At 70.1% G+C, this 56,350-nt stretch carries 54 protein-coding genes (2 of these 54 running past the window's edge); 30 read left to right on the forward strand and 24 right to left on the reverse strand.

Going from position 1 to position 56,350, the window contains the following annotated elements:
• Positions 1 to 675 carry the 5' portion of a hypothetical protein gene (locus tag NDR87_RS17810; protein WP_251914050.1) on the reverse strand. It extends 42 nt beyond the left edge of the window, so 675 of the gene's 717 nt are visible here — the first part of the coding sequence; the start codon lies at positions 673 to 675; its stop codon lies beyond the left edge, outside the window.
• 87 nt (positions 676 to 762) lie between these two features.
• Between NDR87_RS17810 and NDR87_RS17815 the strand changes: the two genes are divergently transcribed.
• The gene (locus NDR87_RS17815; protein ID WP_251914049.1) at positions 763 to 1,608 is read left to right on the forward strand and encodes a helix-turn-helix transcriptional regulator; all 846 of its coding nucleotides are present in this window, start codon (positions 763 to 765) and stop codon (positions 1,606 to 1,608) included.
• Positions 1,605 to 2,006, forward strand: a complete 402-nt coding sequence (locus NDR87_RS17820; RefSeq protein ID WP_251914048.1) for a VOC family protein — start codon at positions 1,605 to 1,607, stop codon at positions 2,004 to 2,006. Before NDR87_RS17815 ends, NDR87_RS17820 begins: the two co-directional genes overlap by 4 nt.
• Here the strand turns inward: NDR87_RS17820 and NDR87_RS17825 are convergent.
• Positions 1,988 to 3,016 carry a glutathione S-transferase family protein gene (locus NDR87_RS17825; RefSeq protein WP_251914047.1) on the reverse strand — a complete coding sequence of 343 codons (1,029 nt, stop codon included), beginning with the start codon at positions 3,014 to 3,016 and terminating at the stop codon, positions 1,988 to 1,990. The two genes, NDR87_RS17820 and NDR87_RS17825, sit on opposite strands and share 19 nt — an antisense overlap.
• A gap of 53 nt (positions 3,017 to 3,069) precedes the next feature.
• Here NDR87_RS17825 and NDR87_RS17830 point away from each other — a divergent pair, with 53 nt between their 5' ends.
• Both NDR87_RS17830 and NDR87_RS17835 read left to right on the forward strand, forming a co-directional pair.
• Positions 3,070 to 3,864 carry an enoyl-CoA hydratase/isomerase family protein gene (locus NDR87_RS17830; protein ID WP_251914046.1) on the forward strand — a complete coding sequence of 265 codons (795 nt, stop codon included), beginning with the start codon at positions 3,070 to 3,072 and terminating at the stop codon, positions 3,862 to 3,864.
• A 94-nt stretch (positions 3,865 to 3,958) separates the two neighbouring features.
• Positions 3,959 to 5,194: a class I adenylate-forming enzyme family protein gene (locus NDR87_RS17835; RefSeq protein WP_251914045.1), complete on the forward strand. Its 1,236-nt coding sequence runs from the start codon at positions 3,959 to 3,961 to the stop codon at positions 5,192 to 5,194.
• 6 nt (positions 5,195 to 5,200) lie between these two features.
• Here the strand turns inward: NDR87_RS17835 and NDR87_RS17840 are convergent, their stop codons facing one another.
• Positions 5,201 to 5,944, reverse strand: coding sequence for a tyrosine-protein phosphatase (locus NDR87_RS17840; protein WP_251914044.1), 744 nt, complete (start codon positions 5,942 to 5,944; stop codon positions 5,201 to 5,203).
• Positions 5,945 to 6,339: 395 nt separating this feature from the next.
• Between NDR87_RS17840 and NDR87_RS17845 the strand changes: the two genes are divergently transcribed.
• Together NDR87_RS17845 and NDR87_RS17850 are read left to right on the forward strand one after the other, a co-directional pair.
• Positions 6,340 to 6,828, forward strand: a complete 489-nt coding sequence (locus NDR87_RS17845; RefSeq protein ID WP_251914043.1) for a TetR family transcriptional regulator — start codon at positions 6,340 to 6,342, stop codon at positions 6,826 to 6,828.
• Between the two features lie 52 nt (positions 6,829 to 6,880).
• Positions 6,881 to 8,050 carry an amino acid deaminase/aldolase gene (locus NDR87_RS17850; protein ID WP_251914237.1) on the forward strand — a complete coding sequence of 390 codons (1,170 nt, stop codon included), beginning with the start codon at positions 6,881 to 6,883 and terminating at the stop codon, positions 8,048 to 8,050.
• 117 nt (positions 8,051 to 8,167) lie between these two features.
• Here the strand turns inward: NDR87_RS17850 and NDR87_RS17855 are convergent, their stop codons facing one another.
• Positions 8,168 to 8,356 (reverse strand): hypothetical protein, encoded by a 189-nt coding sequence (locus tag NDR87_RS17855; RefSeq protein ID WP_251914042.1) that lies wholly within the window; start codon positions 8,354 to 8,356, stop codon positions 8,168 to 8,170.
• 320 nt (positions 8,357 to 8,676) lie between these two features.
• Between NDR87_RS17855 and NDR87_RS17860 the strand changes: the two genes are divergently transcribed.
• From NDR87_RS17860 to NDR87_RS17870, 3 genes are read left to right on the forward strand one after another with little or no spacing between them, the layout of a single operon-like run.
• Positions 8,677 to 8,925, forward strand: a complete 249-nt coding sequence (locus tag NDR87_RS17860) for a hypothetical protein (RefSeq protein ID WP_251941176.1) — start codon at positions 8,677 to 8,679, stop codon at positions 8,923 to 8,925.
• Positions 8,903 to 9,433: a DUF6879 family protein gene (locus tag NDR87_RS17865; protein ID WP_251914040.1), complete on the forward strand. Its 531-nt coding sequence runs from the start codon at positions 8,903 to 8,905 to the stop codon at positions 9,431 to 9,433. The genes NDR87_RS17860 and NDR87_RS17865 overlap by 23 nt, the downstream gene beginning before the upstream one ends.
• Entirely contained in the window at positions 9,430 to 10,269 is an 840-nt protein-coding gene (locus NDR87_RS17870) for a DUF5753 domain-containing protein (protein ID WP_251914039.1), read from the forward strand. The genes NDR87_RS17865 and NDR87_RS17870 overlap by 4 nt, the downstream gene beginning before the upstream one ends.
• Positions 10,270 to 10,279: 10 nt before the next feature.
• Here the strand turns inward: NDR87_RS17870 and NDR87_RS17875 are convergent, their stop codons facing one another.
• On the reverse strand, positions 10,280 to 11,176 hold the full coding sequence (locus NDR87_RS17875) for a DMT family transporter (protein WP_251914038.1): 897 nt from the start codon (positions 11,174 to 11,176) through the stop codon (positions 10,280 to 10,282).
• Positions 11,177 to 11,238: 62 nt separating this feature from the next.
• Here NDR87_RS17875 and NDR87_RS17880 point away from each other — a divergent pair, with 62 nt between their 5' ends.
• Positions 11,239 to 12,063, forward strand: coding sequence for an AraC family transcriptional regulator (locus NDR87_RS17880; protein ID WP_251914037.1), 825 nt, complete (start codon positions 11,239 to 11,241; stop codon positions 12,061 to 12,063).
• A gap of 1 nt (position 12,064) precedes the next feature.
• Here NDR87_RS17880 and NDR87_RS17885 read toward each other — a convergent pair whose 3' ends face one another.
• Positions 12,065 to 15,604, reverse strand: coding sequence for a bifunctional RecB family nuclease/DEAD/DEAH box helicase (locus tag NDR87_RS17885; RefSeq protein WP_251914036.1), 3,540 nt, complete (start codon positions 15,602 to 15,604; stop codon positions 12,065 to 12,067).
• A gap of 187 nt (positions 15,605 to 15,791) precedes the next feature.
• Here NDR87_RS17885 and NDR87_RS17890 point away from each other — a divergent pair, with 187 nt between their 5' ends.
• The 4 genes from NDR87_RS17890 to NDR87_RS17905 are packed head-to-tail and all read left to right on the forward strand — an operon-like array spanning position 15,792 to position 18,900.
• Complete coding sequence (locus tag NDR87_RS17890) at positions 15,792 to 16,424, forward strand: alpha/beta hydrolase (RefSeq protein ID WP_251914035.1); 633 nt, start codon at positions 15,792 to 15,794, stop codon at positions 16,422 to 16,424.
• Positions 16,425 to 16,437: 13 nt separating this feature from the next.
• A complete protein-coding gene (locus NDR87_RS17895; protein WP_251914034.1) occupies positions 16,438 to 16,842 on the forward strand; it encodes a hypothetical protein in 405 nt (134 codons plus the stop codon).
• Positions 16,835 to 18,145: a hypothetical protein gene (locus tag NDR87_RS17900; protein WP_251914033.1), complete on the forward strand. Its 1,311-nt coding sequence runs from the start codon at positions 16,835 to 16,837 to the stop codon at positions 18,143 to 18,145. The genes NDR87_RS17895 and NDR87_RS17900 overlap by 8 nt, the downstream gene beginning before the upstream one ends.
• Positions 18,142 to 18,900 (forward strand): ESX secretion-associated protein EspG, encoded by a 759-nt coding sequence (locus tag NDR87_RS17905; RefSeq protein ID WP_251914032.1) that lies wholly within the window; start codon positions 18,142 to 18,144, stop codon positions 18,898 to 18,900. The genes NDR87_RS17900 and NDR87_RS17905 overlap by 4 nt, the downstream gene beginning before the upstream one ends.
• Before the next feature lie 6 nt (positions 18,901 to 18,906).
• On the opposite strand, the gene NDR87_RS17910 is transcribed toward NDR87_RS17905, so the two are convergent.
• Complete coding sequence (locus NDR87_RS17910; protein WP_251914031.1) at positions 18,907 to 19,557, reverse strand: phosphoribosyltransferase; 651 nt, start codon at positions 19,555 to 19,557, stop codon at positions 18,907 to 18,909.
• A 27-nt stretch (positions 19,558 to 19,584) separates the two neighbouring features.
• Complete coding sequence (locus tag NDR87_RS17915) at positions 19,585 to 20,577, reverse strand: carbon-nitrogen hydrolase family protein (protein WP_286013689.1); 993 nt, start codon at positions 20,575 to 20,577, stop codon at positions 19,585 to 19,587.
• Positions 20,578 to 20,641: 64 nt separating this feature from the next.
• Here NDR87_RS17915 and NDR87_RS17920 point away from each other — a divergent pair, with 64 nt between their 5' ends.
• The gene (locus tag NDR87_RS17920) at positions 20,642 to 22,408 is read left to right on the forward strand and encodes a DEAD/DEAH box helicase (protein ID WP_251914030.1); all 1,767 of its coding nucleotides are present in this window, start codon (positions 20,642 to 20,644) and stop codon (positions 22,406 to 22,408) included.
• A 254-nt stretch (positions 22,409 to 22,662) separates the two neighbouring features.
• On the forward strand, positions 22,663 to 23,676 hold the full coding sequence (locus NDR87_RS17925) for an aldo/keto reductase (protein WP_251914029.1): 1,014 nt from the start codon (positions 22,663 to 22,665) through the stop codon (positions 23,674 to 23,676).
• A gap of 8 nt (positions 23,677 to 23,684) precedes the next feature.
• Here NDR87_RS17925 and NDR87_RS17930 read toward each other — a convergent pair whose 3' ends face one another.
• Entirely contained in the window at positions 23,685 to 24,437 is a 753-nt protein-coding gene (locus NDR87_RS17930; protein ID WP_251914028.1) for a hypothetical protein, read from the reverse strand.
• Positions 24,438 to 24,608: 171 nt separating this feature from the next.
• Here NDR87_RS17930 and NDR87_RS17935 point away from each other — a divergent pair, with 171 nt between their 5' ends.
• Positions 24,609 to 25,781 (forward strand): acyl-CoA dehydrogenase family protein, encoded by a 1,173-nt coding sequence (locus tag NDR87_RS17935; protein ID WP_251914027.1) that lies wholly within the window; start codon positions 24,609 to 24,611, stop codon positions 25,779 to 25,781.
• 9 nt (positions 25,782 to 25,790) lie between these two features.
• Positions 25,791 to 26,924 (forward strand): acyl-CoA dehydrogenase family protein, encoded by a 1,134-nt coding sequence (locus tag NDR87_RS17940; RefSeq protein WP_251914026.1) that lies wholly within the window; start codon positions 25,791 to 25,793, stop codon positions 26,922 to 26,924.
• Between the two features lie 48 nt (positions 26,925 to 26,972).
• Here the strand turns inward: NDR87_RS17940 and NDR87_RS17945 are convergent, their stop codons facing one another.
• On the reverse strand, positions 26,973 to 27,650 hold the full coding sequence (locus tag NDR87_RS17945) for a hypothetical protein (protein WP_251914025.1): 678 nt from the start codon (positions 27,648 to 27,650) through the stop codon (positions 26,973 to 26,975).
• 285 nt (positions 27,651 to 27,935) lie between these two features.
• Between NDR87_RS17945 and NDR87_RS17950 the strand changes: the two genes are divergently transcribed.
• Together NDR87_RS17950 and NDR87_RS17955 are read left to right on the forward strand one after the other, a co-directional pair.
• A complete protein-coding gene (locus tag NDR87_RS17950; protein ID WP_251914024.1) occupies positions 27,936 to 28,190 on the forward strand; it encodes a hypothetical protein in 255 nt (84 codons plus the stop codon).
• A 59-nt stretch (positions 28,191 to 28,249) separates the two neighbouring features.
• Complete coding sequence (locus NDR87_RS17955) at positions 28,250 to 29,065, forward strand: GNAT family N-acetyltransferase (protein ID WP_251914023.1); 816 nt, start codon at positions 28,250 to 28,252, stop codon at positions 29,063 to 29,065.
• Here the strand turns inward: NDR87_RS17955 and NDR87_RS17960 are convergent.
• Together NDR87_RS17960 and NDR87_RS17965 are read right to left on the reverse strand one after the other, a co-directional pair.
• Positions 29,050 to 29,199 carry a hypothetical protein gene (locus tag NDR87_RS17960; protein WP_251914022.1) on the reverse strand — a complete coding sequence of 50 codons (150 nt, stop codon included), beginning with the start codon at positions 29,197 to 29,199 and terminating at the stop codon, positions 29,050 to 29,052. The two genes, NDR87_RS17955 and NDR87_RS17960, sit on opposite strands and share 16 nt — an antisense overlap.
• Positions 29,200 to 29,230: 31 nt before the next feature.
• On the reverse strand, positions 29,231 to 30,778 hold the full coding sequence (locus tag NDR87_RS17965; RefSeq protein ID WP_251914021.1) for an FAD-dependent monooxygenase: 1,548 nt from the start codon (positions 30,776 to 30,778) through the stop codon (positions 29,231 to 29,233).
• 44 nt (positions 30,779 to 30,822) lie between these two features.
• Here NDR87_RS17965 and NDR87_RS17970 point away from each other — a divergent pair, with 44 nt between their 5' ends.
• Complete coding sequence (locus tag NDR87_RS17970) at positions 30,823 to 31,575, forward strand: TetR/AcrR family transcriptional regulator (RefSeq protein WP_251914020.1); 753 nt, start codon at positions 30,823 to 30,825, stop codon at positions 31,573 to 31,575.
• Here NDR87_RS17970 and NDR87_RS17975 read toward each other — a convergent pair.
• Both NDR87_RS17975 and NDR87_RS17980 read right to left on the reverse strand, forming a co-directional pair.
• Positions 31,572 to 32,234, reverse strand: coding sequence for a phosphoribosyltransferase family protein (locus NDR87_RS17975; protein WP_251914019.1), 663 nt, complete (start codon positions 32,232 to 32,234; stop codon positions 31,572 to 31,574). The genes NDR87_RS17970 and NDR87_RS17975 overlap by 4 nt on opposite strands.
• A 31-nt stretch (positions 32,235 to 32,265) precedes the next feature.
• A complete protein-coding gene (locus NDR87_RS17980) occupies positions 32,266 to 32,604 on the reverse strand; it encodes a hypothetical protein (protein WP_251914018.1) in 339 nt (112 codons plus the stop codon).
• 260 nt (positions 32,605 to 32,864) lie between these two features.
• Here NDR87_RS17980 and NDR87_RS17985 point away from each other — a divergent pair, with 260 nt between their 5' ends.
• A complete protein-coding gene (locus NDR87_RS17985; protein ID WP_251914017.1) occupies positions 32,865 to 33,290 on the forward strand; it encodes a pyridoxamine 5'-phosphate oxidase family protein in 426 nt (141 codons plus the stop codon).
• Here NDR87_RS17985 and NDR87_RS17990 read toward each other — a convergent pair.
• The 4 genes from NDR87_RS17990 to NDR87_RS18005 form a co-directional block, all read right to left on the reverse strand.
• Complete coding sequence (locus tag NDR87_RS17990; RefSeq protein WP_251914016.1) at positions 33,281 to 34,213, reverse strand: hydroxymethylglutaryl-CoA lyase; 933 nt, start codon at positions 34,211 to 34,213, stop codon at positions 33,281 to 33,283. The genes NDR87_RS17985 and NDR87_RS17990 overlap by 10 nt on opposite strands.
• Positions 34,210 to 35,421, reverse strand: a complete 1,212-nt coding sequence (locus NDR87_RS17995; protein ID WP_251914015.1) for a CaiB/BaiF CoA-transferase family protein — start codon at positions 35,419 to 35,421, stop codon at positions 34,210 to 34,212. Before NDR87_RS17995 ends, NDR87_RS17990 begins: the two co-directional genes overlap by 4 nt.
• Positions 35,422 to 35,441: 20 nt before the next feature.
• Positions 35,442 to 36,359 (reverse strand): TauD/TfdA family dioxygenase, encoded by a 918-nt coding sequence (locus tag NDR87_RS18000; RefSeq protein ID WP_251914014.1) that lies wholly within the window; start codon positions 36,357 to 36,359, stop codon positions 35,442 to 35,444.
• A 125-nt stretch (positions 36,360 to 36,484) separates the two neighbouring features.
• On the reverse strand, positions 36,485 to 37,255 hold the full coding sequence (locus tag NDR87_RS18005) for a deoxyribonuclease IV (protein ID WP_251914013.1): 771 nt from the start codon (positions 37,253 to 37,255) through the stop codon (positions 36,485 to 36,487).
• A gap of 106 nt (positions 37,256 to 37,361) precedes the next feature.
• Between NDR87_RS18005 and NDR87_RS18010 the strand changes: the two genes are divergently transcribed.
• Positions 37,362 to 38,627 carry a protein kinase gene (locus NDR87_RS18010; protein WP_308212109.1) on the forward strand — a complete coding sequence of 422 codons (1,266 nt, stop codon included), beginning with the start codon at positions 37,362 to 37,364 and terminating at the stop codon, positions 38,625 to 38,627.
• Positions 38,628 to 38,649: 22 nt separating this feature from the next.
• On the opposite strand, the gene NDR87_RS18015 is transcribed toward NDR87_RS18010, so the two are convergent.
• On the reverse strand, positions 38,650 to 39,360 hold the full coding sequence (locus tag NDR87_RS18015; RefSeq protein ID WP_251914012.1) for a phosphatase PAP2 family protein: 711 nt from the start codon (positions 39,358 to 39,360) through the stop codon (positions 38,650 to 38,652).
• A gap of 100 nt (positions 39,361 to 39,460) precedes the next feature.
• Here NDR87_RS18015 and NDR87_RS18020 point away from each other — a divergent pair, with 100 nt between their 5' ends.
• Both NDR87_RS18020 and NDR87_RS18025 read left to right on the forward strand, forming a co-directional pair.
• Complete coding sequence (locus tag NDR87_RS18020; protein ID WP_251914011.1) at positions 39,461 to 40,234, forward strand: ABC transporter ATP-binding protein; 774 nt, start codon at positions 39,461 to 39,463, stop codon at positions 40,232 to 40,234.
• The gene (locus NDR87_RS18025) at positions 40,234 to 42,759 is read left to right on the forward strand and encodes an ABC transporter permease (RefSeq protein ID WP_251914010.1); all 2,526 of its coding nucleotides are present in this window, start codon (positions 40,234 to 40,236) and stop codon (positions 42,757 to 42,759) included. The genes NDR87_RS18020 and NDR87_RS18025 overlap by 1 nt, the downstream gene beginning before the upstream one ends.
• Positions 42,760 to 42,926: 167 nt before the next feature.
• Here NDR87_RS18025 and NDR87_RS18030 read toward each other — a convergent pair whose 3' ends face one another.
• From NDR87_RS18030 to NDR87_RS18050, 5 genes are all read right to left on the reverse strand, one after another.
• A complete protein-coding gene (locus tag NDR87_RS18030; protein ID WP_251914009.1) occupies positions 42,927 to 44,078 on the reverse strand; it encodes a VWA domain-containing protein in 1,152 nt (383 codons plus the stop codon).
• Between the two features lie 163 nt (positions 44,079 to 44,241).
• Positions 44,242 to 44,499: a hypothetical protein gene (locus NDR87_RS18035; protein ID WP_251914008.1), complete on the reverse strand. Its 258-nt coding sequence runs from the start codon at positions 44,497 to 44,499 to the stop codon at positions 44,242 to 44,244.
• Complete coding sequence (locus tag NDR87_RS18040) at positions 44,496 to 46,838, reverse strand: DUF5682 family protein (RefSeq protein WP_251914007.1); 2,343 nt, start codon at positions 46,836 to 46,838, stop codon at positions 44,496 to 44,498. Before NDR87_RS18040 ends, NDR87_RS18035 begins: the two co-directional genes overlap by 4 nt.
• A complete protein-coding gene (locus NDR87_RS18045; protein ID WP_251914006.1) occupies positions 46,835 to 47,938 on the reverse strand; it encodes an AAA family ATPase in 1,104 nt (367 codons plus the stop codon). The genes NDR87_RS18040 and NDR87_RS18045 overlap by 4 nt, the downstream gene beginning before the upstream one ends.
• Entirely contained in the window at positions 47,935 to 50,793 is a 2,859-nt protein-coding gene (locus NDR87_RS18050) for an SWIM zinc finger family protein (RefSeq protein ID WP_251914005.1), read from the reverse strand. The genes NDR87_RS18045 and NDR87_RS18050 overlap by 4 nt, the downstream gene beginning before the upstream one ends.
• 536 nt (positions 50,794 to 51,329) lie before the next feature.
• On the opposite strand from NDR87_RS18050, the gene NDR87_RS18055 reads away from it, so the two are divergent.
• The 5 genes from NDR87_RS18055 to NDR87_RS18075 all read left to right on the forward strand — a co-directional run.
• Positions 51,330 to 53,744 carry an AAA family ATPase gene (locus NDR87_RS18055; protein ID WP_251914004.1) on the forward strand — a complete coding sequence of 805 codons (2,415 nt, stop codon included), beginning with the start codon at positions 51,330 to 51,332 and terminating at the stop codon, positions 53,742 to 53,744.
• Positions 53,729 to 54,121: a hypothetical protein gene (locus NDR87_RS18060; RefSeq protein WP_251914003.1), complete on the forward strand. Its 393-nt coding sequence runs from the start codon at positions 53,729 to 53,731 to the stop codon at positions 54,119 to 54,121. Before NDR87_RS18055 ends, NDR87_RS18060 begins: the two co-directional genes overlap by 16 nt.
• A gap of 317 nt (positions 54,122 to 54,438) precedes the next feature.
• The gene (locus tag NDR87_RS18065) at positions 54,439 to 54,837 is read left to right on the forward strand and encodes a YchJ family protein (protein WP_251914002.1); all 399 of its coding nucleotides are present in this window, start codon (positions 54,439 to 54,441) and stop codon (positions 54,835 to 54,837) included.
• 147 nt (positions 54,838 to 54,984) lie between these two features.
• Positions 54,985 to 55,257 carry a SelT/SelW/SelH family protein gene (locus NDR87_RS18070; RefSeq protein ID WP_251914001.1) on the forward strand — a complete coding sequence of 91 codons (273 nt, stop codon included), beginning with the start codon at positions 54,985 to 54,987 and terminating at the stop codon, positions 55,255 to 55,257.
• 62 nt (positions 55,258 to 55,319) lie between these two features.
• Positions 55,320 to 56,350: the 5' portion of a carboxylesterase/lipase family protein gene (locus tag NDR87_RS18075; RefSeq protein WP_251914000.1), read on the forward strand. The gene runs 544 nt beyond the window's last position; 1,031 of the gene's 1,575 nt are visible here — the first part of the coding sequence; it begins with the start codon at positions 55,320 to 55,322; its stop codon lies beyond the right edge, outside the window.

The raw sequence follows: 56,350 nt of genomic DNA on the forward strand, positions 1-56,350 counted from the left end.
CGGATCCGCGTCGATGACCTGCGGACCGCGCCAGGACCGCGGCGGCGCGCCGAAGGCCCCGCGCGCGTTGGCGATCACCGTCTTGCCGAGTGTACGGTTGCCGAAACCGCCGATGGCCGCGCCGATTCCGGCCGGGAGTACCTTGCCCATCATCAGCGCGCCGCGCTTGGCGAGGAACTGCACGAGGAAGCGCTTCAACAGCGAATCGTTCATACCCGACAGCCCGGGAATCCGGTTGGCCAGCAACGTCCCCCAGTTCTTCGCCGAACGCCCGACGCTCTTCTCGACGATCTCCATCCCGCTCTCGCCGAGCACCACCGCCAGCACCAGCGCCCGGCGGCGCTCGGCGTCCTCGGGCGCGATGCCGTGCACCGCCGCGACGGCGAGGGTGAACACCGCCGAGGCCTCGAGGAAGAACGCCGTCTCCGCGCCCATGGCCGCGATCGAGGTGATGGTTCCGACCCCCGGAATCGCCGCCGTCGCGCCGACCGCGGTACCGCTGCCGGTGACGGTGTTGAGATACTGCCGCTCGAGCCGCTCGACGATCTGTGCCGGAGATTCCTCGGGATGGGCGCGCCGCAGCCGATCGACGTACTTGGCGACCGCCGGTGCCTGCAGCTGCGAACCGTTGTCCAGCAGCGACACGACGGCCTTCTCCAGGCCGTTCTTGAACATCGCCAACACCCCTCTCGTCCGGTCAGGTGAAACTCTAACGAACGGATTCGCCGAGACGGTTCCGTCCGAACGTCCTACCGTGGAACCGTGAACGGTGTGTCGGAGGGCGCCAAGGGTTTGCCGGACCCGCGCCTGCGCCCGTTCGTCGGCGGCTACGACGGCTATCGGCTGCGCGGATTCGCGCCGGGCCATCACATCGGCATGCCCACCACCGCGCTGACGGTCATCGTCACCATCGACGAGCCGCTCGAGGTGCCGGTGGCCGCCCATCCCGACCAGCCCGGCGGCACCTGGGACACCCTGGCGAGCGGACTGGCGGTGCGGCCGAGCGTGATCGCGCACCGGGGCTACCAGCACGGGATACAACTGGCCGTGACGCCGCTCGGATCGCGGGCGCTGTTCGGTGTGCCGGTGGCCGAGCTCGGCGCGTGGATGGTCGACCTCGCCGATCTGCTCGGCCCGGACGCCGCCGAACTGCGCGAGCGGATCTCGGCCACTCCCGACTGGACGGGGCGCTTCGCCGTCCTCGACAAGATCCTGCTGCGCAGGCTGGGCGAGGTGCGGATGGATCCCACTCTGCACCATGCCTGGCGGCGGCTGATCGATCCGGTCCGCGCACCCCGCGTCGGCGAGGTGGCCGAGGAGATCGGATGGAGCAGAAGACATCTCGGCAGCCGGTTCGCCGCCGAATTCGGCATCACGCCCAAGGACGCCGCCCGGCTGGCCCGCTTCGAGACCTCCCATCGCCTGCTGCGCCGACCCGGCGTGCGCATCGCCGACGCGGCGGCGGCGAGTGGCTACTACGACCAGGCGCATATGGCGCGGGAGTGGCGCGAGCTGGCGGGTATGCCGCCCTCGCGCTGGCTGGCCAGCGAGGAGTTCCCATTCATCCAAGACCAGGCCGGGTACCCGCTGCCATGCTCGACGGCATGACCGAGACGACAAGAACAGCCACCGTGATCTGGCCGACCTTCGTCTACCGCGACGCGCCCGCCGCGATCGAATTCCTGACCGAGGCCTTCGGCTTCGTCCAGACCGCCCGCTACGACAGCGGCGATCGCGTCGAGCACGCCGAACTGGTCTGGCCGGGCGGCGGCGGCATCATGCTCGGCTCGCAGGGCGTCGGGGCGACGCTGTGCGATCATCCCGCCGGGGTGGGCTCGGCCTATGTCGTCGTGGACAATCCGGATGAGCTGTACGAGCGGGCCAAGGCCGCCGGGGCGACCATCACCCGGGAGCTGCGCGACGAGGAGTACGGCTCGCGCGGTTTCACCTGCCGCGATCCCGAGGGCGTGATCTGGAGCTTCGGCACCTACGCCGGGGCCGAGTGAGCGGCGGGCACCCGCTCGGCCGGTAGCGGCGGCGGGGGTGGGGTGCCGTCGCCGAACGGCCTGCCGCCCAATGCCTCCCGGCCGTGCGGCGTCCACCAGCCGGACAGGTCCGGACCCTTCGGCACCACGCGGGTCGGATTGATGTCGGCGTGCACGATGTAGTAGTGCTGTTTGATCTGCACGAAGTCGACGGTGTCGCCGAAGCCGGGGGTCTGGAACAGATCTCGCGCATAGGCCCACAGCACGGGCAGCTCGGACAGTTTCCGGCGGTTGCATTTGAAGTGCCCGTGGTACACCGCGTCGAAGCGGACCAGCGTGGTGAACAGCCGCACATCGGCCTCGGTGATGGTGTCGCCCACCAGATATCGCTGCTTCGCCAGGCGATCGGACAGCCAGTCCAGCGCGATGAACAGCCGATCATAGGCCGCCTCGTAGGCATTCTGGTCACCGGCGAAGCCACAGCGGTAGACCCCGTTGTTGACCTCGGTGTACACCCGCTTGTTCACCGCGTCGATCTCCGCGCGCAGCGGTTCGGGATACAGGCGCGGCGCGCCCTCGCGATGGAATTTCGCCCACTCGGTGGAGAAGTCGAGGGTCAGCTGCGCGTAGTCGTTGGTGACGACCTGCCCGGTCGGTACGTCCACGACCGCCGGGACCGTGATGCCGCGCGGATAGTCCGGATAGCGCTTCAGATACGCGTCGCGCAGGAAGTGGATGCCCAGCACCGGATCCACCTCGCCGGGATCCAGATCGAAGGTCCAGCTGCGCTTGTCGTGGGTCGGCCCGCACAGGCCCAGGGACAGCACATCCTCCAGGCCGAGCAGCCGTCGCACGATCAGGGTGCGGTTGGCCCACGGGCAGGCCCGCGCCGCGACGAGCCGGTAGCGGCCCGGCTCCACCGGATAGCCGTCGCGGCCGTCGGCGGTGATGCGCGTGGTGATGTAGTTGGTGTCCCGCTTGAACTCGCCGGGTTCCACATAGGTGGCATCGTTGGACGACGAGGTAGTCACCAGCCCAGTCTTCCACGCTTCCGTCGCGGTGGTGGGCTGGATAGATTCGGCGGATGAGCGATTCGAAACCGACGAGGCTGGAACGTATCGACACCGACCGGGGCGCCCAGCTGGCCGTTCTCACGATCGACAATCCGCCGCTGAACCTGTTCGACAAGGCGCTGATGGAATCGCTGGCGGCCGATATCGCCGATCTGGCCGCCGCCCCGCCGCGCGCGGTGTTGTTGCGCGCCGAGGGCAAGCTGGTCTCCGGGGGCGTGGATGTGCACGTCTTCGACGGACTGTCGGTCGACGAGGGCGCCGAACTGTGGCGCACGCTGTTCGCGCGGATCGTCCATCCGCTCGAGGCGCTGCCGTGCCCGGTGGTGTTCGCCGCGCACGGGCTCACCCTCACCGCGGCCTTCGAGATCGCGCTCGCCTGCGACATTCTGCTGGCCGGGCCCAAGGCCAAATTCGGTCTGGTGGAGACCGTGGTGGGGCTGACCCCCTCGATGGGCGGCCCGCAGCGGCTGGCCGAGCGGGCGGGTTCGGGACGCGCCCGGGAACTGGTGATGACCGGTGACCTCTACGACGCGGCGACGATGGCCGACTGGGGCGTGGTCAATGCCGTGCACGAGGATGTGGACTCCGCCGCGCGGGCGCTGGCCGCCCGGCTGGCCGACGGTCCGACCCGTGCCCACGCGGCGACCAAGCAGATCGTGGCCGCCTGGCGTTCCGGCGGTGTGGCACATGCGGATTCGGTCACCCCGCAGGTCTCGGGCGAGTTGTTCGGCACCGAGGATCTGCGCGGTGCGGTGCGCAGCTTCCTCGCGGTGGGACCCGGCCGGGCGAGCTACACCGGGCGGTGATGGGGCGGACACGTTTATCGCCTATCCGCCCATGCTTGTGACCTGCGTCATATAGTCACAGGTGCCTGCCGGATCGAGGCACTCGGAGGAACGCATGGCGCAGCTACTGGTCGAATACCCGCAGCGGGATTGTCGCCCAACGGAATTCGGCCCACTTGCCCGCGGGGCCGACGGGGTGCTGCGGTACGGCAACCTCAATCCGGCGCTCACCGAACTGCTCGATGTGCAGGTACACGCGTTTTCCACGCGTGAGGCGGTGGTGGAGATCGGCGGTCCGCGGCTGACCTATCGCCAGCTGTGGCATTCGGCCTCCCGGATCGCGGGCGGACTGCAGGAACACGGCATCGGCTACGGCGATCGGGTCGCGGTGCACCTGCCGGTCGGGGTGCGCTGGGTGCAGGCGTTCCTGGGCGCGCTGCTGTCCGGCGCCGTGCCGGTGCTGGTGCACGACGGCCTGCCCGAGGACACCGCGCGGCGCGTGATCGCCGACAGCTGCGCCGATTTCGTCCTGAGCGGATCGGCGCAGGAGTTTCCCGACGGGGCGGCGTTCATCGACGACGGCGCGTCGCTGACCGAGCTGGCGCTGCTGTGCTACACCAGCGGCGGTGTCGCCCAGGGGGATTCGATCGGCCCGAAGGGTGTGGAGCTGACCAACGAGAATCTGCTCTCGGCGATCCGCTCGGTGGTCGGCGCGCTCGATCTGCCGACCGATGGGCTGCGCAATCTGGTGCTGCTGCCGCTCGCGCACGCCAGCGGCTGCGTGGATCAGCTGCTGCCGACCTTCGCCGTCGGCGGCACGGTGGTGCTGACGCCGGATCCGACGCTGATCGCGGAAACCATTGTGGCCGAGCGGATCGATATGGTTTCGGCCACGCCGCGCATCTTCGCCGGACTGCTGCCGGAGCTGGCCGGGCTGCGCGCCCCCGGGGTGAGCCAGGTGTGCAGCGCCGGGCACCGCGCCGAGGTCGCGGCCACCGATCCGGGCACCGCCGAGGTGGTCACCGACGCGTTGCGCGAGGTGTTTCCGCTGGCCCGCCAGTGGTCGGTGTGGGGTGCGACCGAGACCAGCGGTATCGGTCTGGCGCTGGCGGACTGCGGCGAGAGTCAGGCCACCGATCTGCTCGGATTCCCCTTCGGCGGAACCGAATTGGCGCTGTGGGGGCCGCGCGCCGGATCCGGCCACGGGGAATTGCTGTGCCGTGGTCCGAATGTGACCCGCCGGTACTGGAACGATCCGCAGACCACCGAATCCCGTTTCACCGGAACCTGGTTCCACACCGGGAACCAGGTCGACATCGACGCGGACGGGCTGGTGCACCGGGCCGAATGACCGACCTCACTCCAGCAGGCGCTCGCGCAGGCGGCCGCGCAGCGGATCGGTGAGGCCGATCGCGTCGAGGTAGCCGTCCAGGTCGCCGTAGATGGTGTGCATCGATTCGGTCGCGGCGGCCAGGTATTCCGGGAAGACGCCGAGCACCGCCTCCGGCAGCGTCACCTTGCCGTCGGAATTGATGGCGACGTCCTCGCACAGTGCGTCGATGGCCCCGTTGCTCAGCAGATAGTCGTCGAGCACCTCGGATTCGGTGACCCCGACCGCGCGCAGCAGAGTGGCCACCGCCCAGCCCGTGCGGTCCTTACCGGCAGCGCAGTGCACGAGCACCGCGCCGTCGCCGCGGACCAGCGACTCCGCGATCGTCACCAGTGCGACTCCGGCCTCGGGCATGGCCGGAAAGGCCGCGTACACCTGCAGCATCTCCGAGCGGCCGTCGTCGTAGACCACCTCGTGCGGCGGCTTCTCGCCGATCTGGGAGTCGAACGGGCTCAACTCCAGCCGCACCTCCCGGGGTAGCGCGTCCTGGCCGAGGTAGTCGATCTCGCGCGGGCCGCGCAGGTCGTGCACGGTCGCCACGCCGAGCTCACGCAGGGTGGCGTGCCCGTCGGCGTCGAGCCGGCACAGATGTGCCGACCGCAGCAGCACCCCGCTGCGGACCTTCGCACCGCTCGCGGTGCGCAGACCGCCGACGTCGCGGTAGTTGAAGGTGCCGGAGATGAGCAGATGATCGGGTCGTGCGGAGGTCATAAATCCAGGCTATGTCCGGGCCGGTATCGGCTGGGTGTCGTTATCCGATCGAACGAGCGAATCTGTGATGCCCATGTGTAATCGGCCACAGCTGTGCGATCCGGCTCGGAGCACGCCGTAAAGTTTGCTGGTTGGATGAGGCCGAGGGATGCGTGCGGGGCGCGGCCCGTCCCCGGATCTCCGTTCGATCGCGAGGGTGTACCGGAGCGGTAACAAAACATTCCTTCGGTCCGGAAACAAGCATCGAATACGGTCGCAATCCCCGAAAAACCTCTAACATTGATCTAGTTGACGGGTCGACCGAGCTGGCGCTCGGTGCGATCAGTGAGGACCGCAGCCCGTTGAGCGAGTCGCGCAAGCGAGGTGCGCGAGTTCTTTCGCCCGAGGGAGTCGTCGTGAGCGTAAGTGCAAGTAGACAGGTGATACAGGTTCTTCGACCGAGACCGGCGGTCGAGCGGGCCGTCGAGCAAGCCGCCGCCGCACTCGACTACAGCGGTACCCGCGCGCTGCGGGTGCTGCTGCATGCCGGGGTGAGCGCGCTGTGGCCCGCGATCAAGGCGACGCCGGAGAAGCAGGTGCGTTCCTACGAGTCCACCATCGCGGCGCTGCGTCGCCGCTGGGAGGCGGGCGGTGGGTGCTCGCCCGATTCGACGGTGGCCGCGCTGTTCCGGGATCTCGATGCCGAGGTCGCGGCGTTCCTCCAGCTGTGCGCCGATCGGTCGCGGACCGAATGGCTGGAGCCGGTCGAGGCCGTGGCGGCCTATTCGGTGGCCGTCATGCAGGGCACCGTGCTGCGCTGGCTGGCCGACTGCGACGACGAGACGACGCTGGTCGTGCTCGACGACCTGGTCTCCAGCCTGTCGACCAAGGCGGCCGATCTCTGAATCGATCCTGGACGTTTGACCAGTTTCGTGGTTCAGTGAAGGTGTGACAGACGTGTCGCCGATCACCGGATTGCATGCGGCCACCGCCGACCTGGATCCGCCGCTGGCCGCCCTCGATCTGGGCGCGTTGCGCGCCAACGTCGCCGATCTCGTGCGGCGGGCCAAGGGTGTGCCGATCCGGGTCGCGAGCAAGTCGGTGCGCTGCCGGGCGGTCCTCGAGGAGGTGCTCGGCGGCGGCCTCACGGCGGCTGGCGGGTTCCGGGGCATCATGTCCTATTCGCTGCCGGAGGCGATCTGGCTGGCCCGCCACGGGGCGCGCGACATCCTGCTGGGCTATCCGAGCGTGCACCGCGCAGCGCTGGCCGAACTCGGCGGCGACGAGACGCTGCGCGCGGCCATCACCCTCATGGTCGACGATCCGGCGCAGCTGGATCTCATCAAGACCGCGGTCGGCAGCGAGCGGGTGCGGCCACGGATCTGCCTGGACGTGGACGCCTCCCTGCGCCTCGGACCGATCCATCTCGGGGTCCGCCGCTCCCCGCTACGCACCCCCGACCAGGTCGCCGAACTGGCCCGCATCGCCCAGCAGCGCGGCTTCCAGGTGGTCGGCGTGATGACCTACGAGGCCCAGATCGCCGGTCTGCCGGACACCAATCCCGCTGTGCGCCTGGTGAAATGGGCCTCGGCAGCCGAAATCGGCAACCGGCGACGGCAGGTGCTCGACGCCGTCCGCTCGGTGGTCGGCGCACTCGAGATCGTCAACAGCGGCGGCAGCGGATCGATCGAGGTGAGCATCACCGATCCGAACGTCACCGAGGTGACGGCCGGTTCCGGCCTGTACGTACCCACCCTCTTCGACGGCTACCGCGCCTTCACCCCCCACCCGGCCATGTTCTTCGCCCTGCCCGTACTGCGCCGCCCGGCCCGCGGCATCGCCACGGCCTTCGCGGGCGGCTACATCGCCTCCGGCCCCGCCGGTAAGTCCCGCATCCCGAAACCGGTATGGCCCACCGGTCTACGCCTCATCGGCACCGAGGCCGCAGGCGAGGTCCAGACCCCCTTGACCGGTGCGGAGGAACTACGCATCGGCGACCGAGTCTGGTTCCGCCACGCCAAGGCAGGCGAACTGTGCGAACGCTTCGACGAGATCCACCTCATCGATACCGACGGCACCCGCGCCACCGTCCCCACTTACCGCGGCGAGGGCCAGAACTTCGGCTGAGGCTTCTTCGAACAGTCCGGCGCTTCGGCGCCCGCCCAGGCCAGAACGTCGCCACGACGAACACCGCCAGTGGAATGGCGATCGCGATGAAAAGTCCGATGTGCCAGTCGATCTCGATCATGACGCCGCCGAGCCCGTCTCGTCGTCCCGGTCCTCGATGAGCCGAAGTTCTCGCGTGGCGGGTTCGCCTCGGTTGAACAACACGAGATAGACACCTGGGCCCCGCTCGGGATCGTCGCCGTAGTCGTAGACCTCCAGCACGCCCCCATCGAACTCGAAAAGCCTTGTCGGCCAGGGTTTATCCATCTTCGACCCGCCCGTCCGTCGCTGTAGGAGGGCTACCCGGGGCCGGGAATCCGCCAAGTCCGGGCTCTACCGGCCCCGGGTGCCAGCGCTGACGCTATGCGGTCGATCATCTCTGATACCAGCGCCTTGCAGCAGTTTGCGAATTCTGTTCAATGCAGCCTGAAGTCGAGTGCGCCGAGCGACCATTGAATGAGCTCGACGCAAATCACTGCATACTGAGACATGGAGGACTGGTCATGCGGTTACGGTTTCTCGGCAAGGGCGGAACGCATCAGGGTGGGTGTCCGTCGCTCTACGTCACCGATCGCGGGAGCTACCTCGTGCAGGGCTGGGTGACCGGCGATCCGGGCAAAGTGGAGATCCCGCACCTACTGCTCGGATTCGTCGAGGCGGACACATTCCTCGGAGTGACGTTGTCCGACACGGGAAGAGGGACATTCACGCTGTCCGGTCGACCGGTTACCGACTCGGAGACCTTGTCGGGGTTGGATCTGGCCGAAGATGAGGGGGCAATCGAGGTCCCGGTGAGCGAAAGGAAGTTCTACGGTGTTGCTGCTGCGGCAAGGTGACGAGTTCGACAACCTCCTGCGCACCTGCGAGCGGGAGGCGTTTCACCTCGAGGTGCAGGACACCTACGAAACGTCGGAGGAATTCGAGCCGTTCGAACGCTTCAAGGCTGGTGAGTCCGATGACTTCGCATGGATGGAAGGGTGGACGAGGCTTGTCCGGGAGACGACCAGCCGGGGTGTCCATGTCCGGCGGGCGCGTGTGGTCACTGTGCCACATGTGCCCTATACCGCTTGGGGATTGGTCGTCGCGCAGGTGAATATCGAAGCAGGAGAGGAGATTCGATATCTCCCCCGGAATCGGATCGACCCTGGCCAGCTCACGGTCGACGACTGGTGGTTGTTCGATGGAGAATCGGTCGCGTTCACGGTGTTCGAGCCGTCTGGACAATGGGCTGGTGGGGCGCTGACCAACGATCCGAGGATTGTGAACTACTGCCGGGAGGTTCGAGATCTCGTGTGGTCGGCGGCGATCCCGCATGCCGACTACACGGCGTTCGGTGTGCGGTGACCAATGCCGCTCACGAGCAACGGGAAGCTCTCGGGCTCAGGCTTCGAGAGCTTCGCCGTGATGCGGGTCTCACCGGCCGTGGACTGGCTCGACTCGCGGGCTGGCACGAATCGAAAACCTCGCGCATCGAGTACGGCAAGCAGACGCCGACGGAGGCGGATCTTCGGGCCTGGTGCGCGCACACCGGCAGCATGGAGCAGTTGCCGGACCTGATTGCGACGCTCCGCAACATTCAGGCCGCCTACCTGGAGTGGCGGCGCCTTCTGGGTACCGGGACGCAGCGTCGGCAACGCCTCTCGGTGAAGCTGGAAAGCAGAGCGAACGCGATGCGTTGGTATGAGCCCTGCGCCGTGCCCGGGCTCCTGCAAACCGCGGAGTATGCGGAGGTGGTGCTTCGCAAGGTCATCGATTTCTACGGCGTACCCGACGACATCGACGCGGGCGTAGCGGCGCGGATGGAACGCCAGCGCGTGCTCTACCAGGGCGACCACCGGTTCTCGTTCATCATCGCCGAACAGGCGATACAAACCACCGTGGGAGACAACTCCGTGATGCTGGGACAGCTCGACCGGCTGCTGGCCGTGATGACCCTGCCGCGCGTAAAGCTCGGAATCGTTCCCGCGAGCGCGAACTACGAGGCACCGGCCACGAACGGGTTCATCATTTTCGACAATCGACTCGTCCAGGTCGAGACGGTCACCGCTGAGCTGACCATCACCCAACCCCGTGAGATCGCCTTGTACGGCAAAATGTTCGCCACGCTGTCGGAGCAGGCCATGCACGGCGACATGGCGCGGGAGCTGATCCGGAAGGCGCTCGCGGCGCGTTCCGGATAGCTCCCCGTGCTCACGATCGCTGGGCTGAGGGCTGTTCGGTGATCATGGCTGGCCTTGTCCTGGTGGCGGCGGTGGCGAACCAGGCGCCGAGTAGGAGCAGGGTGGCGCCGACGGCTTGCAGGGGGCCGATGGTTTCGCCGAGGAGCAGCCAGGCGCAGGCGAGGCCGAAGACGGGGACGAGGAACATGGCCGAGGAGGCGGTGGCGGGTCCGGCGGCGTGGACCGCGCGGTAGTACAGCGAATAGGCCAGGGCGGTGGGTAGGACGCCCAGATACAGTGTGTTGAGCCAGAATCCGGCACTCAGGTCCGACCAGGGGACGGTTGTCAGCGCCGGTGCGGCGAGGATGCCGAGGGCGACGGTGCCCGCGGCCGTTGCGCATACGGTGACCGTGAAGGCGGGCAGGCGGGACAGCATCGGTGCGCCGAGGATGGTGTAACCGGCCCAGCAGACGGCCGCGCCGACGAAGGCCAGGTCACCGAGCAGCCGACTGCTGCCCGCGGCGGGAATGCCGAGGAAGAACAGGACTCCGCCGACGATCGCGGTGATCAGGCCCAGAACATGGGTGCGTGCCAGGCGGATTCGCCCGAGCAGCGCGGTCACGGCGACGGTGAGCAAGGGTGCGGTCATGGGCACGATGACGCTGCCGTCGGCGGCCGGGGCGAGGGAGAGGCCGAGGAAGAACAGGGCGTTGTAGCCGAAGACGCCGATCAGCCCGAGCCCACCCGCCCGCACCGCGTCCGCCGGTGCGAGCCGGGGGATACCGAGTACCAGCAGCGCCAGCGTGCCTATCCCGAACCGCAGAAATCCGGCGACCTCGTGGGGCACCGCGCCGACGGCCAGCTTCGAACAGGCGAAGGCGCTGCCCCACAGCACCATCACCACGATCAGGGAGAGTGTGATTCGCACCGGGAGATCGTCGGTGACCGGGGCCACGGCGGTCTTGAACGCTGGTGCGCGAGGATCAGGGCATGCGGGCACGGGAATGGGTGGACTATCGGCGCATGCCGGATCGTCCGGTGGAGGCCATGGCCGCGCACTTCGACCGGCACGTCTACGATCCGCACAGCCACGACGCGTATTCGTTCGGCTACACCGAATTCGGCGTGCAGGCCTTCGGCTGTCGCGGCGGGTCGCACGCCAGCGTCGCGGGCATGCTGATGGCGTTCAATCCGGACGAGCCGCACGACGGCCGCAGCGGGCACGAGGACGGCTTCACCTATCGGATCGTGCATATCGGGCCGGAGCTGGTCTCGGAGTTGCTGGCCGATCGGGCCGGGCGGCCGACCGGACTGCCGCTGTTCCCGGATCCGGTGCTGCACGATCCGCCGCTGCTGCGCGCGCTCGAGCGGCTGTACCACTGCGTCGGCTGCCCGGCCACCACCCTGGCCCGCGACGAGGCCCTCGCGCGCACGGTGGCGGCCATGGTCGAACGCGGGGCCCGGCACCCGCCCCGCGCGGCCGGGCACCCGCGCGACGACGTCGCGGCCGAACTGGCCGGGCGCGCCTGGACGATCCTGCGGGAGCGCTATCTCGACGACATCTCCAGCGCGGAGCTGGCGGCGGCGGTGGGCTGCAGCAGATTCACCCTGGCGCGGACCTTCCGCGCCCGATACGGCTTGGCGCCCAGCGATTTCCAGCGCCAGCTGCGCTTGCGCGCGGCGCGGCGGATGCTGGCGAGCGGCCGCTCGGTCGCCGAGGCGGCCGTCGAATCCGGCTTCGCCGACCAGGCCCACCTCACCCGCTGGTTTCGTCGCTGCTACGGCATCACCCCCGGCGTCTACCGCACGGCGTGAGCTAGGGATTGGCCAGGTGCAGGAAGGCGGCCAGATCGGCCAGCTCCCCGGGCGTTTCGGGCAGATATTCGGTGAGCAGGCCGGAGTGGACGATCACCGCGGCCCACATGGCGCGCGAGACGGCGGTGGTCAGCCAGTGCCGCGACAGCAGCGCCTCGATGCCGTGCGGCGCGTCCGCGGGGGTGGAGGTGGTGGTGGAGACCAGGACCACCGCGGCCTCGCGGCCCTGGAAACGTTCGGTGGTGCCGACCACCACATCCTCGATGCGCGCGCGGGACAGCAGGGTTCGGATGCGGGCGACCTGGGCGTGATAGGGGGCGACCACCAGAATGTCGTGTGGATGGAGTTTCCGCATCACCGCGCCCTGCCGCCAGGGCAGGCCGAGCAGCGCGCGTACCTGGCGCACCACCTCGCGGGCCTCCTCCACCGATTCGGTGCCGTTGCCGCGATGCTCGACCGGCACCATCCGCACGCCGGGCGGGATATCGGCCAATTCGCGCGCCAGCGTCACGGTTTCGTTGGAGCGCAGCCGGTCGCCATAGCGCAGCCGCGACACCGGGCCGCACAGTTGCGGATGCATGCGCCAGGTGCGATCCAGGAAGTAACCGAAATCCGGGGGCAGTGTGGATGATTCGCCGACCAGGCGGCCCAGGGCCGATTCGGCGACCGGTTCCGGATGGATGCCGTGGGTGGGCAGCGGCGCGGGATCGCCCAGCAGCAACAGGTTTCGGGCGCTGCCCGCGACGGCGATCGCGTCGGCGAGCGGGAAATGCCCGGCGTCGGGCAGTACCAGCAGATCCAGTGCGCCGGGCGGAATACGTTCGGGATCGGCGACATCACCGGGCAGACCACCGACGACACAGCCGTTGACCGCGTTGTCGAGGAAGCGGGGATAGCGGGCCGGATCGATCACCAGCCATTCGGGCGCGACTTCCTGGGCATCGGACTTGGCCACCAGTTCCGGCAGCACCCCCGCCCGCACCACCGCGTCGAGCACCTCCTCGACGGCCGAATGGGATTGGGCGACAACGCCGATGCGCCACCTGTGGCGGGTAACCAGGCGTTCGATCACCCGCGCCCCGGTGTCGGTCTTGCCGGTGCCGGGCGGGCCCTGCACGGCGATGTAGGAGTCGTCGAGATCGAGCACCGCGGCCGTGACCGCGGCGGCGTGGTCGCCGAACACCTCCGGTAGCGAGTCGCCCGAGCGCAGCCGCGGCCGACGTCGGCACAGCAGGTCGAACGCGCCGGTCAGGGGCGCCTCGGGCAGCGTTCCGAGCAGTTGATTGGCCGTGAATTCCAATGCGGCGGCGATGTTCTCGTCGCTGCCGGGCGGTCGCGGCACGATCGCGACCGGCAGGTCGTCGTAGGGCGCGCAGCCCTCCGGTAGCAGCTCCTCCACCCGCACCACATCGTCGAACTCGTCGTCGCGCGCACAGCCCAGTACGGTGGCGGCGGCGACCGCCCGGCGGCCGGGCGCGGCCGTCATACCCGGCACCGGCCGCTCGTAGAGGGTGAGCACGGGCGTCCCGGGCGGTGGCGCGCTGCCGGTGCCCAGGCGACCGGTGAGCTTGAGATAGCGCCGCATCGGGCGCTGGCCGGTGCTGTGCCATTTGGTGTCCACGCTGCCCCAGTCGGCGACCAGAACGCCCGGGGTGTCGGCCCATTCGTCGATCGGCCGGTGCAGCCGGTCGGCGTGTGCCCAGTGCAGCGGTTGGCGCTCGCGCCGGTGGTAGGCCAGCACGGCCGCGGTGAGCGCGGCGATGTCCTGGGCGGGGGTGCGCGGTTCGTCGGTGTCGTAGGCGAATTCGCGCAGCGCGGCCTCCACCGCCGAGGGCGTCTCGGGCACACTGTCGCGCGGGGCCGGGCGCGGCCGCACGCCGTGTTCGTCGGCCAGCGCGCGCAGCCGGTCGCGCACCGCCAGCAGCAGCGCGCACTCCGATTCGACAGGATCGCAGGCGAATTCGGGAACCTCGTCCAGCAGGGCGGTCAGATCCGCGAGCCGATAGGAGCGTTCACCGATCATCAGCGCCGCCCGCACGATCGGATACAGGTCCAGCAGCGCGCCCAGCAGATCGTCGGCGATCTCGGAGTCCACACCGCAGCGCGCGCACAGCTCGGCGAGCAGTTCCCGGGCGGGCGAGCGGTAGTGGTGGATGCGCAGTTCGGGGTGGCGCTCCTGGCGATCGGCGAGGAATTCCAGCAGGGCCGCCGGATCGTGGGCGATGTCGAAGGCGTGGAACAGGATCGCCGGTGGGTCGCCCTCCTCCGGTGCGCGGGTCGGCGCGACGCCCACGCCGACCACCGTGGGCGGTGTGCCCGCGAGGGTGAGGAAAACGTCGCCGGGTGTGGTCGCGGGCAGCGCGGCCAGGGCGGTGGCATCGGTGACGGCGCACACCGGCTGCCCGGTGCGTTCGCGGCGCAGCTGCAGCGCGGCCTGTCGGTGTAGCAGCGAAAAGGTCTGTGCCGCAATACCGCTGACGGCGGAGTCGGCCCGGGCCAGGCGGTCCACGGTGGTGATCCCGGCCGCGTGCAGCTGGGCGCGCACGGCGGGGCGCATCCCGGCCACCAGCAGCAGATCCCGGCCCGCCACGAGTTCGGCGGTGCACGTGGGGCAGTGGCCGCAGGCCAGATAGCGGCGGTCGCCCCACTGCACGGGCAGTAGTTCGTCCTGTTTGGCCTCGACGATGGCCGCTACCCGACGGCGGCGTGCCCGGGCGACGGTCATGGCATCGCACAGGTCGTGGTGGGTCTCGCCACCCGCGGTCCGGATGCGGACCAGCTGGTGGACACCGAATCCATTGCGCTGCAAGGCTTCCGCACACGCGGCCAGCCGGATCAGGGTGACCACCACCGGCTCGTCGGTCTCGGCGTAGAGCTGGTAGGTCGTCTCCGGCGCGGGCGCGAGCCGTTCGTCCGGGGGCGTCTGCGCCGGGGTGGGCGGCGGCGGGTGCGCGGCGCGGGCGGCCGCCCAGCCGTCCTGGCCGGTGGTCGAGGTCTTCAGCGCGTCGCCGTCGATGACCTGCTCGTAGCTGCTCTCGTCGAGGGGGAACAGCGAACGCTGCCCCTCCGACACCGGTGTCCGCTCCGGCGGTTCGCCACCGCCCGGGCGGTGCAGCCGGTCGGCGGGTGAGGCGAGTTCGTCCACCGGCTCCGGCGTCGCGGGCAGCGTCGGTTGCGCCGGGGTGCGGATCAGCGCGGTGCACCCGGCGGCGAACGATCCGTCGAAGAAGATCGGCCCCGCGATCAGATCGGCGCCCGCGCGCACCGCGCTCAGCGTCTGCTCCTGGGAGTGGGTGAGGGCGGCCAGGGTTGCGGCGGGCGAACCGGGCTCGACGGGATCGATGCGCCGCGGTTCGCCCCCGAATCGTTCGCGCAGCTCGTCGAGCAGCCGGGCGGGCAGCGGGCCGATATCGATACCGGAAGCGGCCGGGCCGACCAGGCCGAGTTCGGCGTCGAGCGCGCGCAGCAGCGCGAACTCGCAGCGCGCCGCCTGGACCAGGTCACCGGTGCTGCACACGACACGATCACCGAACAGAATCAATCGCGGCCCTCCTGTGTCTCGGACACCCGCACCCGACCGCACGTCCTTGCGTGCCGAGCCGCGCAACAGCGTAATCAGTCGAGGTAGCGGGGCGCGGTGCGAGGGGGGCGTGTCGCGGGTCCGACCGAACGGAAGGAATTCGGGCGAGCCGGGATATCGCGCCGGTCGGCGGTGAAATGATTGCGGTATGCCGTTTTTCGAGGGTGCCCGCGGTCGGCTGCACTACCGGATCTGGCCGGTGGCCGAGCCGGTGGCGGTGGTGGCGCTGTTTCCGGGAACCGGCCAGCACAGCGCCCACTACCACCGCTTCGCGCGGGCGCTGGGCGCGCGAAGCATCGAGACCTGGGCGCTGGACGTGCCGGGTCAGGGCCTGAGCGAGGGCGATCCGGCCGCGCCCGGCACCCCCGCCGAACTGGCCCCCGACGCGCGCGGACTGGCCGAGCTGCTGCGGGCCGAGCGCGCCGGGACGCCGCTGTTCGTGGTCGGACATTCGCTCGGCGCGGCCACCGCGCTGGCCGCCGGAATCGACTGCGCGGGCCTGGTGCTCACCGGCACCCCGACCCGGGCGGCCGCGTCCTGCCCCGAACTTCCGGCGCGGCCGCCGGTGCTGGCGCTGCACGGCGTCGACGACCGCCGCTGCCCGATCGATGCGATACGGCAGTGGACGGCACGGCAGCGGTCGGTAGGGTTGCGCGAATATGCCGATGCCGGGCACGATCTCCTGCACGAGCCGGTACACGCACGGGTCACGGCCGACATCGCGGAGTGGATCGACGGCGTCCGCGCCGAATGGCGCGGAGTCGAGGTGAACCGAGCATGAGAAAGGGGGACCGGTGCAGTCGCAACAGGATGGGGATCTGCGCGGCGACGTCGCGGCCCTGACGCAGGCGGTCGACGAGGGCGAGCTGTGGATCGACGGTGTGCTCGTCGCCGAGGGCACCCACGAGCGCTGCGCGCGCCGCTACGAGCTGCTGGCCGACCAGGTCGAACATCAGCTCGGCGCGCTGCGGGCGGCCGCGAATCTACCCGGCTTCGGCGGTTTCGAATCCGGCAATTCGCTGCGGCGCGGATTCGAGGGCAAGGCGGCCGACGCGCTGGCGCGGCTGCAGGAGTACGCCGATGCGGCCCGCCAGCTTGCCCAGACGCTGCGCGCGGCGGGGACCGCCTACGAGCAGCGCGATGCCGAGGTGGCCGCTACGCTGGCCCGGATCGGTTCGGTGGGGGTGGGCCATGCGTGAGGTCGGCGGCGGGCGGCGGACGGGTGGCGAGGCCTGCGATCCGGACTACGCGCCGAACTGCGAGGTGTTCGAGCACCTCAGCTACGACGAGATCTATCACGGTGTGGCACAGCTCAAGCCGGATGTGCTCACCCTGGGCCGCCAGACCTGGCAGAGCGCGGCGATCGGCGTGGCCGAGGCGGTGCGGCAGGCGCATGCCGAGATCCGCGGCGCCATCGCCGACGGCTGGCGTGGTCCGGCCGCCGAATCGGCCGCGGGTGCGGTGCAGTCGTTCGAGGAGCTGGGCCAGCACCTTTCCGATGTGATGGGCGTGGTCGGACAGCGGCTCGGGCAGGCCAACGACGCGGCCGAGGCGCTGCGGGCGGCGCTGTCACAGCCGGTGGTGAATCAGCCCGATCTCGAGGCGGCGCTGCTGGATCCCAAGCGGGCCACCGCCAATGTGGCGCTGCAGAAGGCCGCGGAGAGTCTGCGCCTGGACGCGGTGCGGGTGATGAATTCGATCTATGCCGAGACCTTCCTGCCGACCGGCAGCGGGGTTCCCGCCTTCCGTGAGGACGGCATGTATCCGCAGCCGGTCATGGTGGAGGGTCCGCCCGATCCGACCGCGCCGGGCGGTGGTTCGGCCGATGCGATGGGGCCGGGCTCCGGGGCGCGGGTCGAGGCGCGGCACGGGGAGCTGTCGGAGACCGCGGCGTACTCGGGGGCCGCCGAGCCCGCCGTGACGGAGCCGGAGAACGCGTGGGCCGGGGACCATGGCTCGATGTCAGCGACCGCTCCGGCCGCCGCGATCGCTCCCGCCGCTCCCGCTCCGGCCGCCGCTCCGGCCGCCGCCTCCGCTGCGGTGGTCCCGCCCGCGACCGCTTCGGAGACCGTTTTCTCAACCAATGGCGTTGCCTCGCAGCCAGTTTCGGCCACGTCACCGATCGCTCCGGTGCCCGCGGGCGCGTCGGTCGTCGCCGCCCCGATGACTCGCCTCGCCTCGGCCGAATCCGAGAACCAGCGCAAGCGCGCCGAGCGTGACGATCGCCGCGACGCGAGCACCGACGCCATCGGCGGCATGGGCGCGGGCGTCGTCGGTGGGCTGGCGGGTGGCGCCCTCGCCGCGAGCGGTGATGCGCTGCGGCCGAATTCCGCGCCGCCGGTGCGGTCCAAACCCGCCCGCCTCGCCGACGAGGACGACGAGGAGTACTACTCCGACTTCGACGAGCCGACCTTTCTGGAACCAGCCGAGCCCGGCGGTGAGTTGGTGGGCCGCCTGGATCCGACCACGCCGCCCGTTCTAGGGGAATGGGCGGAGGAGTGAGATGGACCCTCACCCCCGATCAGTTCGCACTGGCCTGGGACCGCACCGACGGTGACCGCATCCCGTATCCACTCGCGGTGCGGCTGTCCGCCCGGACCAGCGACGAGCGGGCCAAACAGCTGCCGGAGTTGAACGAGTGGTGTGCGCGCGTCCTGGATCCCGATCTGGAGGCGGCGCTGCGGGTGCTGGCGCGCCCGACCATCCGGGTGGAGGTGTTCGGCGCGCAGGGGCCGCGGCCGGATTCGCGTCCGGTGCGGGTGCTCGGCGCCGCGGCCGGACACGTGACGGTGGTAGCGGCGCAGCGCGCCGGGGACAGCCCGGATCGCGGGGGCGAGGTGCGGCTGTTCGTCGGCAACTCGAAAACCTTTGCGGCGCGGGTGGTTTCGGTACTGCCCGAAAACGGTCCGGGCGGCGCGCCACGGCACACCGCGCCGCTGGACCGGGTACGCGAGGACAGCCGGGATCTGGTGACCGTGCCGGTCGCCGGTCCGTCGACATCGGCGCGGATGCGACGGCTGTTGAAACAGCCGCGCGATGGTATCGGTCAGATCGTGGTCTCGGCCCGGCGCGCCGACGATACGGTCCGCCCGCTCGGTGTGCTGTGCTGGATCGATGTGGCGGGCGACGGCCGTTACGCCGTCCGCACGCGCGCCGAGGTCGATATCGTCCCGGTGACCGCGGAGGCGTTCACCGCTCAACTGCGCCCGATGATCACCGCCGCCGAGCGGTTGATCGCCGACGGCGCGCACTGGTGAATTCGGTTACCGCTCTGTCGATTCGGTCGGGTCGGGGCGCAGCAGCGCGATAACCTCGGCGTCCTCGAGTTGATGGAAGTCGTCGTAGGCCCCGCCGACGCCGCCGAGGATGCGCGGCACGAAGGGGCAGACCACCTCGTCGGCCAGCCGTTCGACGCGACGCAGGGCCTCGATGGAGGAGACCGGGACGGCGACGGCGATCCGGCGCGGCTCGTGCAGGCGGGCGATCTCGCAGGCCACGACGACCGTCGCACCGGTGGCCATGCCGTCGTCGACGATCACCGCGGTGCGGTCCTTCAGCGGAACGGGTGCCAGCTCGGCGCGCAGTACCCGTTGGCGGCGTTCGAGTTCCGCGCGTTCGCGTTCCTCGATGGCCGCCAGCTGCTCCGGCCGCACGCCGGTGTGGCGCACGACGTCGTCGTTGAGTACCCGGATGCCGCCCTCCCCGATCGCGCCCATGGCCAGCTCCGGCTGCCACGGCACGCCCAGCTTGCGTACCAGCAGCACATCGAGATCCCCGCCGATCACCGATCGCACCGCCGCCGCCACCGGAACGCCCCCGCGCGGCAGTCCCAGCACCAGCGGATCAGCCGCCCGCAGGTGCGTCAGCGACCCACCCAGCGCGCGACCGGCGGCGACCCGATCGGGATAGATCATTGTGCTGCCCAGTCTAGTTGGCTCGCACTAGGGCCCGATGGTGAAACGGCGCAGCGAAAGGCTGGGATTCGTGGTGCGGATCTGTTCGAGGTGGTCGAGGTCGACGCGGGCGGTGGCGATGCCGGGGGCCTCGCCGAGTTCGGCGAGCACGGTGCCCATCGGATCGACGATCATCGACGAACCCGCGCCGCGCGGCGTCGCGTGGTCGGCGGCGGCGACGTAGACGGTGTTCTCGATGGCCCGTGCCCGCAGCAGCGTGGCCCACTGATCGACCTTCGCCGGGCCCGGAATCCACTGCGCCGGAAGCAGCAGCACATGCGCGCCCGCGGCCGCCACGCGTCGGCAGCCCTCCGGGAAGCGCAGATCGAAACAGGTCTGCAGGCCGAAGGTCACACCCTCGACGGTGAACGTCGCCGGATCGGCGATCTCACCCGCCAGCACCATATCCGATTCCCGGAACCCGAACGCGTCGTACAGATGCACCTTGCGATACACCGCCACGAACTCCGCATCGGGCCCCGCCGCTACCAGGGTGTTGTAGACCCGCCCCGGCTCCGCCCCACCCGGCGCCTCCACCACCCCGGCCACCAGATGCACCCCGAATTCCGCCGCCAGCCCCCGCAACCCGCTCACCCAGGCCCCGGTGATCGGCTCGGCCGCCTCGACCACCCGCTGATCCAGCCGCGACACCGCGAACATCGAATACTCCGGCGCGACCACCACCCGCGCCCCGTACTCCGCCGCGGCCCGCACATGCTCGCGCAGCATGGCCAGATTCGCGTCCTTGTCGACATACGGGTCGAACTGCACCACGGCCACGTCCACCGCGCGCGTCGGGCCGGGCGCGGGAGCGGGCTCGGGCGCGGGGGCGAGTTCGGTACCCGCGGCGGGTGCCACGTCACCCGCCGTGATCGCGGAACCGCTGACCACGATGGCCGGAACGGTCCCGCGCACGGGCTGCGCCGACGTGCCGGTGAGCGGGTCTGAGACGGAGCGCACGGGCGGCTGCTGGGGTTGCATACGTCTCACCGTATTGGCCCGATGGTCGGGGCGACCACTACAAGGCATTAAACTGCTGGTCAATATGAGCACCTCACCGGTCGACAGCGTGGCCCACGACGATGAGAGGGACGCAGCCGACCCGTCCTTCGCCGATCTCGGTATCGATGACCGCATTCTCGCGGCCATCGCCGATGTCGGCTACGAATCTCCCTCGCCGATTCAGGCGGCGACGATTCCGCCGCTGCTGAGCGGGGCCGATGTCGTCGGTCTGGCGCAGACGGGTACCGGCAAGACCGCCGCGTTCGCGATCCCGATCCTGATGGGTCTCGAGGGTAAGGCCAAGGCGCCGCAGGCGCTGGTGCTCGCGCCGACGCGCGAGCTGGCGATCCAGGTGGCCGAGGCGTTCGAGCGGTACTCGTCGCATCTGCCGGGAGTGCACGTGCTGCCGGTGTACGGCGGGCAGAACTACGCCGTGCAGCTGTCGGGGTTGCGCCGCGGCGCGCAGGTGGTGGTGGGCACCCCGGGCCGGGTCATCGATCACCTCGAGCGCGGCACGCTGGATCTGTCGCAGCTGCGGTATCTGGTGTTGGACGAGGCCGACGAGATGCTCAAGATGGGCTTCCAGGAGGACGTGGAGCGCATCCTCGCCGACACCCCGGCCGACAAGCAGGTGGCGCTGTTCTCGGCGACCATGCCGGGTGCGATCCGCAAGATCTCCAAGCAGTACCTGAAGAATCCGGTCGAGATCACGGTCAAGACCAAGACGACCACCAACACCAACATTACCCAGCGCTGGGTGCACGTATCGCATCAGCGCAAACTGGACGCGCTGACCCGCATCCTCGAGGTCGAGCCGTTCGAGGCGATGATCATCTTCGTCCGCACCAAGCAGGCCACCGAGGAGCTGGCCGAGAAGTTGCGGGCGCGCGGTTATTCGGCCGCGGCCATCAACGGCGATATCGCGCAGAATCAGCGTGAGCGGACCATCGGTCAGCTCAAGTCGGGGACGCTGGACATCCTGGTCGCCACCGATGTGGCCGCCCGCGGACTGGACGTGGATCGCATCTCGCATGTGGTCAACTACGACATCCCGCACGACACCGAGTCCTATGTGCACCGCATCGGCCGTACGGGCCGCGCGGGCCGCAGCGGTGAGGCGCTGCTGTTCGTCGCGCCGCGGGAGCGACGGCTGCTCGACGCCATCGAGCGCGCCACCCGCCAGCCGCTGACCGAGATGCAGCTGCCGAGTGTGGACGATGTGAACGCGCAGCGGGTGGTGAAGTTCCACGATGCCATCACCGAGAATCTCGCCTCGGACAATCTGCCGCTGTTCCGCAAGCTGATCGAGGACTACGAGGCCGAGCACAACATCCCGCTGGCCGATATCGCCGCGGCGCTGGCCGTGGGCGGACACGACGGCGACAACTTCTTCATGGAGGCCGAGCCGGAACCGCAACGGCGCGAACGCGCTCCGCGCAACTTCGACGAGCGCCGCCGCGAGCCGGGCGCGACCAGCACCCACCGCGGCACCGGCGCGGAGATGGCCACCTACCGCATCTCGGTCGGCAAGCGCCACCGCGTCGTGCCCGGCGCCATCGTGGGCGCCATCGCCAACGAGGGCGGCCTGCGCCGCAGCGACTTCGGCCACATCAGCATCCGCCCCGACCACAGCCTGGTCGAACTCCCCGCGGACCTGCCTCAGGAAACCCTGGAGGCCCTGCGCCGCACCCGAATCAGCGGCCAGCTGATCCAGCTCCAGCTCGACCAGGGCCCGCCGAACCACCGCACCCTGACCCGCGGCCACCGCCGCGACAACAAGCGCCCGGAGCGCCGCAAGCCGCGCGCCTGACCCTCGCTGCGCTCGGGTACAAGAGGGTTGGCCGCTCGGGTGGGTGAGGGTTGGCCGCTCGGGTGCACAGGGTTGGTCGTGTGAGTGGTTGCCTCCGTGGGGGAGTGGGTCGTATGAGTGGCTGCCTCCGTGGGTGGGGTTGGGTCGTGTGAGTGGTTGCCTCCGTGGGTGGGTTGGTCGTGTGAGTGGTTGCCTCCGGGGCGCTCGAGGGTTGAACATTGAATTCCCATCGGCGGGCTGAGAGGAAAACGGCCATGCGGTATCGGTTGCTGGGGAGTACCGGGCTGCGGGTGTCCGAATTGTTTTTGGGTGCCATGACCTTTGGGGAGCGGGGTGGGGCGGGTGCCTCGCTCGGGGAGTGTCGCCGGATCGTGGACGCCTATGCGGACGCGGGCGGAAATGTCGTGGATACCGCGGTGAGCTATCGCGGGGGCGAGAGCGAGGAATTCCTCGGGCAGTTGCTGGGGGAGCGGCGCGATCGGTTCGTGGTGTCCAGTAAGTACACCGTGACGCGCGATCCGTCCGATCCGAACGCGGCGGGCAATCATCGCAAGAATCTGCGGCTGTCCCTGGAGACCAGCCTGCGGCGGCTGCGCACCGATTACGTGGACCTGTACTGGGTGCACATGTGGGACCGGCACACGCCGATCGAGGAGACCATGCGGGCCCTCGACGACGTGGTGGGCTCGGGAAAGGTACTGTACGTGGGCATTTCGGACGCGCCGTCGTGGGTGGTGGCCCGGGCCAATACGCTGGCCGAATGGCGCGGGCTGAGCGCCTTCGCCGCCCTGCAGGCGCCCTACAGCCTGATCAATCGCGATATCGAACGCGAATTGCTGCCCATGGCAGAGTCTTTCGGCATGACCGTGGCGGCCTGGAGCCCACTGGGCTCGGGCGTGCTGTCGGGAAAGTACACCCGCCCGGAGGGCCCCGGCGACCAGGCGCGGCTGGCGTCGTCGGCCATCTGTCCGCAGGAACTCGCCGTCGCGCGGGCGGTGCAGCGCGTGGCCGATGAACTGGGATATACACCGGCCCAGGTGGCGCTGGCCTGGACCCGCGTGCACTCCCCGGCCGTACATCCGATCATCGGCGCGCGCACCCTCGATCAGCTACGGGAGAATCTCGGCTGCCTCGATGTGGACCTGCCCGCCGACGCGGTGAAGATCCTGGAGGACGCGATGGCCTTCCATGTGGGCTTCCCCGTCGAATTCCTCACGGCCAACGCCCAACACGTCTTCGGCGAGCACGCCAACCGGGTGGATGCCTGAGCCGCGGCTCAGTTGATCGGCGTATCCCCGCCCGGCGGGATGATCCGCTTGCCCTCGGAATTCGTGCCCGGCGCGCCGGGGGCGCTCGCATCCGGAACCGGTTGTGCGGGAGCCGCATTCGGATCCTGGCTGGGCACCGGATCGTCGGTGACGGTGAACATCCCGACGGTCGGGGTCACCACGCACAGCGAGGTGGGATAGTTGACCGTGCCCCACAGCGACGCGACGACGGTGCCCGCGCCGGTCTCGACCGTCCTCGACAGTCCGGGCAGCTTGTATTCGCTCACATCGTCGAGCGGGTCGATACCGCTGCGGCCGTTGGAGACATTGAGCCAGGCCACGGTCAGGCCGGAGGCGATCGGGAAGCCGGTCACGGCCGGGGTGGCCTGGAACCGCAGGGTGCCGGGGCCGTGACCGGCGATGCCGTGGTTCGGGCCGGGCTCACCGGAGACGCCCGAGGCTGCCGTCAGGGTGACGAAACCGTTGCCGCAGCCAATGGTCGGCGCCTGATACGCGAACGGGGTGAAGCCGCCCGCGATGTGCTCCAAGCGCACGGCGGTGATCAGCCGGGCGGCCTTGGCCGTCGATTCGACACCCGCGCGGGCGGCCGGATCGGGGCCCGCGGCGGTGGTCAGCCGTTCGATCGCGGTGTCGAGCGGGGATTTCGCGGGTTCGGCGGTGGCGCTGCCGAGCGTCGCCGCCACGCCGATCCCGAGGGCGGCCGCGGTCGCGGCCAGGCGCGCGATGGTCCTGCCGGTCACTCGTCGTGCTCCTTGTCGTGAACTACCTCCGAGCAAGGTACCAGTCCGTGACCGGCCGTGCGGTTTCGGTCACGCGACCGGCCGCTGTGAAATGCTGTGATCCATCCGACAACCCCTGATTACCGGGGGGTAAGTTTGATATCGGATACCCGAACACGGTGGGAGACACCCATGAAACTTGCCCTGTCACCCGACGAGGTGACCTTCCGGGACGAGCTGCGTGAGCTCTACCGGACCAAGATTCCGGCCCGGATTCGCGACAAGGTCAAATACGGTCGTGAACTCTCCCGCGACGACATCGTCACCTCGCACAAGATCCTGCACGAGCACGGCCTGGCGGTGCCGAACTGGCCGGTCGAGTGGGGTGGCAAGGCGTGGACTCCCGTGCAGCGCCACATCTGGGAGGACGAACTGCAGCTGGCCTGCGTCCCCGAGCCGTTGACCTTCAACGCCAACATGATCGGCCCGGTGATCGCGCAATTCGGTTCCCAGGAGCTCAAGGAGCGTTTCCTGCCGCCGACGGCCGCGCTCGACATCTGGTGGTGCCAGGGCTTCTCCGAGCCCGACGCCGGATCGGATCTGGCCTCGCTGCGCACCACCGCGGTCCGCGACGGTGACTCCTATATCGTCAACGGCCAGAAGATCTGGACCACCCTGGCCCAGTACGCCGATTGGATCTTCTGCCTGGTGCGCACCGATCCGCAGGCGCCCAAGAAGCAGGCGGGCATCTCGCTGCTGCTGTTCGACGTGAAGTCCCCGGGTGTCACCATCCGCCCGATCAAACTGATCGACGGCCATCACGAGGTGAACGAGGTCTTCTTCTCCAATGTCCGGGTCCCCGCCGATCAGCTGGTCGGCGAGGAGAACATGGGCTGGACCTACGCCAAATACCTGCTCGGCAACGAGCGTACCGGCATCACCGGCGTCGGCCGCACCAAGGTGAAGCTCGCGGTCGCGAAGGAGTATGCGGCGCAGACGAAGTCGGGTAACGGCACCCTGCTCGAGGATCCGCTGTTCGCCGCCCGCGTCGCCGAACTGGAGAACGAGTTGCTGGCGCTGGAGCTGACCCTGCTGCGGGTGGTCGCCAATTCCAGCGAGGGGCGGCCGAATCCGGCGTCGTCGGTGCTGAAACTGCGCGGTTCCGAACTGCAGCAGGCCGCCACCGAACTGCTGTTGGACATCGCGGGCCCGGACGCGTTGCCGGTGGATGCCGATGGCATCGCCGCGCCGGACTGGGCTCAGCGCAGCGGTCCCGGGTATCTGAACTACCGCAAGACCACCATCTACGGGGGCTCGAGCGAGGTGCAGCGCACCATCATCGCCTCCACCATTCTCGGATTGTGAGGCGCAGCAATGGATTTCGAACTCACCGATGAACAGGGCATGCTGCGCGACACGGTTCGTGACCTGCTCGGTCGGGCCTACGATCCGGAGTCACGGCTGAAGGTGCTCGACACCGATCTCGGCTGGAGCCGGGAGGTTTGGGGTCAGCTGGCCGAATTGGGCGTGCTGGGACTGAGTTTCAGCGAGGAGGACGGCGGCTTGGGCGCCGGACCGGTCGAGACCATGGTGGTGCTCGAGGAGTTCGGCCGCCGCCTCGCGCCCGAGCCGCTGCTGGACGCGGTGCTGCTGCCCGGCGGTCTGGTCGCCCGGGTCGGCACGGCCGAACAGCGCCGTCGCGTGCTGCCGGAGCTGGTGAGCGGGGCCAGGCTGCTGGCCTTCGCGCACGAGGAGCCGGGTTCGCGCTGGCCCGCCACCGAGATCTCCACCACCGCCGCGGTCGATCCCGACGACGGCGGCTACCGGATCACCGGGACGAAGAACCCGGTGGCGCACGGGGATTGCGCGGACGAGCTGGTGGTCAGCGCGGCCATGCCCGGCGGTGCGATCGGGCTGTTCCTGGTCGCCGCCGACGCGCCCGGCGCGGTGCGCAAGCCGTATCGCACCTTCGACGGCCGCCGCGGCGCGCAGCTCGAATTCGCCGCCGCGCCCGCGGAACTGCTCGGTGACACCCGCAACGCCACCGAATCGATCGCCTCGGGAATCGGCGCGGCCCAGGCCGCACTGTGCGCGGAGGCGGTCGGCGCGATGGCCGAGGCGCTGCGGCTGACCACCGACTATCTGAAGACCCGCAAGCAGTTCGGGGTGACGCTGTCGAAGTTCCAGACGTTGTCGCAGCGCGCGGCGAATATGTACGTCTCGCTCGAGCTGGGCCGCAGCATGAGCTACTACGCCACCGCCTCGCTGGCCGACGGCACGGTCGATCCGGTCGTGGTCTCCCGGGCCCGGCTGCAGGTCGGCCGGTCCGGACGGCATATCGCGCAGGAGGCCATCCAGATGCACGGCGGAATCGGCATCACCACCGAATATCCGGTGAGTCACTACGCCGCGCGCCTGACCGCCATCGAGCGCACCTACGGCGGGGATCTGGAGCATCTGCAGGTCCTCACCCGGCGAGTCGGACGTTACGACCTCGTCGAGCTGTAAACGTCCTTGGCGATTCGGCCGTGTGCGAGCGCGGCCGAATCGCCGGATTCAGTTGCCGTCCTGCGGGGTTGACACCGGTTCGACCGTGACGGTCGGCTGGTCGGGCGCGGCCACCGGGACCGGCGCGTCCACCGAGGTGGGTTCCGGCGGCGCGGGCGCGGGCTCGGTGGTGACCTCCGGGACGGCAGTCAGCGTGGGTTCCTCGGCGGGAGCGGAGGAATGCGTGGTCGGGGCCGGGGGAGCGGTGGTGGTGGTGGTGACGGGGAGGCTCTTGGTGGTCGTGGGGGTCTCCGAATCCTCGTTCGGCTCCGAGCGCGGCGGTTCCGAGGTGGGCGCGGGGGATTCGGTGGTGGCGGAGCCTTCGGCCCCGATCGGCGGGTTGTCGGTGGTCTCCGACGGCGGAGGCGTCGGCGAGGTGGTGGCCGAGCCGCTGGTCAACGTCCGCCGCGGGGGCTGGTTGACCGCTATCCGCCAGGTCGGCGAGGGCGGGATGCTGACGCCGGGTGTCGTGGTGCCCGAGTAGCTTGCCGACGGTGCGCTCTGCAGATCCGCGGCGAGCGGCGGTGGCGGCACGTAGACGTCCTGTCGGCCGAGGCCGCACGATCCGATCAGGACCAGGCCGACCGAGACGGCTCCGGCGGCGAGCGCCGGGCCCGCCACCTTGGCGGTCAGGCGACGTGGGGGTTCGTCGCCGCGATCCCCCGTGCTCGCCCTGCTGCCATCCATGAGTGTGGTGCTCCTCAATTGTGTCGAGTCGGGCTCACCTTAATCGAGGCCCCGGGTTCGGGGCCAGGCAAGCCGGTCGGTCGGCAAGATACCCGGCGGCTATCTCAAACAGCGGTGATCCAGATATCGAAATGGTTAAATCAGCGTGTCGCGGGCACGTGTCGGGTGAAGATTCGGCAACGGAGACGTACCGTGTGAGCAAAGTTACACGTGAGACGCCTGAAAAGCCTTGAGGGACAGCGCGAATGTCGCAAACCCGGCGGGTGTGGCGTCTATCGAGGAGTGATGATGGGAGCATATTCGACATCCCCGCTGCGTGCGGTGTCGGAGAACGATTCGGGTGCAACCGAATCCGGCCGCACCGGGTGGGCGATCGTCTCCCGCGTCGCGGCCTGGCTGATCTTTCTCGGCGGAGTGGTCGGCGCGGTGCTCGGCATCGCGGGCCTGCGCGTGGAGATCACCGTCGCCGGACTGATCCTGGCCTGCACCGCGGGGCTGGTGTTGCTCAAGTTGCGCGCCGATGGCCACGGCTCGGCCTGATGCCGACCACTTCGTAAACCCATGGGCGAGTGGAGTATTCGCGCCTACCGTGAACCGGTATGAGGATCGAGCTGACCGATGACCCGGTCGAGTTCCGCCGCCGCGCCGGGGAGTTCCTGTCGCGGGATCCGCTGCGGAACACGGTCGTGGCCACCGCGGTGGAGAACTTCTCCAATGGGCTGAGCGACGGGCGAGCGCATTTCGCGGCCGTAGCCGCCGACGGTGCGGTGGTGGGGGTCGGCATGCAGACCGGCGGTCACAGTGTCTATTTGGGCGATGTGCCCGATTCGAGTGTGTCCGCGCTGGTCACCGCCTTCGCCGAGCGGGCGCCCGGCACGCCCGGGGTGGAGGCGGCTCCGGGTATCGCCCTCGTCTTCGCCGAGCGGTGGTCCGCCCTGCGCGGCAGCAAGTTTCGGATGGACTTCGCCAGCCGCCTGTATCGACTCGGCGTGCTGCGGCCGCCCGAGGTTTCCGGAACCGCCCGCCGCGCGGTCGACGCCGACCTCGACGTCTGTGAGCGGTGGCTGCGGGATATGCAGCGCGAGACCGGGGTCGGGCTGGACCGGGCGGCGATCCGGGTGCGCATCGCCCTGGGCCGGTTGTGGTTGTGGGAGGACGGTGGCCGTCCGGTCGCGCTGGCCGCGCATCAGGCCCGCGCCTACGGGTGGAGCCGGATCGGCCCGGTCTACACCCCGCCGGAGGCCCGCCGCAACGGCTATGCCGCGGCCCTCACCGCGCATGTGTCGCAATGGTTGCGCGACAAGGGTTCCCGGGTGTGCCTGTTCACCGATCTGGCCAATCCGACCTCGAACAAGATCTATCAGGAGATCGGCTACGAGCCGGTGCACAACTTCGTGCACTATCTGTTCGAGTAGGCGCGCGCCGGATCGATCGGAGTTGTTCTGCGCGGCCGCCAGCCACCCGCCTCGTCGCGACGCACCAGCACGTCCAGGGCGATCTCGGAGAAGTCCGCGGGAGTGAGCACCCGCCCACGGATCCGGGTGAGCATTCGAGGTCGCACCCGAACCTGGATGCCGAACTCAACTCGAGGTCGATATCTCCGCGGGTGTGGTCGGTCGCACGATCCGGTTCAGCGCCCGGCGTAGCGCGCGGCCCGGGTCGGTGGGGCGGGTCGGTGCCCGCCAGGCCACGATGTGATCCGGGCGTACGAGCAGCGCGCCGGTGCGGTCCAATCCCACAGTGGCGCAGAAGGATTCATCCAGTGCGTGAAGCACGAGCGGCAGCCCGATCGGTTGCCGCCACGGTTCGCCGTCCGGGCCGGTCAGCAGGGTGAACTCGGTGCCGACGAGGTCCAGGGTGGAGCGCCCGTCGGGCAGGAAGCGGTGCGGCAACCGGGTGCCGGGCTGTCCGGTCAGGTCGAGTCGGTCGAGGGTGTGGGTGCTGCCGTCGGGCACGAAAGCGCCTGCCGGATAACGGGTCCCGAGGATCAGCGCGATCGGGTCGGCGAGCGGGGTGCCGTCGGTGGACTCGGCCGACATCCGGCGCAGATCGGGGACGCGGATGCTGGACTGGTCGGCGACCAGCCATCCGATCGGGCGGCGTTCGTCGTGGTAGCTGTCCAGCAGCGCCGGGTCGGCCGCGCCGCGCAGCACCAGGGCCAGCTTCCAGGCCAGGTTGTGTGCGTCCGCGATACCGGTGTTGGCGCCCGCGGCGGCGTACGGCGGCATGACATGGGCGGCGTCCCCGGCGAGGAAGACCCGACCGACCCGATACCGATCGGCCACGAACATGCCGGGCTCCCAATGCAATACGCTGAGCACCTCGAGTTCGATGCCGGGCGCCCCGATGGCCTCCCGCAGCAGGTGCGGCCATTCGCCCGCCGGAGCGTCGACGTGGCGGATGCTGGTGAAGATCCACCGGTAGCGGCCGTCCACCGATACGAAAGCGCCCGGGACGCGATCGTTGTCGATCTGGCAGAGGTTGAACTCCCGGCCGCGCACCAGCCCCGCGAGATCGGCGCGGAAGTACACATTGACCGCCCGGCCGAGCGCGCCGCGCCCGCTGCGGGCGATGCCGAGCCGGTGCCGGATGGGGCTCGCGGCCCCGTCCGCGGCGATCAGATAGTCGGCCCGCATGCGGTCGGCCGTACCGTCGCCCGCGCGCAGTGTCGCGGTGATTCCCGTTGCGTCCTCGGTGAATTCGGTACAGGCGACACCGAATCGAATGTCGGCTCCCCGGTCCTCGGCCATCCGGCGCAGCACCGGCTCGAGCGTGTCCTGCGGGCACAGCGGGGACGTGGCCGCGGTGATGGTGTCCCAGTCCGGCATCCCGCCGGGCAGCGTGAACGGTAGCCGCTCGGCCCGCGCCAGCGTGGGGCCCGCCGCCATCGCCTGGTAGTCCGCCAGATCGGCGGCCGCGGCGAGCACCTCGTCGGCGATGCCGAGCTGCCCGAACAGCTCCATGGTGCGCAGGTCGATGCGCCGGGCCTTCGGCTGCGGTGAGGTGTTCCCGCGACGTTCCACCAGCGTGACCGGCACGTCGTGGTGGCGCAGGAACAGGGCGGCGGACAGGCCGACCAGGCCGCCGCCGACGATCAGGACGCGCTGTTCGTGTACGTTGTACATCATGTGTACGTTGTACATCGATGATTGAATGCCGGCAAGGAGGTGTCATGACGGACGAGGCGCCCGGACCGCTGGTCTGGTCTCTGCCCGAACCGCCCGGTCGGCCCACCACGAGCCTGAGTCGGGCCGAAATCCTGCGCGCCGCAGTGACGATCGCCGATGCGGAGGGTGCGCGAGCACTGACCATGCGGCGGGTCGCCACGGCCGTCGGCGCGTCGACGCCGATGTCGCTGTATCGCTATGTCGGCAGTAAGGACGGACTGGTCGATCTGATGATCGATGCGGTGTACGGGGAGATTCCGCTGTCCGCGGCGGACGCGGCCGATTGGCGGACCGGTCTCGAGCGCCTGGCGCTGGACACCTGGGCGGTGCTCCAGCGCCACCTCTGGTTCGGCGAGCTGGTGCACACCCGCCCCCCGCTGGGCCCGAACGCCCTGCGCTACTTCGACTTCCGCTTCGCCCTGCTGGAACCGCTCGGCCTGTCCGCCGACGAGCTGACCCTGCTCACCGGCGCGGTGGACGGCCACCTCTTCGGCGCGGCCCTGCAGGCGGCCGAGGAACAGGCCATGCGCACCCGATCCGGCCTACACAGCGAGGACGATCTGCAATCCGCCGTCCGCCCATACCTCGAACCGATCCTTGCCGATGACCGCTATCCGGCCTTCGCCCGCTGGTTCCGCGCCCAGACGGGTGCGGGCCCGGACGATCCGATCGCCTGGACCCTCGCCTGCCTGCTGGACGGAATGACCGAGCGCCTGGGACTGCCGACGTCGGCGAATACGCGGGTCGCCGAGCGCTAACCGGCGCGGCGCGGCGCCGAGGTGGTCGGGCTGTCCGGATGGCGCAGCAGGTCGTGGATGTGGTCGTCGTCGATCGGGGTGAAATCCTGATAGTGCTCGGCGATATCGTCGAGATGGTCGCAGGTGTGCAGGCAGACGATCTTGTCGGCGTCCCCGGCGAGGGCGGTCACGGTGGGCGTGCAGGCGACGGGGGTGGCGTAGACGACGCGAATGGCGCCGTAGGCGTAGGCGGCGCGGCAGGCGGCCCGCGCCCGCGCGGCGTCGGCCAGGCATTCGTCCACGAGCACGACCGTATGCCCGGCCAGCCCGCAGTGTGGGCGCCCGCCGCGAAACCGTTCGCTCCTGCGGCGCAGGGTGTCTCGTTCCCGGCGCTCGATGCGGGTCAGCTCGGCCGTGCCAGTGGGCAGGGCCCGCAGCCGATCCGGATCCACCACCCGCACGCCGTGCTCGGCGATCGCCCCGAACGCGGGGCGCGACTGGGCGGGGCGCAGCTCGTGCACGACCATCACGTCCAGTAGCACCCGCAACCGCGCCGCGATCTCCGCGGCCACGGCGACACCGCCACCGGCCAGGCCGACGACCACGACGTCGGGGCCGCGGAAGGCCATCAGGCGACCGGTCAGGCGACGCCCGGCGTCGCGGCGATCGAGGAAGAGCATGACACCTCCTGAGAAATCGTGAAAACGAAACTCACCTGCGCCGTTTGCGTCTCATCGGGGGCGGGGGTTCGGGAGGTTCCGGCTCGCGCTCGAGCACCAGTACGGCCAGGCCGGCGTCGCGGATCAGCATGTCCAGATCATCGAGCAGACCGGTCACCGCGTCACTGGCCGCGCGGATTTCTCGTTCGGAGCTGTCATGCTGCTCGAAAACTGCACGGAGCGTATGCAATTGCAGACCGACATCGAACAAATGCCGCACCAAGCGGTCGCTCAGGGTGGTGAACTCGGTGCGATTGTCCGGTGAGACGTCATGGAAAAAACCCTGGGGCACAGGTAATTCCGTGCCTTCATCGTCGTTCGCAGGTTCCACATTTCCTCCACAGGCGCGAACCTTCAATGGTCGCGAGCCGCACTTCGGGACTCGGAAAGACGACGTTGGCAATTCTACGTCGCTGCTGGTGTGGCGGGTTGTGAAACGGAGATGATCTACCCGAGCACAGGGGTTCGGATGTGTGAAATGCTTTGGCCAGAGCGGAATTACGCCATTGGTGCGGGCCGATGGCTCGATTCGAGGGTCCTCGGATCGGCGCATCCGGCCCCAATCGGCACGCCGGGACGGATAATCGGAAGATGGCGGTCCGGGGCGAGCGGGAGCTGCGCGAATTGACCAATGGCGACGCGCTCGAACTGCTCGGTACCGTCCGTTTCGGCCGGGTGGTGTTCGCCCGGCACGCGCTCCCCACCATTCGCCCGGTCAACCACATGATCGAGGACGATCAGGTGATCATCTACGCCAATCTGAGCATCGTCCCGCTGCATTCGGATCGGCAGGTGGTCTCCTACGAGGCCGACACCATCGATCACCACACCCAGCTCGGCTGGTGCGTGATCCTCACCGGAACCGCCGAGGCCGTACGCGATCCCGACGAGGTCGCCCGGTACGAGCGGCTGATCGACCCCTGGCTGCCCGGCGTCCGGCGGCGCGTCGTGCGGATCCGCCCGGATATCGTCACCGGCATCGAGCTGGTCGAGAAGGTCGAGGTCGATCAGGCCTGATCGCGCACGACCCACTCGAACGCCTTGGCCCCGGAGCGGGCACCCTCGACGGTGCGAGATCGGTTGGGCTCGCCCAGTTCCGCGAGCAGTGCCTCCGACAGCCGCACCAGCCCGGCCAGCGCCGCGGGGGTGAACCAGCGCGGGCGGGTGGCGAACAGCAGATCCTCCGACGCGGTGTTACCGCTGGCGCCGGGCGCGAAGGGACAACCGCCCAGCCCACCGAGCGCGCCGTCCACCACGCTGGCCCCGGCGGCCAGGGCCGCCAGCGAATTCGCCACGCCCATACCCCACGTGTCGTGGCCGTGGAAGACGATGCGCCGCCGCGGGGTGCGCGTGCGCACCGCCTCGACCAGGCCGCCGACCTGGGCCGGATGGGCCTGTCCGAGGGTGTCGGCCAGCACGATGTCGGCCGCGCCGTCGGTGCGCGGATCGGCGGCGATCGCCAGTACCCGTCGCGGATCCACCGCCCCCTCGAACGGGCAGGTGAACGCCGTGGCCAGGCAGAGCTGAATGGCGCCGTCGACCTCCCGCGTGAGCCGGATGGCGTCCGGCATGGCGGCCACGCTGGCCTCGGTGTCGCGGCCGATATTGGCCCGGTTGTGCGAGTCCGAGACCGACAGGCAGTACTGGAAATTGCGCACCCCGGCCGCGGCCGCGCGCTCGACCTGCCGCGGCGTGGCCACCCATATCCAGCAGCGTTGCAGCTCCTGCGGAGTCAACGCGGCGACCAACTCGAGGGTGTTCGCCATCGGCGGCACCAGATCCGGCCGGGCCATCGAGCCGATCTCCAGGGCCGGGACGCCGAGCGCGAGCAGGGTCCGGACGATTTCCACTTTGCGCTCGGTGGGCAACAACTTACCGGTCAGCTGCAATCCGTCGCGCAGGGTGACATCGCGCAGCAGGGCAACGGCGCTGTCGCTCATGACTTCTCCAGGGCGTCGATCTCGGCGTCGGACATGCCCAGCAACTGCGTGAGCACCTCGCGGGTGTGCTCACCCAGATCCGGGCCGACCGAGCGGATGGGCAGCGAGCGCTCGCCGATCACCGGGACGATACCCGGGAAGCCGACCTGCTTCGGTTCCGCCTCGCCGACATCGACCGGGAACGTCTGAATCATGTTGCGCGCCCGGTACTGCGGATCGTCGACGATATCGGCGGCGGTGTAGATCGGGCCGCACGGGATGGCGGCGTCCTCGAGGATCCGCAGCGCCTCGGCGCGGGAGTGCCGCCGGGTCCATTCGGCGATGGCGGCGTCCAGGCGTTCGCGGTGCCGCCAGCGGCCCGCGTTGTCCTGCAGTTCGGGATCGGCGGCCAGGTCGGGACGCTCGATCACACGCATATAGCGCTGGTAGATGGCGTCGCCGTTGCCGCCGATGATGATGCTGGTGCCGTCGGCGCAGGGGTAGGCGTTACTCGGGGCGATGCCCTCCATGCGCCCGCCCACCCGCTCGCGGCGGATGCCGTAGGCGAGATAGTCCGGGACCAGCGATTCCATCACCGACAGGATGGATTCGTTGAGCGCGACGTCGATCACGCGCTGTTCCAACGGGATTCGCCCCGCGCCGCGGTCGCGCTGGAACAGCGCCATGACCGTGCCGAAGGCCGCGTAGATGCCCGCGATCGAATCGCCGATCGAGACCCCGACCCGCACCGGCGGGCGATCCGGATCGCCCACCAGCTCGCGCAGCCCGCCGACCGCCTCGGCCACCGCCGCGAAACCCGGGCGCTGCGCCAGCGGCCCGGTCTGCCCGTAGGCGGAGATGCGGGTGATGACCAGATCCGGATTCGCCGCGTCCAGCACCCGCGGCCCCAGCCCCCACTTCTCCAGCATGCCGGGACGGAAGTTCTCCAGCAGCACATCGCAGCGCCGGATCAGCTCCAACGCCACCGCGTGCCCGGCCTCGGTGCGCAGATCCAGCGTGATGGATTTCTTGTTGCGGTTGACCGTGCGGTACAGCATCGAGGTGTCGCCGCCGTAGAGCCGCCAATTGCGCAGCTCGTCACCGGTTTTCGGACGTTCGACCTTGATCACCTCGGCGCCGAAGTCGCCGAGGATGCGCCCGGCGGTGGGCGCGGCGATGTAGTTGCCGAGTTCGAGCACCCGAATCCCGTCCAGCGGCCGAATCTCCATGCCCGCATTCAAGCACGCCGCTACGCGGCCGCGACCTCCTCCACGATCGAGTAGTGCTCGGCATTGCCCGCGATGACCGTGCTCGCGACGCCGTCCACGCCGACCGGGATATCGCCCGCCAGGGTGATGCGGGTCAGCCTGCGGTGCTCGGCGCCGTCGTAGTCGTCGATGGCGTAGTGCTGGGTCGCGCGGTTGTCCCAGATGGCGACGTCGCCGAGGGACCAGTTCCAGCGGGTGGTGTGCTCGAGGCGGGTCACCCGGTCCTGGAACAGGCGGAACAGGGTCTGCGATTCGGAGGTGGACAGGCCGACGAAGCGCTTCACGAAATGGCCCAGCAGCAGGGCGCGTTCGCCGGTTTCGGGGTGCACGCGCACGACCGGGTGCTCGGTCTCGTAGTAGGTCGACTCGAATTCGGTGCGGTAGGCGCGGGCATTGGCGTCGGGGGAGTCCTCCTGGGCGGCGGCGTAGTCGTACCGGTTGGTGTGGCGGGCGCGCAGGCCCTCGGCCAAGCGCCGTAGCGGTTCGGGCAGCGAGTTGTAGGCCGCGACCGTGGAGGCCCAGGTGGTGGAGCCGCCGTAGCCGGGCAGCGCGACCGCGCGCAAAATCGACGCCTTCGGAATACGGTCGACGAAGGTGACATCGGTGTGCCAGCTGTTGGCGCGGCCGTGGTGGGAGTCGATGGCCAGGCTCCGCACGCCGTGCGAGGTGACGGTCGGATGCGGGGTGGTCGGGGTGCCGAGCAGCCGGGCGAACTCGTACTGCCCGTCCTCGGTCAGATGGTGCTGGTCGCGGAAGAAGATCACCTTGTGCTCGTGCAGCGCCGCGCGGATCAGCGCGACCGTCTCGGCGGGCAGCTCGCCGCCGAGCCGGACGCCGTCGATCCGCGCGCCGATGTGGGCGCCGAGCTGGACCACTCGCGGGGTGTAATCGGCTGACATACCCGGCCTTTCCCTCGAACCGAATGCTGATTCGAGAACACCACGGCCGCGCCGCCGGAGGACAGGATTACGGTCAGCCCGATCACAAAGTCCGCATCCGCCCGGACAATGCTTCCGAACGCAAGCTATTTCACGTGTTCGCGCAGATACGCCAGATCGTCGGCCAATCCCTCGGCCGGGGTTTCCAGCACGATCGGAGCGTCGGCGGTCCGGCAGACCTCGGCCAGCAACTGCGGATCGATGGTGCCCTCGGCGAAATTGGCATGGCGGTCGGCCCCGGAATTGAATTCGTCGCGAGAGGAATTCAGGTGGACGAGATCGATACGGCCGGTGATCGCCCTGATCCGGTCGACCACGCCGATGAGCTCCTCCCCGCCCGCCCAGGCGTGACAGGTGTCCAGGCAGAAACCGGCGCCGTAATCGCCGACCGCGTCCCAGAGCCGGGCGATGGAATCGAAATGCCGTGCCATGGCGTGATTTCCACCGGCGGTATTCTCGATCAGGATCGGCACCGCGAAGCCGCCCTTGTCCTGCTGCCGCTCGAACAGTTTGCGCCAGTTGTCGATTCCGGCCTCGATCTCGGCGTCGGAGCGCACATGCCCGCCGTGCACGACCAGGCCGAACGCGCCCAGGTCGGCGGCCGCCTGCGCCTGCTGGGCCACCGCGTTGCGCGAGGGCATCCGCAACCGGTTGTTGGTGCTGGCGACGTTGATCTGGTACGAGGAGTGCACCACCACATCGATCGGGCTGGCCTTGATCTGCTCGGCCAGCGGGTGCGGCTTGGGTTTCTCCCAGCCCTGCGGATCGATGACGAACATCTGGATGACCTCGGCGCCCAGCCGTTCGCCGAAGCCGATCGGATCACTGTCCTGCCTGACGTGTGCCCCAATACGCATGGTCACAGAGCGTATCGGTAGGCACCGACACGGATCTCCCGGCTCGGTCCGCGGGACTGCTATGGTTTCGGTGTTTTCCGCGCGCGGTACGGAAGTGGGAGCTTGCATGCTGGCCAACGGTGATGTCTTCGCTGGCTATGTCATCGAGCGGTTGCTGGGCCGCGGTGGCATGGGGTCGGTCTATCTGGCGAAACATCCGCGGTTACCCCGGATGACCGCGCTGAAGCTGCTCAATCGTGAGATGGTCGCCGACACCGAGATCCGCGCCCGGTTCGAACGCGAGGCCGATCTGGTCGCCCAGCTGGACCATCCGAATATCGTCACCGTCTACGACCGCGGGCTCGAGGACGGTCAGCTGTGGATCTCCATGCAGTACATCGACGGTATCGATGCGGCCAGCGTCGATCCGCGGGCGCTGCCGCCGGAGCGGGCCGTGCAGATCGTCGCCGAGGTGGCCGAGGCGCTGGACTACGCCCATCGCAACGGCGTGCTGCATCGCGACGTGAAGCCGGGCAACATGCTGCTGGCGCGCTCGACCGCTGGGCGCGGGGAGCGGGTCTATCTCACCGACTTCGGCATCGCCCGGCTGCGCGACGACGGCGGCCATCTGACCCAGACCGGTACGTTTACCGCGACGCTGGCCTACGCCTCGCCGGAGCAGCTCACCGGGGCCAATCTCGACGGGCGCTCCGATCAGTACTCCCTGGCGTGCAGCCTGTTTTGGCTGTTCACCGGTAGCGGACCGTTTACCGCGCCCAATCCCGCGGCGGTCATTCGCGGTCATCTGCAGGGGCAGCCGCCGGTGCTGAGCGGTGTGCGACCCGGCCTGCCGCCCGCCCTCGACGGCGTGCTGACCAAGGCGATGTCCAAGCGCGCCGACGATCGCTTCGACACCTGCGCCGATTTCGCCGCGGCGGCGCGGCGCGCCTTCGCCGCGCCGAGCGCCCCGCCCATCCCGCACGCCGGTCGGCCCTACACCGGTCCGGCCATACCGACCACGGGCCCGCGCCTGATGTCGGCGGGTCCCGCCATGGCGCCGGGCACCGGCCAGGGCATTCCGCTGGCCACCGGGCCGTCGGCGCCGTGGACTGCCGCACCCGGAACTCCGCGGGGCACCGCGCCGCGCCCCGCGACCGGCCCGTCGAATCCGACGGTCGGCCCCGCGCCGTATCCGCATGCCGCGGCCGTCCGTTCGGCCACCCCGCCCCCGCAGCCGGTGTACCGCTCGACCCCGCACTATCCCCAGCCCGGCTACGGTTATCCGCCCCAGCCTGCCCGCAAGTCCAATGCCGGTCTGATCATCGCGATCATCATCGGCGCGATCGTGCTGGTCGTGGTGGTTCTCGCCGTCATCGGCGCGCTGGCGTCCTAGCCGGACGTCGTTGCGGCGCCGGTCATGCCGGTTGGGGTTCGGAGGGGATGGTCGGCCGGAGCCGGGTGTAGCCGGTCAGGCAGATACCCAGCCAGAGCAGGCCGATGGCCCAGCCGCCCAGCACATCGGTGAGCCAGTGCACGCCGAGGTAGACGCGCGAAAGGCCCACGGCGACAACGAAGATGATCGCGACGAGGCTCAGGGCGAGCCTGGCCGCGCGGCGCTGCAGGGACAGGGCCGCCAGGACGGTCAGCGCGCCCACGACCACGGTCGATCCGAGGGCGTGTCCGGAGGGGAAGGACTGGTTGGTGAACACCACCAGCTGATCGGTCACCGGCGGCCGCTGGCGGCCCACCAGCGGTTTCACGGTCGTGCCGATCACCGCGGATCCGGCGGCCGTGACGGCGAGGAATATCAGCCGGGGCCAGTCGCGCCGCCACGCGAACCAGGCACAGGCGGCCAGGGTCAGCGCCGTCATGGCGGTCGGCGACCCCATATCCGTGATCACCTTGGCGACCGAGGTCAGCCAGTCGTCGCGGCGGGGGAGCACCCAGTTCATCGCGGCGGGATCGATGCGGGTGGTGCCGTCGCCGTCGAGGACGCTGTCGGTCAGTTCGGCGACGACCGCGGCCAGCACGACCAGCACCGCGGCACCGACGGCGGGCAGGGTGCCGCGCCGGACCAGCACCGCCACGACGGCAGCGGACAGCAGCGTCACGACCGGCAACAGCATGGCTACGAGGATAGGCGCAGCGGCGGAACCGGCTTCGGTTCCGGGTCTTCCGGGAAATTCCCGATGGCGCAACGGTAGGGGTCCCGCAACACTGGAGTGCATGACTGCCGATGCCCTAGGCACCGAACCCACCGCATCCACGGCGGCCGCGCTCGCGGCCCGCGCCACCGACCTGGTCAAGCTGTATGGATCGGGAGACACCCAGGTCCGAGCGCTGGACGGGGTGTCGGCGGAGTTCGCCCAGGGCGAGTTCACCGCCATCATGGGCCCGTCCGGGTCCGGCAAATCCACGCTCATGCACTGCCTGGCGGGGCTGGACTCGGCCACCTCCGGCACCGTGCACATCGGTGACACCGATCTGACCCGGCTGTCGGACAAGCAGATGACGCGCCTGCGCCGCGACCGCATCGGTTTCGTCTTCCAGGCGTTCAACCTGGTGCCGACGCTCACCGCGCTGGAGAACATCACGCTGCCGCTGGACATCGCGGGCCGCAAGCCCGACCAGGAGTGGCTGGACACCGTCATCAAGCGGCTCGGCCTCGGCGACCGGCTCGGCCATCGACCCAGTGAGCTGTCCGGTGGTCAGCAGCAGCGGGTGGCGTGCGCGCGGGCGCTGTCGGGTAAGCCGGACATCGTCTTCGGCGACGAGCCGACCGGCAACCTGGACTCCCGCTCCTCCGGGGAGGTGCTGTCGATCCTGCGCGCGGCGGTGGACGAATTCGGCCAGACCGTGGTCATCGTCACCCACGAACCGCACGCCGCCTCCTACGCCGACCGGGTGGTGTTCCTGGCCGACGGACGCATCGTCGACGAAATGCGCGATCCCACGGCCGATTCCGTGCTGGATCGGATGAAGTCGCTGGAGAATCTCTGATGTCCGGCAGCCCGATGCGCAGGGTCGCACTGCGCAACCTCGCGGCCCACAAGGTGCGTCTGGCGCTGACGCTGCTGTCGGTGATCCTCGGCACCGCCTTCATCGCCGGATCCTTCGTCTTCACCGACACCCTGCAGCGCACCTTCGACGGTATCTTCGCCGAACAGGCCAAGGGCGTGGACGTGCGGGTGAGCCCGAAGGAGCGGCAATCGCTGGGCGTTCCGCTGTCGGCGGTGCAGGTCGTATCCGGCGTCGAGGGGGTGCGGGCCGTCGCGCCGGGCGTGAACGGACCCGTGGTGCTGGTCAAGGACGGTCGCGCCGTGCAGACCGGCGGCGCGCCGAGCTGGGGGCAGTCCTATCTACCGCCCGAGCGTGCGATCGCCGAGCCGCAGAAGTTCACCGCCGGTGCGGCGCCGGTGCGGCCCGGCGAGATCGCGATCAACACCAGCGGCGCCAAGCGCGCGGGGCTGCGGGTCGGCGACAAGGTGAAGGTGCTGATCCCGTCCCGCAGCACCTACGACGTCACCGTCACCGGGATCTACGAGGCCCCCTCGGACACGGGCGGTTTCATCGGTGTGCTGTTCAGCGATCAACAGGCGCGCGAGCTGTTCGCCGACGGCCACCATGTGGCCTATGTGGATGTCGCGGCCGCGCCGGGAGTCGCGGTCGGCGCGCTGCGCGACCGAATCGCCAAGGCCCTGCCGGACTTCAAGGTGCAGAACGGCGCGCAGGTTCGCGAGGACATGAAGGCCCAGGTGGGCAATGCGCTGAAGTTCGTGAACTACTTCCTGCTGGCCTTCGGCGCGATCGCGCTGCTGGTGGGCACGTTCATCATCTACAACACCTTCTCGATGATCGTCGCGCAACGGCTGCGGGAGCTGGCGCTGCTGCGTGCGGTCGGTGCGAGCCGTCGGCAGGTCGGCCTCTCGGTGGTGTCCGAGGCGCTGGTCGTCGGACTGCTCGGCAGCGCGGTGGGTCTGGCGGCGGGTGTCGCGCTGGCCTTCGGACTGTCCGGGCTGCTCAACGCGTTCGATCTGGGCCTGCCCACCGGGGCCATGTCGGTGCGGCCGCGCACGGTACTGGTGGCGCTGGGTATGGGCGTGCTGGTGACGGTGCTCAGCGCCTACGCACCCGCGCGCCGGGCGGCCCGCATTCCGCCGGTGGAGGCGATGCGCGAGGAGTTCGCCTCGGTGGGTGAATCGCTGCGGGTCCGCACGATCGTCGGCGCGGTGCTGGCGGTCGCGGGCGTCGTGCTCGCGGTGCTGGGCGCGCAGTCCACCGGCGGCGACGCCGCGCGGACCGTCGGAATCGGCGCGGGCGCACTGATATTGGCGGTGCTGCTGGTCTCGCCGTGGTTGTCGCGCCCGGTGGTGGGCACGCTCGGTGTGCCCGTCGCCGCGCTCGGGCCGATCGGCCGGATGGCGCGCAACAACGCGGTGCGCAATCCGCGCCGCACCGCCGCCACGGCCTTCGCACTGACCCTGGGCCTGATGCTGGTGTCGGCGATCGGCATGCTGGGCGCCTCGGCCAAGGCCAGCATCGGTGAGCTGGTGGACAGGGGCGTCAAGGCGGACTACATCCTGGCCGGGCCGCCCGGCAGCTTCATCGGGGTTCCGGTGGCCGCCGGTGCGGCGGTGAAATCCGTTGCGGGAGTGCAGGATGTGGTCGCCATCCGGGGCACCAGCCTGAAGGTCGGAAACGACTCGGTCGGCGCGGCCTCGCACGACGGCCCGATCGACGCCGTGCTGAATTACGAACTGCGCCAGGGCTCGCGGACCCTCGGCGACGACGATCTGCTGGTGTCGCAGAGCGAGGCCGACAAGCGGGGCTGGCGGGTGGGCCAGCGGGTCGAGCTGGCCAGTATGGACAACAAGAAGATCGCGCTGACCGTCTCGGGTGTCTACAAGGACACCCAGCTGCTCGGCAATCTCGTCATCCCGCAGGCCGTCTACGAGCGGGTTACCCCGGTCGCGCTGCGCACCGACCTCGTGGTGCTGGTCACGGCGAAGCCCGGGACCGATCTGGGCGCCCTGCGCACGAATCTGGAGAAGGCCACCGAGCAGTTCGCGATCGTGCAGGTGCAGGATCACGAGCAGTTCAAGGGAACTCAGGGCCAGCAGATCAACACCATGCTGGCCATCCTGTACGGGCTGCTTGCTCTGGCCGTGGTGATCGCGGTCCTGGGCATCGTCAACACCCTGGCGCTGTCGGTGGTGGAGCGGCGGCGCGAGATCGGCATGCTGCGGGCCGTCGGCATGCAGCGGCCGCAGGTCCGGCGGTCGATCTACCTGGAGTCGATGTTGATCGCGGTCTTCGGCGCGGTGGTCGGCGTGGTGCTCGGGCTGTCGCTGGGCGTCGGATTCCTGCGCACACTACGGGATCTGGGAATCGATCAGATCGCGGTGCCCTGGTCGCAGATCGCGCTGATGCTCGTCGGCTCCGGGGTGGTCGGCGTGCTCGCCGCGGTGTGGCCCGGCGTCCGGGCGGCGCGGACGCCACCGCTGGCGGCGATCGCAGATCTCTGATCCTCCCGTCCGCGCGCGATAGGATCCGGGCGCTGTCGTGGTTTGCCCGGTTTCGGTTCGCAGCGGTCGAAAGGGTAGGACATGGAGATTCTGCAGGCGCTGAGCCTGATGCTGAATATCGTCACCAGCCTGCTCGGGCTGGCCGAGCTCTTCGGTAGCTAGCCTAGCTAGCTCCGTCCGCCGTGGGCGTTGGCCCAGGCGCGGACGTCGCCCCGATCCAGGGCGACGGCCAACAGCTCCGGGAAGCGGTCGGGAGTGCACGCGAAGGCGGGCACTCCCAGCGCCGCCAGCGCCGCGGCATTGTCGTGGTCGTAGGCCGGGGCGCCGTCGTCGGACAGCGCCAGCAGCACCAGCACCTGCACCCCCGACTCCTTCATGATCGCGACGCGGCGCAGCATCTCCGCGCGGATGCCGCCCTCGTACAGATCCGAGATCAGCACGAAGAGCGTGTCGGCCGGGCGAATGATCAGCTGCTGGCAGTAGGCGATGGCCCGGTTGATGTCCGTGCCGCCGCCCAGCTGCGTGCCGAACAGCACGTCCACCGGATCGGCGAGCCGCTCGGTGAGATCGACGACGGCCGTGTCGAATACGACCAGCGAGGTCCGCAGCGACCGCATCGACGCCAGCACCGCGCCGAATACCGAGGCGTAGACCACGCTGGATGCCATCGAACCGGACTGGTCGATGGCCAGCACCACATCGCGGCGCACGGCCTGGGCACGGCGCCCGTAGCCGACCAGCCGCTGCGGTACCACCGTGCGGTGCTCGGGCAGATAGTGCGCGAGATTGCGGCGGATCGTGCGATCCCAGTCGATATCACGCAGCCGCGGCCGGGTGACCCGCGCGGCCCGATTCAACGCGCCCGACACCGCGGCGACCGTCCGTGCCGCGAGCCGCCGCTCGATCTCGCGCACCACCTTCTCCACCACCGACCGCGCCGCGGCCCGGGTGGTCTCGGGCATCACCCGATTCAAACTCAAAAGCGTCCCGACCAGATGCACATCGGGCTCGACGGCCTCGAGCAACTCCGGCTCCAGCAGCAACTGGGTCAGATTCAGCCGCTCCACCGCATCGCGCTGCATCACCTCGACCACGCTCGACGGAAAATACGTCCGAATATCCCCGAGCCACCGCGCCACCTTCGGCGCCGACCCCCCGAGCCCACCGCCCCGCTTCTCCCCCGCCGCCTGCTCATCGGCGTTGTACAGCGCCGCCAGCGCCCGATCCATGGCCACATCCTCGGCACTCGACAACCCACCGAGGCCCCCCTCGGCAGGCGCACCCAGCACCAGCCGCCACCGCCGTGCCTGTGTACTCATGGCTTCCTCCGATCGATCGTGCCGACTGCGACCTTGCCGCAGGGGAATTCGGCCGGTACGAGCTGGCCGTGCCGCATCGGGAGCGCCCTGTGCGGGTTCGTCCAGGGGGTGGGAGAGTGGCCCGTCGCCGCGTGGACCACGGGTGCTGGGCGCTCGGGCCGGATCATCGGGCGACCGCCAGGGTTTCGGTGAGGTTGTGCGGAGCCGCTGTGCCGCGGATGGCGTCGAGGTCCGTGGCGGGTGGAACAGCGATCGTCGCCGCGCGGGCCATGGGTGGCGTGGCGCAGGATCGTCGTGCCAGCGCCGGGCTTTCGGTGAAAGCGTGTTGTGCCGTCGCGCCGTGGGTGGGTTCGAGGCCGGTGACGGTGTGGGTGAGTGGCCTGTCGGCGCGCGGGACATGGGTGATGCGGTGCCGGGTCATTGGGCGACCGCCAGGATTTGGGTGAGGGCGTGGAGGGCTGTTGTGCCTCGGGTGGTGTCGAGGGCCGCGGTGGGGTGGGGGGCGGTGTGATTGCGGCCGAGGGATTGGGCGATGGCTTGGCGTTCGCCGGATTCGAAGGTGCCGAAGGTGCGGCGGAGGAGGGGGAGGGTGGCGGTGAACTGGTCCTCGTCGAGGTCGCGGAGCCAGGTGTCGATGAGGCGCAACAGTTCCCGGTCGTGGACCAGGAGGAGGCCGCGGCCGCCGATGAAGCCGTCGATCCAGGCGGCCTTTTCCGCGGGGGTGTGGCCGATCGACAGGGCGGCCGCGAGGCGGCGGGCGGATTCCGGACCGTCGATGATCCCGGCGTCGCACAGCAGCCGGACCGCGCGGCCGACCAGGGCGCCGTGTACGTCGTCGCGGTCGGCGAGGGTGCGCAGCGCGCTCAGCCAGGTGTCGGTCGCCCAGGCGTTGTCGCGGGTCGCCACGGCGAGGTGGGCGGCGTCGAGCAGGGTGCGCAGCGCGGCGGCGGATTCGGCGTCCAGACCTGTTACGGCGCTGGGCAATCCGGCGCAGATGCGGATGAGCAGGCCGTCGGCGACATGGGCGAGCGCACCGAGGTCGGTGCCGCGGACGTCGCCGTAGCGCAGGGTGCGGACGAGCCCGGGCAGGGCCGTCAGCAGATGAGTGACGTCGTGATCGAGGGCGGCGACGGTCTCCAGGCGGCGCACCAGTCCCGCGACCGCATCGCGCAGATCGGCGAGCAGCGCCGCCTCCAGCGCGCCGCTCAGTTCGCCGATCGTGGTGTCGGCGGCGGCGGTGTCGAGGATCTTCGCCTCGGCGGCGGTGCGAATGGTGGTGCCCCAGCGGGATGCCTCGACGACGGCGACCGACAACTCCGGCTCCCAGCGCAGCGTCCACGATTCGCGGAAGGTGCCGGTATTGCGGACCTCGCCCTCGGTCCGGGTGCCCCAATGAATGTCGAGCAGATGGAGCCGGTGCAGCAGATGTGAACGCGCCACATCGCGCTCCTTGCGCAGATCCAGGTCGAGTTGCTGCGCGAGGGCCTGCTGTTTGAGCCGCAGCGAGCGCGCCTGGGCGCGCAGGTCCGCGTCCAGGGGAACGGTCGGGGTGTCGTCGGGGACCGTGCCGAGCGCCTCGCCGATCACCAGCTCGGCGGTGATCAGCCGCAGCATTGTCTCGTCACCCTCGCACAGCACCGCGCGGGTGGCGTCGGTGACCTCCGACAATCCCGGCAGCGGACGGCCGCGCAGGGCCGCGAGAGTCTCCGCGAGCCGGACGGATTCGATGATGTGGGCACTCGACACCGGCAAATCGTGGGCCCGCAGGGTGGTCGCCACCTTGGTGAGCCACCGCGCGATCGGCTGTTCGGTGCGAGTGAACAGATGGTGATACCAGCCCGGCGAGGTGACCCCCGCGCCATATCCCGACGACCCCGCCAGCCGTGAATGCGTCCACGGCACCCAGGTCAACGTGGCCTTGACCTTCGGCATCCCCTTCAGCAGCCGCGCATCCGCCGCCGCGGGCCCCAACTTCCCGCTCAGGGCAGGCGCATGCCAGGCACCACAGACAACGGCCACCCGAGTGGCCCCGTCCTTCAACACCTTCCGCAGCACCTGCCGCATATACGCCTCCCGCCGCAGCGTGTGCTGGTCGACCGGAGTCCCCTCCACCCCCGCGTCCCCGCCCCCCGCCGGTGACACTTCGTGGTGATCGGCAAACGTGTGCGGCTTGGTCCGCGAACCGTGGTCGGTGTCCGCGGGTGGTGAGGGGAGGCTTTCGCGGAGGGCGGACATGGCCTCGGTGACGGCGTCGAAGATATCGGCGTCGGCGGCGGATTCGATGATCGCGTCCCACCAGCGTTCGGGGTCGTCGTAGCCAGCCGCCTCGGCGAGGGCGGCGAGGGGGTCGGTGCGATCGCCGGGGTCGGTGTCGAGGGCGAGGGTGTGGGTGGCGGGAAGGTCGCAGAAGCGGACGGGGACATCGTTTTCCACCGCGTAGCGCAGGGCCTGCCATTCGGGGGAGAAGACGGCGAAGGGCCAGAATGCCGCGCGCGACGGTGAATCCGGGACGTAGGCCAGCAGGGCCACCGGCGGGCAGAGCTCGGCCGAGGCGACGAAGGCGACCAGTGGATCGGCGTCGGCGGGGCCCTCGATCAGGATCGTGTCGGGGCGAAACCGCTCCAGCGCCAATCGAAGCGAGCGGGCCGAACCGGGACCGTGGTGGCGGATGCCGAAGACGCGGGTCGGGGCGGTCGCTCCCGAAGCGACTTCCGTGGCAGCCTCGCCGGTGTGCCGCGCGGCGGTCGAGGCCGGGCTCATGGCTGTACCTCGCGGCAGGCGCGGTAGAAGTCGGACCAGTCGGGGCGTTCCCGGACCACGGCCTCGAGGTATTCGGTCCACACGACGGCATCGGCCACCGGATCCTTGACGACCGCGCCCAGGACCGCACCGGCCACATCGGCGGCGCGCAGTACACCGTCGCCGAAATGCGCCGAGAGGGCAAGGCCGTTGGTGATCACCGAGATCGCCTCCGCGGTGGACAGCGTGCCCGAGGGCGACTTCAGTTTGGTGCGGCCGTCGGCGGTCATGCCGGAACGCAGCTCCCGGAACACCCGCACCACCCGGCGCACCTCCTCCGCGGCGGCGGGCACGGTCGGCAATTCCAGTGCGGCGCCGAGCTGTTCGACCCGGCGGGTGACGATCGCGACCTCCTCGTCCTCGTCGGCGGGCAGCGGCAGCACGACGGTGTTGAACCGGCGGCGCAGCGCCGAGGACAGCTCGTTGACCCCGCGGTCGCGGTCGTTGGCGGTGGCGATCACATTGAAACCCTTGGCCGCCTGCACCTCTCGGCCGAGCTCGGCGACCGGCAGGGTCTTCTCCGACAGGATGGTGATCAGCGCGTCCTGCACATCGGAGGGGATGCGGGTGAGCTCCTCCACCCGCGCGATCGACCCGGCCCGCATGGCCGTCATGACCGGCGACGGCACCAGTGCGCCCTCGCTCGGCCCCTCGGCGAGCAGGCGCGCGTAGTTCCAGCCGTAGCGGATCGCCTCCTCCGCCGTGCCGGAGGTGCCCTGCACCAGCAGCGTCGAGGTGCCGCAGATGGCGGCCGAAAGATGTTCCGACACCCAGGTCTTGGCCGTGCCGGGCACGCCGAGCAGCAGCAGCGCCCGATCGGTCGCCAGCGTGGCGACCGCCACCTCCATCAGGCGGCGCGGCCCGACGTACTTGGGCGAGACGACGGTGCCGTCGGACAGGGTGCCGCCGAGCAGATAGGTCACCACCGCCCACGGCGACAGCCGCCACGACGGCGGCCGGGGACGGTCGTCGACGGCTTCGAGCGCGCGCAACTCGTCGGCGAAGGCCTGTTCGGCGTGCGGGCGCAGCAGCTCGTCGCGTGGGGTCTCGGTCGTGGTCACTGCAGCTCCTCGAGCATCGTGGTGCGTTCGGACAGGTCGTTGGCGAGTTGGTCGAAGGCGTTCTGCCAGTAGGGATCCGGGCACCGCCGGGCGGTGCGCCAGACGGCGGCGGCCGCGTCGACCGGGAAGTTCAGCGCCGCCGCGTGGAACAGGGTGCGATAGGAGGCGGGGGAGAGTCCGGGCGCGCCGGGCCGGGCCGCCGCCAGCTGTGCGCGGTCGAACAGCAGCCCGGTCACATGCTCGGCCAGGGCCGCCGGCCACGGCCGCGGCACCGCCGCGACGAGCAGTTCCACCTCGGCGAGCCAGCTCGCGTCCAACCGGCGCAGGCGCTCCACCCGGTCGTCGAGCGGAAGCAGGGCGAACAGCTCGCGGCGCGTCTCGAGATCGGCCCCGAGCGTCGGCGTCGCGGTGAGTACCTCGAAAAGCACCGCCGCCCAGCGGGAATCGCGCTGGGCGCGGGCGGCGTCGGCCCAGCCCGCGAACATCGGGCCCAGCATCCGCTCGGTCATGGGAACGGCGATGGCCCGCTGGGGCGTGCCGAACAACTCGTCCCAATGCGACAGGGGAGTGGCGGCCACCAGGCGACGCAGCCATTCCGCGGCGACATCGGGGGCGCCGTCCACGCGATAGGGCGTATCGGTGGTGCGGTCGGCGAGGCCGTCGCGGCGGGCGGCGTCGTCGAGCGTCCGCGGCAGCTCCACCGCCAAGCCGCCGTCCCGCACGACGATCCACCGCGCGGCCCGCTGCCGCATGCGCCGGGCGAGGGCCGATTCGGGCAGCCGGGCCAGCAGATCCGCGGTCAGGCGGCGGACGTCGGCCCGCGAATCGTCGAGCGCGGATTCGAGCAGCGGTTCGTCGTCGAGGGTGAGTCGGTCGGCGAGGACGGCCAGCAGCTCCGCGCGCGCCGTGCCCGGTTCGATGCTCCAGCTGTGCGCCAACGCCGTGCGCGCGGCTTGCGGGTCCCGCGCGCGCAGCGCCGCCAGCCAGGCGCGCCGTTCGGCCGGGCGGCCGTGCGACCAGACCGTGGGATCGTCGAATTCGGCGCGAACCAGGTTGCGCCACTGCGGATTTCGCTCGGCCAGCCACCGGCCCCGCGCTCCCGCCAGCCGCAGCAGCGGTTCTCGCAGTGCCGCCCGGGTTTTCGCGTGATCCAGCAGCAGGGCGCACAGGGCATCGGGTGCGCGATGCGCCCGCGGGGTCGCGGCCTCGAACCATTCCGCCAGAAACGGCGATCCCTCGCTCAGCAGCCGGGCCAGCCGATCGGCGGCGGCCCGCGGCAGCAGCGGGCGCTCGTCCTCCGGCGCCGCCTCGGGAAGCGTGACGACAGTGGGTGATACGCCACCCCGCTCGAACAGATCCCAGGCAGCCGCCGTCTCGAGCAGCACCTCGGCCGGATCGCCGCTGACCCCCGCGACGGCCGCGGCGACCGGCGCGGGCAGCCCCGCCGGATCCAGGCTGCGCCGCGCCGTGCCCAGCAGCGCCACCGACACCAGTTCGGCCGCCGCCTCCGCGCTCGCCCCGCCGCTCACCTCGAACTCGATATCGATCACCTCGCTCGCGACGAAGGCGGCGATCGGGACGAGCCCGTCCACGGTCCACTCCCCGATCAGCGCGACCGGGTGTCCACCCGACAACCCGAACAACCCCCACGGCGCCTCCGCCGACCGCGTCAGCGGCAGGGCCGTCCCGTCGGCCTCGGCCACATACCACCGATCCTCCACCGCCGCCGGTATCACCTCGCGCAGCAGCACCGGCCACGACCGCAGCCACGGATCGTCCCCCAGCGCCCGCGCGTGCTCGCCCAGCGCCGCCTCGATTTCGCCCGCCGCCACGGGCGGCAGGGCAGTGAAAGGTTGTGGTGCGCCGTATCTTTCACCCCACAGCGCGCGCAGCGGCGCGGAGCCGGGATAGAAGTGCAGGTCCGCGTCGAGCTGCCAGCCGGGAGTCGGCGCCTCGGCGGGGAAACTCGGTGCGCCGAAGCTGTGGTCCACGATCAGGGCCCAGCGGCCGGTGACGCGGCCCAGCAACCAGGTGCGGCGGGTGTGGAGGCGATCCTCCTCGGTGGTGCGGCGGGCCAGCACCAGCCAGTTGTCGCGGATCGGGGGTTGGTCGGCGCGGACCGTCTCGGCGGTGAGCGGATAGCCGATATGGGTGCGGACGCGGGCCGCGAGGTCGGGCGGAAGCCGGTCGAGATGGCGGTGCGCGGTGGCCAGCAGATGCAGGCGGGCGTATTCGCGCAGCAGCAGGGTGGGCCAATCGGGGCGGAGCACAACATTGCGGGCAAGTTGCCGTAGCGCATTCGCGATACCGGGGGCCTGGGCGTCGACCATGCGGGCGGCCACCGCCTCCAGGGCCCGGTAGGAGCGGTCGGCCTGGGCGAGGCCGGTGCGACACTGATCGCCGAGCCAGATGTCGAGATCGGCCAGGCCCGCACCGACCCGCGCGCGGCGCTGTTCGGCCGTGGCGGCGCTGGGCGTGCGGGGTGCGGCCGCGGCCGTTTTCGCGGCCCGCGCGGCGCGTCCGGCGAGCCACTCCGCGGCGAAGTCGGCGATCGCCGCGGCCTCGGGTACCTCGCCCTCCGACCAGCTCAGCAGCAGCCCCAATGCGTGCTTGCACGGAAACTTCCGGCTCGGGCACGTGCACTTGTAGGCCGGTCCGGACAGATCGACGACGGTCTGATAGGGCTTGGCCCCGCTGCCCTTGCACAACCCCCACAGCGCGTCCGAATGCCGCCCGGTCGCGGTCCACCTGCCGCGCAGTTTGCGCGCGGCCGTGAGCGATGCGGCGTCGGGCGCGAGCGCCGCGACCTGCTGCGCGGTCCAGGTGCCGGGTTCCCCCACCTGAGATGTCGTCACGCTGCCCCCTCTCTCGGTTGACCGGATTTCTACCGCACCCCACCGACAAAAGCGTTCGCCGCAGGTCGGACCTTATGCGATCGGCGTTCCACGAGCCACAGCGATGTCGCCGGGACCGGCACCCGCAGGCGTGCGCCCAAGCGAGCAGCGCGGCATCGCCGAGTGCCGACAGCGCCTGTCTCGTGGCCCGCGGCATCGTTCGCTGAACGGTAGCGAGACGAAAGGTCGTGCGGCAGCGCCGGATTCCCTCGTCAAGCGCTATTGCCCTATCGTGCCAACTCTGGCATCCTGACCTGTTCGGTTGATCCGAGCCACCCGAGATCGGGTGAACACCGTGGAACTGCCCGGCCGGGACGGCCGAGGGGTGGACATCGGGCGGATCAACCGTATCGATGACCATTACGTCCCGCCCGGGCCGGTTCGCCCCGGACACCTTGGCGCAGGCGCGGATTCGCCCGCGATCCGGTAGCGTTCGGCACGGCGTCGAGTCCGCTGCGACTCGAAGCGTGTGGTGATCGAACGCGAGGGGGTGGCACTTGGGGGCAGCGCCGGACGATGGCGCACCGCGCCTGGCCGAACTGGTGTCGCGCCGGCTGGACGCCGACCCGTCGATCACACCGGAGGTCGCTCGGACCGTGCTGGAGGCCCTCGGCGCCGAGTCGGATCCGCGCTCGGGCCCGGGGCACAGCGGAATCTTCGTCAGCGCCATCCGGGTTCGCGGTTTCCGCGGCATCGGCCGCGAGGCGGCGCTGCGATTGAATCCGGGTCCCGGACTCACCCTGGTGGTGGGCCGCAACGGCTCTGGGAAGTCCAGTTTCGCCGAGGCCGCCGAACTCGCCCTCACCGGAGTCAATCGCCGCTGGGAGGGGCGCTCCGCGGTATGGCGGGAGGGCTGGCGAAATCTGCACGAGGGCAGCGTGGCCCGCATCGATCTCGAGCTCACCACCGCCGGATCGGACGCGCCGCTGACGATCACCCGCGAATGGGGTGCGGCGGACGATCTGTCCGGCGGCAGCTGGACCCAGCGGCGCAAGGGCCAGCCGCCCACCGAATTCCGAGTCGCGGACTGGTCCCGGGATCTGGAGCTGTATCGCCCGTTCCTGTCCTACAGCGAGCTCGGCGCGCTGGTCGACGGGCGCCCCAGCGATCTGTTCGACGCGCTGCATCGGCTGCTCGGCCTGGACGACCTCACCGCCGCCCAGGACCGCACCCGTGCCCGCCGCCTGGAACTGGAGCGGGCCGTGAAGGCCTGCCGCGATGAGCGCGCCGCCCTGCTGACCGCGCTGTCGACCGTCGCCGACGAACGCGCCACCCGCGTGTCGGAACTGCTGCGCGCCCCCGACCCGGATCTGCCCGCCATCGCCCGCGAACTCGCCGGCGCGCGGCACGATCCGACCGGCGCGGCCGCGCTGGAGGCCATCCTGCGCCTGCGCCTGCCCGAACCGGCCGAGGTGGACGCCGCGGCCGACCACATTGTGAAGTGCGCGGCGGATCTGGCCGCGCACAGCACCGGCGATATGGAAGCCGAACTGCGCGTACTGGATCTGCTGCGTCGCGCTCGCGACCATGTCGACGCGGGCGGATACTGCCCCTGCCCGGTCTGCGGCCGGGGCGGCCTCGACGCACAGTGGCGGCGAGATACCGACGGCCAGATCGCCCGCCTGACCGATCGCGCCGCCGCGCTGACCGCCGCGCGGGTCGCCCTCGAGCGGGCCGTCGACCGAGCCCGCGCCCTGGTCCAGTCGCTGCCACCGGAGCTCGATCCGCCGACACCGCCGGTGCCCAATGTCGACACCGGCCCGGCGCGCCGGACCTGGTCGGCCTGGGCCGCGCTGGCGAACGAGCACTACCATGCCGCGCTGCCCGCCCGCCTGCGCACCGCCCACGCCGACGCGCTGCGCGGCCTGGAGACGCTACGCCGTTCGGCCCGAAAGGAATTGGATCGTCTGGACGCGGTGTGGACGCCGCTGGTGCCGCGCATCGCCGCCTGGCTGCGCGATGCCACCGCGGCCGCCGCCACCGAGCCGGAGCTGCGGACCGTGCGCCGGGCCGAGGATTGGCTCAAATCGGCCGCCGCGGGTCTGCGCGAGCAGCGCATGGCCCCGCTGGCCGACCATGCCCGCCGCATCTGGCGGGGGCTGCGCCAGCAGAGCAATGTCGACCTGGGCGCGATCCGGTTGCAGGGCAACGCCGGAGCCAGTCGCAAGGTGCTGCTCGATGTCACCGTCGACGACACCGGCGGCACCGCGCTGGGTGTCATGAGCCAGGGTGAGCTGCACGCGCTGGGACTGGCGCTGTTCCTGCCGCGCGCCACCGTGCCCGAGAGCCCGTTCGGCTTCGTCATGATCGACGATCCGGTGCAGGCCATGGATCCCGCGAAGGTGGACGGCCTGGCCCGGGTGCTCGCCGCCGCGGCGCGCAGCGGCCGCCAGGTGGTCGTGTTCACCCACGACGAGCGGCTTGCCGAGGCGGTGCGCCGGTTGCGGCTGGACGCGACGGTGCTCGATGTGCAGCGGCGGGAACGGTCCACGGTCGAGATCCGCGTCGCCGAGGATCCGGTGCGCCGCTACCTCAGCGATGCCAACGCGCTGCTGCGCACCCGGCAGCTGCCCCGGCCGATCGCCGCCGAACTCGTCATCACCTGCTGTCGCTCGGCCATCGAGGCGGCGGCGCTGGCTCGCGCGCGGCGCACGCTGCTCTCCGACGGCATCGACCACCGCGAGGTGCAGCGCCGCGTGGACGCCGCGCGGACCACCTGGGAGAAGGTGTCGCTGGCGGTGCTCGGCGAGCCCGACCGGGTCGACGATTTGAACGCGCTGCTGGATCGCGAGGCCGCCTGGGCGCGGGCGGTGCTGCGCGACGCCGCCGCGGGCGCGCACATTCGCATCGATCGCGATGTGGGGCAATTGCTCTCCGGCACAAGGAAGTTCGTCAAGTGGCTGAATCCGTGACGCCGACCGTCGCCGAGCGGCTCGCCGCGGCCGACGAACTGCTGCGCGGTACCGTCACCGATGCGGGCGGGCTGTGGTCGCGGGCGACGGTGTGGCTGCTGCGCATCGCCGTCGAACAGGCCGTCGACCGGCTGTGGTCGCAGGTGGCCCCGCCGCTGGCGCGCTGCAGCATGCGCGCGCAACTGCTCGCGCTGGAGCCCTACGTCGGCCCGGCGACCGCGGCCCGGATCGCGGCGCAGTGGGCCACGCTGTCGCGGGCGGGCCATCATCACGACTACGAGCTGCCGCCGACGCTGGTCGAACTGCGCGGCTGGTACGAGGAAACCGTCCGCCTGATCGCGGAATTGGACGCGGCGCGAACTGCCCGGTCGCAATAGCCGACATTGTCCGGCTTTTCGCCACCGGTGGATCGAATTCCGGTATCGAGACGGTGAATTCGACGATGTGCGCGGGTGCGCGGCAGTAGCGTGCACCTGCCGCACGGTTAGCGGTGTGTGTGCGGTGGTACTGGACCGGATTCCTCACATCGAAGGAGCTGCCTCGTGGACACCCTCGAGACCTTGGACACAGGGTCGTCGATACTGGCGAACTCGACAGCCGCCATGGTCAACATCTTCACGCTGATCCGGATGCTCGGCGCGTGAGCGCGGCTCGGGCGGTCCGTCGGGCCGCCCGTACCCGCGATAATCATCCGATGACTCACCCCGTCGAGACCGATCCGTGCCCGTGCCGCAGCGGCGAGCGGTTCGGCGCCTGCTGCGCGCCCCGCCTGGACGGCAGCAGCCCCGCGCCGACCGCCGAGACGCTCATGCGCTCGCGCTACACGGCCTTCGCCGTCGGTGATACCAAATATTTGCTGGACTCCTGGCATCCGCGTACCCGGCCGCGTCGGCTGGAGCTGGATTCGGGGCAGCGCTGGGTGCTGCTGGAGATCCTGGACACCACCCGGGGAGGCCCCTTCGACGACACCGGCGAGGTGGAGTTCCGAGCGCACTACCGCACCGGCCGCGAACGAGGAATCCTGCACGAACGCAGCAGATTTGCGCGTATCCGCGGGGCGTGGCGCTACGTGGACGGCGATATCGAATCGTGACCTGAGAGGTGAGGATGGTCACAAGGCTTGATCTGGGTAATTCACAATTCTACGGTTCCATTCAGAAGGAACCCCTGACGGATGCGAGGGATTTGCTGAACGTATTTTTCGCGCTCGGTACAGCGGCGGAGCCGTAGTCTTCGCGCTATGCCACGAGTCGCAATCGAGTACTGCACCCAATGCCGCTGGCTACTGCGGGCGGGTTGGCTGGCCCAGGAATTGCTGAGCACCTTCGCCACGGATCTGACCGAGGTCGCCCTGGTCCCGGGCAGCGGGGGAGTATTCCGCATCACGATTGACGGCGACCAGATCTGGGAACGTAAAGCCGACGGTGGCTTCCCCGAAATCGCGGTACTCAAGCAGCGGGTGCGCGACCGCATCGATCCCGACCGGGACCTCGGTCATATCGATCGCGGATGAGATGCAGCCGTCGGACATGATCGCGGACGTACTCTCGTTACAGGAGTACGAGGAGGTGCGAGATGAGCACTCAGTTCTTCGAGGCGGCCCCGGCCGTCGAGGCTGCCGTCGCGGCCCCGGTCGCGCGTACCACGGCCGGTGACGTGCGCGGCCTGCGCGAGGGCACCGTCAATGTCTGGCGCAGCATCCCCTACGCCGCCGCACCGGCCGGTCCGCGTCGTTTCGCACCGCCCCGGCCCCCGCGGTCCTGGGAGGGCGTGCGCGACTGCACCGAGTTCGGCGAGATCGCCCCGCAGAGCATGGGCGCCATGGTCCCGGTCGACTCCGGCCTGCGGATGGGCGAGGACTGCCTGTGGGTGAACGTGTGGGCACCGGCCCGCACCGCCGACGAACCCCGCCCGGTCATGGTCTGGCTGCACGGCGGCGCATACTGCCTCGGCACGGCCGCGCAGGGAATCTACGACGGCCGCAAACTCGTCGAGACCGGCGAGGTCGTGGTGGTCGGGGTGAACTACCGGCTGGGTGCGCTGGGCTTCCTCGATCTGTCCTCTCTCGGCGCCGACTTCGTGCCCAACCTCGGCCTGCACGACCAGATCGCCGCGCTGGAGTGGGTGCGCGACAATATCGCTGCCTTCGGCGGTGACCCCGGCAATGTCACCGTCTTCGGCGAATCCTCGGGTGCGGGCTGTGTGACGGCCCTGCTCACCTCGCCGCGCGCGGCCGGGCTGTTTCATCGCGCGATCGCCCAGAGCCCGCCCGCCACCACGGTCTTCGGCCCCGAGCGGGCCGCCGGTGTCGCGCGCCGCTTCCTCGAGCTGATGGATCTGGCCCCGGAACGGGCCCGGGAACTGCTGGAGTGCCCGATCGAGCGGATCGTCGACGCCGCGGGCATCCTGCTCGACGAGGTGCCGTTGCAGTCGCCGGGTCGGCTGGCCGCCGCGCCGGTGGTCGACGGTGACCTGCTGCCCACCTATCCGGCCGACCGGTTCCAGCAGGGCCGCTCGCATCGGGTACCGCTGATCATCGGCACCAACCGCGACGAGGCCTCGCTGTTCCGGCTGTTCCGCTCGCCGATCATGCCGGTGACCCCGGA

The organism is Nocardia sp. CDC159, assembly GCF_023740735.1.
Classification (GTDB): Bacteria; Actinomycetota; Actinomycetes; order Mycobacteriales; family Mycobacteriaceae; genus Nocardia; species Nocardia pulmonis.

Coding starts and splice junctions, on each gene's coding strand:
- NDR87_RS17925 (WP_251914029.1), top strand. CDS start 22,663: ATGCGGTATCGGTTGCTGGGGAGTACCGGGCTGCGGGTGTCCGAATTG.
- NDR87_RS18025 (WP_251914010.1), top strand. CDS start 40,234: ATGTCCGGCAGCCCGATGCGCAGGGTCGCACTGCGCAACCTCGCGGCC.
- NDR87_RS17840 (WP_251914044.1), bottom strand. CDS start 5,944: ATGACCTCCGCACGACCCGATCATCTGCTCATCTCCGGCACCTTCAAC.
- NDR87_RS17990 (WP_251914016.1), bottom strand. CDS start 34,213: ATGAGCGACAGCGCCGTTGCCCTGCTGCGCGATGTCACCCTGCGCGAC.
- NDR87_RS17830 (WP_251914046.1), top strand. CDS start 3,070: ATGAGCGATTCGAAACCGACGAGGCTGGAACGTATCGACACCGACCGG.
- NDR87_RS17835 (WP_251914045.1), top strand. CDS start 3,959: ATGGCGCAGCTACTGGTCGAATACCCGCAGCGGGATTGTCGCCCAACG.
- NDR87_RS18020 (WP_251914011.1), top strand. CDS start 39,461: ATGACTGCCGATGCCCTAGGCACCGAACCCACCGCATCCACGGCGGCC.
- NDR87_RS18030 (WP_251914009.1), bottom strand. CDS start 44,078: ATGAGTACACAGGCACGGCGGTGGCGGCTGGTGCTGGGTGCGCCTGCC.
- NDR87_RS17935 (WP_251914027.1), top strand. CDS start 24,609: ATGAAACTTGCCCTGTCACCCGACGAGGTGACCTTCCGGGACGAGCTG.
- NDR87_RS18000 (WP_251914014.1), bottom strand. CDS start 36,359: ATGTCAGCCGATTACACCCCGCGAGTGGTCCAGCTCGGCGCCCACATC.
- NDR87_RS18005 (WP_251914013.1), bottom strand. CDS start 37,255: ATGCGTATTGGGGCACACGTCAGGCAGGACAGTGATCCGATCGGCTTC.
- NDR87_RS17940 (WP_251914026.1), top strand. CDS start 25,791: ATGGATTTCGAACTCACCGATGAACAGGGCATGCTGCGCGACACGGTT.
- NDR87_RS17820 (WP_251914048.1), top strand. CDS start 1,605: ATGACCGAGACGACAAGAACAGCCACCGTGATCTGGCCGACCTTCGTC.
- NDR87_RS17920 (WP_251914030.1), top strand. CDS start 20,642: ATGAGCACCTCACCGGTCGACAGCGTGGCCCACGACGATGAGAGGGAC.
- NDR87_RS18065 (WP_251914002.1), top strand. CDS start 54,439: ATGACTCACCCCGTCGAGACCGATCCGTGCCCGTGCCGCAGCGGCGAG.
- NDR87_RS17985 (WP_251914017.1), top strand. CDS start 32,865: ATGGCGGTCCGGGGCGAGCGGGAGCTGCGCGAATTGACCAATGGCGAC.
- NDR87_RS18035 (WP_251914008.1), bottom strand. CDS start 44,499: ATGACCCGGCACCGCATCACCCATGTCCCGCGCGCCGACAGGCCACTC.
- NDR87_RS17880 (WP_251914037.1), top strand. CDS start 11,239: ATGCGGGCACGGGAATGGGTGGACTATCGGCGCATGCCGGATCGTCCG.
- NDR87_RS17915 (WP_286013689.1), bottom strand. CDS start 20,577: ATGCAACCCCAGCAGCCGCCCGTGCGCTCCGTCTCAGACCCGCTCACC.
- NDR87_RS18040 (WP_251914007.1), bottom strand. CDS start 46,838: ATGAGCCCGGCCTCGACCGCCGCGCGGCACACCGGCGAGGCTGCCACG.
- NDR87_RS17965 (WP_251914021.1), bottom strand. CDS start 30,778: ATGATGTACAACGTACACGAACAGCGCGTCCTGATCGTCGGCGGCGGC.
- NDR87_RS17970 (WP_251914020.1), top strand. CDS start 30,823: ATGACGGACGAGGCGCCCGGACCGCTGGTCTGGTCTCTGCCCGAACCG.
- NDR87_RS17955 (WP_251914023.1), top strand. CDS start 28,250: ATGAGGATCGAGCTGACCGATGACCCGGTCGAGTTCCGCCGCCGCGCC.
- NDR87_RS17960 (WP_251914022.1), bottom strand. CDS start 29,199: ATGCTCACCCGGATCCGTGGGCGGGTGCTCACTCCCGCGGACTTCTCC.
- NDR87_RS17950 (WP_251914024.1), top strand. CDS start 27,936: ATGATGGGAGCATATTCGACATCCCCGCTGCGTGCGGTGTCGGAGAAC.
- NDR87_RS17910 (WP_251914031.1), bottom strand. CDS start 19,557: ATGATCTATCCCGATCGGGTCGCCGCCGGTCGCGCGCTGGGTGGGTCG.
- NDR87_RS18010 (WP_308212109.1), top strand. CDS start 37,362: ATGCTGGCCAACGGTGATGTCTTCGCTGGCTATGTCATCGAGCGGTTG.
- NDR87_RS17975 (WP_251914019.1), bottom strand. CDS start 32,234: ATGCTCTTCCTCGATCGCCGCGACGCCGGGCGTCGCCTGACCGGTCGC.
- NDR87_RS17900 (WP_251914033.1), top strand. CDS start 16,835: ATGCGTGAGGTCGGCGGCGGGCGGCGGACGGGTGGCGAGGCCTGCGAT.
- NDR87_RS17890 (WP_251914035.1), top strand. CDS start 15,792: ATGCCGTTTTTCGAGGGTGCCCGCGGTCGGCTGCACTACCGGATCTGG.
- NDR87_RS17855 (WP_251914042.1), bottom strand. CDS start 8,356: ATGGATAAACCCTGGCCGACAAGGCTTTTCGAGTTCGATGGGGGCGTG.
- NDR87_RS17995 (WP_251914015.1), bottom strand. CDS start 35,421: ATGGAGATTCGGCCGCTGGACGGGATTCGGGTGCTCGAACTCGGCAAC.
- NDR87_RS17945 (WP_251914025.1), bottom strand. CDS start 27,650: ATGGATGGCAGCAGGGCGAGCACGGGGGATCGCGGCGACGAACCCCCA.
- NDR87_RS18070 (WP_251914001.1), top strand. CDS start 54,985: ATGCCACGAGTCGCAATCGAGTACTGCACCCAATGCCGCTGGCTACTG.
- NDR87_RS18015 (WP_251914012.1), bottom strand. CDS start 39,360: ATGCTGTTGCCGGTCGTGACGCTGCTGTCCGCTGCCGTCGTGGCGGTG.